This window comes from Pseudomonas sp. AC242, from assembly GCF_979258655.1.
In genome coordinates this window covers 5186347-5242805 of sequence record NZ_OZ409873.1, presented here as the reverse complement: position 1 = coordinate 5242805, position 56459 = coordinate 5186347, and the positions used below count along the sequence as shown (strand labels likewise).

The 56459-nt window shown below is 59.5% G+C and carries 51 protein-coding genes and 1 riboswitch (2 of these 52 only partly in view); of the genes, 24 read left to right on the top strand and 27 right to left on the bottom strand.

Going from position 1 to position 56459, the window contains the following annotated elements:
• From mdcE to madM, 5 genes are all read left to right on the top strand, one after another.
• A protein-coding gene (gene mdcE / locus ACZZ0A_RS23550; RefSeq protein WP_463543796.1) for a biotin-independent malonate decarboxylase subunit gamma crosses the window boundary here: on the top strand, nt 1-392 show its 3' end. Its footprint begins 394 nt before the window's first position; only the last 392 of its 786 coding nucleotides appear in the window; its start codon lies beyond the left edge, outside the window; its stop codon occupies nt 390-392.
• Nucleotides 386-1006 carry a malonate decarboxylase holo-ACP synthase gene (locus ACZZ0A_RS23545; RefSeq protein WP_463543795.1) on the top strand — a complete coding sequence of 207 codons (621 nt, stop codon included), beginning with the start codon at nt 386-388 and terminating at the stop codon, nt 1004-1006. The genes mdcE and ACZZ0A_RS23545 overlap by 7 nt, the downstream gene beginning before the upstream one ends.
• The gene (gene mdcH, locus ACZZ0A_RS23540) at nt 1003-1923 is read left to right on the top strand and encodes a malonate decarboxylase subunit epsilon (RefSeq protein WP_463543794.1); all 921 of its coding nucleotides are present in this window, start codon (nt 1003-1005) and stop codon (nt 1921-1923) included. Before ACZZ0A_RS23545 ends, mdcH begins: the two co-directional genes overlap by 4 nt.
• Nucleotides 1924-1989: 66 nt before the next feature.
• Entirely contained in the window at nt 1990-2406 is a 417-nt protein-coding gene (gene madL / locus ACZZ0A_RS23535; protein WP_038358777.1) for a malonate transporter subunit MadL, read from the top strand.
• A 1-nt stretch (nt 2407) separates the two neighbouring features.
• A complete protein-coding gene (madM, locus tag ACZZ0A_RS23530) occupies nt 2408-3172 on the top strand; it encodes a malonate transporter subunit MadM (protein WP_007913704.1) in 765 nt (254 codons plus the stop codon).
• Nucleotides 3173-3362: 190 nt separating this feature from the next.
• Here madM and ACZZ0A_RS23525 read toward each other — a convergent pair whose 3' ends face one another.
• Nucleotides 3363-4283, bottom strand: coding sequence for a LysR family transcriptional regulator (locus ACZZ0A_RS23525; protein ID WP_007913706.1), 921 nt, complete (start codon nt 4281-4283; stop codon nt 3363-3365).
• Nucleotides 4284-4470: 187 nt separating this feature from the next.
• On the opposite strand from ACZZ0A_RS23525, the gene trhA reads away from it, so the two are divergent.
• Complete coding sequence (gene trhA / locus ACZZ0A_RS23520; RefSeq protein WP_007913708.1) at nt 4471-5088, top strand: PAQR family membrane homeostasis protein TrhA; 618 nt, start codon at nt 4471-4473, stop codon at nt 5086-5088.
• Between the two features lie 136 nt (nt 5089-5224).
• Here the strand turns inward: trhA and ACZZ0A_RS23515 are convergent, their stop codons facing one another.
• Together ACZZ0A_RS23515 and ACZZ0A_RS23510 are read right to left on the bottom strand one after the other, a co-directional pair.
• On the bottom strand, nt 5225-5944 hold the full coding sequence (locus ACZZ0A_RS23515; protein WP_007913710.1) for a 16S rRNA (uracil(1498)-N(3))-methyltransferase: 720 nt from the start codon (nt 5942-5944) through the stop codon (nt 5225-5227).
• 136 nt (nt 5945-6080) lie between these two features.
• Nucleotides 6081-7487, bottom strand: coding sequence for an adenosylmethionine--8-amino-7-oxononanoate transaminase (locus ACZZ0A_RS23510; protein WP_007913711.1), 1407 nt, complete (start codon nt 7485-7487; stop codon nt 6081-6083).
• Between the two features lie 223 nt (nt 7488-7710).
• Here ACZZ0A_RS23510 and ACZZ0A_RS23505 point away from each other — a divergent pair, with 223 nt between their 5' ends.
• From ACZZ0A_RS23505 to ACZZ0A_RS23495, 3 genes are all read left to right on the top strand, one after another.
• A complete protein-coding gene (locus ACZZ0A_RS23505) occupies nt 7711-9480 on the top strand; it encodes a flavin monoamine oxidase family protein (protein ID WP_414893068.1) in 1770 nt (589 codons plus the stop codon).
• Between the two features lie 346 nt (nt 9481-9826).
• Nucleotides 9827-10378: a cytochrome b gene (locus ACZZ0A_RS23500; protein WP_007913713.1), complete on the top strand. Its 552-nt coding sequence runs from the start codon at nt 9827-9829 to the stop codon at nt 10376-10378.
• 31 nt (nt 10379-10409) lie between these two features.
• Nucleotides 10410-10985 carry a YceI family protein gene (locus tag ACZZ0A_RS23495; RefSeq protein ID WP_007913714.1) on the top strand — a complete coding sequence of 192 codons (576 nt, stop codon included), beginning with the start codon at nt 10410-10412 and terminating at the stop codon, nt 10983-10985.
• Nucleotides 10986-11233: 248 nt separating this feature from the next.
• Here ACZZ0A_RS23495 and ACZZ0A_RS23490 read toward each other — a convergent pair whose 3' ends face one another.
• The 4 genes from ACZZ0A_RS23490 to ahcY form a co-directional block, all read right to left on the bottom strand.
• Nucleotides 11234-13117 carry a DEAD/DEAH box helicase gene (locus ACZZ0A_RS23490; protein ID WP_007913716.1) on the bottom strand — a complete coding sequence of 628 codons (1884 nt, stop codon included), beginning with the start codon at nt 13115-13117 and terminating at the stop codon, nt 11234-11236.
• Between the two features lie 222 nt (nt 13118-13339).
• A complete protein-coding gene (locus ACZZ0A_RS23485) occupies nt 13340-14152 on the bottom strand; it encodes a substrate-binding periplasmic protein (protein WP_007913718.1) in 813 nt (270 codons plus the stop codon).
• 192 nt (nt 14153-14344) lie between these two features.
• Nucleotides 14345-15190, bottom strand: coding sequence for a methylenetetrahydrofolate reductase [NAD(P)H] (gene metF / locus ACZZ0A_RS23480; RefSeq protein ID WP_463543793.1), 846 nt, complete (start codon nt 15188-15190; stop codon nt 14345-14347).
• A 173-nt stretch (nt 15191-15363) separates the two neighbouring features.
• Nucleotides 15364-16773: an adenosylhomocysteinase gene (ahcY, locus tag ACZZ0A_RS23475; RefSeq protein ID WP_064388105.1), complete on the bottom strand. Its 1410-nt coding sequence runs from the start codon at nt 16771-16773 to the stop codon at nt 15364-15366.
• Nucleotides 16774-16796: 23 nt separating this feature from the next.
• Nucleotides 16797-16896, bottom strand: a riboswitch (S-adenosyl-L-homocysteine riboswitch).
• A gap of 198 nt (nt 16897-17094) precedes the next feature.
• On the opposite strand from ahcY, the gene ACZZ0A_RS23470 reads away from it, so the two are divergent.
• The gene (locus ACZZ0A_RS23470; RefSeq protein ID WP_007913723.1) at nt 17095-17502 is read left to right on the top strand and encodes an acyl-CoA thioesterase; all 408 of its coding nucleotides are present in this window, start codon (nt 17095-17097) and stop codon (nt 17500-17502) included.
• Between the two features lie 187 nt (nt 17503-17689).
• On the top strand, nt 17690-18577 hold the full coding sequence (locus ACZZ0A_RS23465; RefSeq protein ID WP_007913725.1) for a formate/nitrite transporter family protein: 888 nt from the start codon (nt 17690-17692) through the stop codon (nt 18575-18577).
• Here the strand turns inward: ACZZ0A_RS23465 and ACZZ0A_RS23460 are convergent, their stop codons facing one another.
• Complete coding sequence (locus ACZZ0A_RS23460; protein ID WP_007913728.1) at nt 18578-19843, bottom strand: cation:proton antiporter; 1266 nt, start codon at nt 19841-19843, stop codon at nt 18578-18580.
• A 288-nt stretch (nt 19844-20131) separates the two neighbouring features.
• Entirely contained in the window at nt 20132-21301 is a 1170-nt protein-coding gene (locus ACZZ0A_RS23455; protein WP_463543792.1) for an MFS transporter, read from the bottom strand.
• Nucleotides 21302-21615: 314 nt separating this feature from the next.
• Here ACZZ0A_RS23455 and ACZZ0A_RS23450 point away from each other — a divergent pair, with 314 nt between their 5' ends.
• Both ACZZ0A_RS23450 and ACZZ0A_RS23445 read left to right on the top strand, forming a co-directional pair.
• Nucleotides 21616-22449 (top strand): EamA family transporter, encoded by an 834-nt coding sequence (locus ACZZ0A_RS23450; RefSeq protein ID WP_463543791.1) that lies wholly within the window; start codon nt 21616-21618, stop codon nt 22447-22449.
• Nucleotides 22450-22488: 39 nt separating this feature from the next.
• The gene (locus tag ACZZ0A_RS23445; protein WP_008081053.1) at nt 22489-22872 is read left to right on the top strand and encodes an MAPEG family protein; all 384 of its coding nucleotides are present in this window, start codon (nt 22489-22491) and stop codon (nt 22870-22872) included.
• A gap of 126 nt (nt 22873-22998) precedes the next feature.
• Here ACZZ0A_RS23445 and mltA read toward each other — a convergent pair whose 3' ends face one another.
• A complete protein-coding gene (gene mltA / locus ACZZ0A_RS23440) occupies nt 22999-24177 on the bottom strand; it encodes a murein transglycosylase A (RefSeq protein ID WP_447787377.1) in 1179 nt (392 codons plus the stop codon).
• 128 nt (nt 24178-24305) lie between these two features.
• Here mltA and ACZZ0A_RS23435 point away from each other — a divergent pair, with 128 nt between their 5' ends.
• Nucleotides 24306-24755 (top strand): c-type cytochrome, encoded by a 450-nt coding sequence (locus ACZZ0A_RS23435; protein ID WP_463543790.1) that lies wholly within the window; start codon nt 24306-24308, stop codon nt 24753-24755.
• Nucleotides 24756-24901: 146 nt separating this feature from the next.
• On the opposite strand, the gene ACZZ0A_RS23430 is transcribed toward ACZZ0A_RS23435, so the two are convergent.
• The 4 genes from ACZZ0A_RS23430 to ACZZ0A_RS23415 all read right to left on the bottom strand — a co-directional run bounded on the left by ACZZ0A_RS23430 (nt 24902) and on the right by ACZZ0A_RS23415 (nt 29536).
• Nucleotides 24902-25297 carry a DUF1090 domain-containing protein gene (locus ACZZ0A_RS23430; protein ID WP_194935205.1) on the bottom strand — a complete coding sequence of 132 codons (396 nt, stop codon included), beginning with the start codon at nt 25295-25297 and terminating at the stop codon, nt 24902-24904.
• A 97-nt stretch (nt 25298-25394) separates the two neighbouring features.
• Nucleotides 25395-27071 carry an NAD-dependent DNA ligase LigB gene (gene ligB, locus ACZZ0A_RS23425; RefSeq protein WP_463543789.1) on the bottom strand — a complete coding sequence of 559 codons (1677 nt, stop codon included), beginning with the start codon at nt 27069-27071 and terminating at the stop codon, nt 25395-25397.
• 260 nt (nt 27072-27331) lie between these two features.
• Nucleotides 27332-28522, bottom strand: coding sequence for a methionine adenosyltransferase (gene metK, locus ACZZ0A_RS23420; RefSeq protein ID WP_007913745.1), 1191 nt, complete (start codon nt 28520-28522; stop codon nt 27332-27334).
• Nucleotides 28523-28540: 18 nt separating this feature from the next.
• On the bottom strand, nt 28541-29536 hold the full coding sequence (locus ACZZ0A_RS23415) for an ArsR/SmtB family transcription factor (protein WP_123376191.1): 996 nt from the start codon (nt 29534-29536) through the stop codon (nt 28541-28543).
• 271 nt (nt 29537-29807) lie between these two features.
• Between ACZZ0A_RS23415 and tkt the strand changes: the two genes are divergently transcribed.
• From tkt to fba, 6 genes are all read left to right on the top strand, one after another.
• A complete protein-coding gene (tkt, locus tag ACZZ0A_RS23410) occupies nt 29808-31805 on the top strand; it encodes a transketolase (RefSeq protein ID WP_463543788.1) in 1998 nt (665 codons plus the stop codon).
• 162 nt (nt 31806-31967) lie between these two features.
• On the top strand, nt 31968-33020 hold the full coding sequence (epd, locus tag ACZZ0A_RS23405; RefSeq protein ID WP_007913751.1) for an erythrose-4-phosphate dehydrogenase: 1053 nt from the start codon (nt 31968-31970) through the stop codon (nt 33018-33020).
• Nucleotides 33021-33032: 12 nt separating this feature from the next.
• A complete protein-coding gene (locus ACZZ0A_RS23400; protein WP_007913753.1) occupies nt 33033-34196 on the top strand; it encodes a phosphoglycerate kinase in 1164 nt (387 codons plus the stop codon).
• A 34-nt stretch (nt 34197-34230) separates the two neighbouring features.
• Nucleotides 34231-34452 carry a hypothetical protein gene (locus ACZZ0A_RS23395; RefSeq protein ID WP_007913756.1) on the top strand — a complete coding sequence of 74 codons (222 nt, stop codon included), beginning with the start codon at nt 34231-34233 and terminating at the stop codon, nt 34450-34452.
• 57 nt (nt 34453-34509) lie between these two features.
• Nucleotides 34510-34842, top strand: a complete 333-nt coding sequence (locus tag ACZZ0A_RS23390; protein WP_016987235.1) for an MliC family protein — start codon at nt 34510-34512, stop codon at nt 34840-34842.
• 252 nt (nt 34843-35094) lie between these two features.
• Nucleotides 35095-36159 carry a class II fructose-bisphosphate aldolase gene (gene fba, locus ACZZ0A_RS23385; RefSeq protein WP_007913760.1) on the top strand — a complete coding sequence of 355 codons (1065 nt, stop codon included), beginning with the start codon at nt 35095-35097 and terminating at the stop codon, nt 36157-36159.
• A gap of 93 nt (nt 36160-36252) precedes the next feature.
• Here fba and ACZZ0A_RS23380 read toward each other — a convergent pair whose 3' ends face one another.
• The 5 genes from ACZZ0A_RS23380 to ACZZ0A_RS23360 form a co-directional block, all read right to left on the bottom strand.
• Nucleotides 36253-36603, bottom strand: coding sequence for a hypothetical protein (locus ACZZ0A_RS23380; RefSeq protein ID WP_007913762.1), 351 nt, complete (start codon nt 36601-36603; stop codon nt 36253-36255).
• A gap of 310 nt (nt 36604-36913) precedes the next feature.
• A complete protein-coding gene (locus ACZZ0A_RS23375; protein WP_007913764.1) occupies nt 36914-38113 on the bottom strand; it encodes a type II toxin-antitoxin system HipA family toxin in 1200 nt (399 codons plus the stop codon).
• The gene (locus ACZZ0A_RS23370) at nt 38110-38361 is read right to left on the bottom strand and encodes a helix-turn-helix domain-containing protein (protein WP_007913766.1); all 252 of its coding nucleotides are present in this window, start codon (nt 38359-38361) and stop codon (nt 38110-38112) included. The genes ACZZ0A_RS23375 and ACZZ0A_RS23370 overlap by 4 nt, the downstream gene beginning before the upstream one ends.
• A 101-nt stretch (nt 38362-38462) precedes the next feature.
• Complete coding sequence (locus tag ACZZ0A_RS23365; protein ID WP_007913768.1) at nt 38463-38825, bottom strand: DUF6124 family protein; 363 nt, start codon at nt 38823-38825, stop codon at nt 38463-38465.
• Between the two features lie 457 nt (nt 38826-39282).
• Nucleotides 39283-39951 (bottom strand): polysaccharide lyase family 7 protein, encoded by a 669-nt coding sequence (locus ACZZ0A_RS23360; protein WP_007913770.1) that lies wholly within the window; start codon nt 39949-39951, stop codon nt 39283-39285.
• Nucleotides 39952-40272: 321 nt separating this feature from the next.
• On the opposite strand from ACZZ0A_RS23360, the gene ACZZ0A_RS23355 reads away from it, so the two are divergent.
• The 3 genes from ACZZ0A_RS23355 to ACZZ0A_RS23345 are packed head-to-tail and all read left to right on the top strand — an operon-like array spanning nt 40273 to nt 43256.
• Nucleotides 40273-42396 carry a putative bifunctional diguanylate cyclase/phosphodiesterase gene (locus tag ACZZ0A_RS23355; protein ID WP_463543787.1) on the top strand — a complete coding sequence of 708 codons (2124 nt, stop codon included), beginning with the start codon at nt 40273-40275 and terminating at the stop codon, nt 42394-42396.
• Between the two features lie 44 nt (nt 42397-42440).
• Nucleotides 42441-42935 (top strand): M48 metallopeptidase family protein, encoded by a 495-nt coding sequence (locus ACZZ0A_RS23350; protein ID WP_414915595.1) that lies wholly within the window; start codon nt 42441-42443, stop codon nt 42933-42935.
• 24 nt (nt 42936-42959) lie between these two features.
• Entirely contained in the window at nt 42960-43256 is a 297-nt protein-coding gene (locus tag ACZZ0A_RS23345) for a winged helix-turn-helix domain-containing protein (protein ID WP_007913779.1), read from the top strand.
• 199 nt (nt 43257-43455) lie between these two features.
• Here ACZZ0A_RS23345 and ACZZ0A_RS23340 read toward each other — a convergent pair whose 3' ends face one another.
• Nucleotides 43456-43908 carry a GNAT family N-acetyltransferase gene (locus tag ACZZ0A_RS23340; protein WP_099757392.1) on the bottom strand — a complete coding sequence of 151 codons (453 nt, stop codon included), beginning with the start codon at nt 43906-43908 and terminating at the stop codon, nt 43456-43458.
• Between the two features lie 255 nt (nt 43909-44163).
• Here ACZZ0A_RS23340 and ACZZ0A_RS23335 point away from each other — a divergent pair, with 255 nt between their 5' ends.
• Nucleotides 44164-44901 (top strand): substrate-binding periplasmic protein, encoded by a 738-nt coding sequence (locus ACZZ0A_RS23335; protein WP_007913782.1) that lies wholly within the window; start codon nt 44164-44166, stop codon nt 44899-44901.
• A gap of 112 nt (nt 44902-45013) precedes the next feature.
• On the opposite strand, the gene yccS is transcribed toward ACZZ0A_RS23335, so the two are convergent.
• The 7 genes from yccS to betA form a co-directional block, all read right to left on the bottom strand.
• Nucleotides 45014-47206, bottom strand: a complete 2193-nt coding sequence (gene yccS / locus ACZZ0A_RS23330) for a YccS family putative transporter (RefSeq protein WP_414915594.1) — start codon at nt 47204-47206, stop codon at nt 45014-45016.
• 254 nt (nt 47207-47460) lie between these two features.
• Nucleotides 47461-48639 carry a BaiN/RdsA family NAD(P)/FAD-dependent oxidoreductase gene (locus ACZZ0A_RS23325; protein WP_042704924.1) on the bottom strand — a complete coding sequence of 393 codons (1179 nt, stop codon included), beginning with the start codon at nt 48637-48639 and terminating at the stop codon, nt 47461-47463.
• A gap of 131 nt (nt 48640-48770) precedes the next feature.
• On the bottom strand, nt 48771-50108 hold the full coding sequence (gene dbpA / locus ACZZ0A_RS23320) for an ATP-dependent RNA helicase DbpA (protein WP_230669476.1): 1338 nt from the start codon (nt 50106-50108) through the stop codon (nt 48771-48773).
• 128 nt (nt 50109-50236) lie between these two features.
• On the bottom strand, nt 50237-51664 hold the full coding sequence (mdtD, locus tag ACZZ0A_RS23315; RefSeq protein WP_463543786.1) for a multidrug transporter subunit MdtD: 1428 nt from the start codon (nt 51662-51664) through the stop codon (nt 50237-50239).
• A gap of 140 nt (nt 51665-51804) precedes the next feature.
• The gene (locus ACZZ0A_RS23310) at nt 51805-53142 is read right to left on the bottom strand and encodes a TldD/PmbA family protein (RefSeq protein ID WP_463543785.1); all 1338 of its coding nucleotides are present in this window, start codon (nt 53140-53142) and stop codon (nt 51805-51807) included.
• Nucleotides 53142-54584: a TldD/PmbA family protein gene (locus ACZZ0A_RS23305; RefSeq protein WP_095112762.1), complete on the bottom strand. Its 1443-nt coding sequence runs from the start codon at nt 54582-54584 to the stop codon at nt 53142-53144. Before ACZZ0A_RS23305 ends, ACZZ0A_RS23310 begins: the two co-directional genes overlap by 1 nt.
• A 283-nt stretch (nt 54585-54867) precedes the next feature.
• On the bottom strand, nt 54868-56459 hold the 3' portion of the coding sequence (gene betA / locus ACZZ0A_RS23300; RefSeq protein WP_007913795.1) for a choline dehydrogenase. 112 nt of this gene lie beyond the right edge of the window; only the last 1592 of its 1704 coding nucleotides appear in the window; its start codon lies off the right edge, out of view; its stop codon occupies nt 54868-54870.

Below are 56459 nucleotides of genomic sequence, written 5' to 3'. Positions count from 1 at the left end.
TCGGTAAGGCGATGTCCGGGGCGTTTCTGGCGCATGGTTATCAGGCCAACCGTTTGATTGCGTTGCGCGATCCCGGCGTGATGGTGCATGCCATGGGCAAGGCTTCGGCGGCGCGAGTGACGTTGCGCAGTGTTGAAGAGCTGGAAGCGCTGGCCGCCAGTGTGCCGCCGATGGCTTATGACATCGACAGTTATGCGAGCCTCGGTTTGCTCTGGGAAACCCTGTCGGTGCAACAGATTGAGCAGCCGACGGCGGATGATCTTTCGAGCGTTAACGAGTGCCTGAAGCAAGCCATCGGCGATGTCGTCAGCACTGATCTGAGCAATCGTCTCGGCGCGAAAAATCGTGCGGCTTCCAGCAAAGTGCGCGAACTGTTGAGGGCGCAGTGGTGAACACGCCTCTGGCCCACGATCTGCTCTGGGGCATGACCCCGGCGCAGTTGCCGGCGGATGCGCCGTTGTGGGCAGTCGAGTCGCTGGCTGCTGGGCAACCGGTGGTGGTGCGTCGGGCGTTGAGCGATGAGGGTTCTATCGCGGTCGGCGTGCGCGGTGTGTTGCGCGAGCAGCGGTTGGCGGCGTTTATGGCGGTCGATTCGATTGCCTGTCGGGTCAGTCCCGAAGCGCTGTGTCACGTCGACTGCGAGCGAGATCTGCCGGTCATGCAGGCGCTCAAACAACTGCGGCCAATACTCGATGACTGCGGTTGGGTCTGGGGTGTCAGCGGCAGTGTCGGGTTTGAATTGGCCAGTGGTTTTATCGCGATGCACGCGGCCAGCGATCTCGATCTGATTCTGCGTACACCACAACTGATCACGCGTAATCAGGCTCGTAAATTCGTAGAGATTTTCGATCAAGCCAAGTGCCGGATCGACATGCAGTTGCAGACGCCGTTCGGTGCGGTCGCATTGCGCGAGTGGGCCAGCGGATCGGCACGCGTGCTGCTGAAAAACGAGTATCAGGCCTGTTTGGTGACTGACCCGTGGAACCCGCAGGAGCAGGCAGCGTGAGCAGTCTGCTGGTGTTCCCCGGCCAGGGCGCGCAGCAAGCGGGCATGCTTCAGCGTTCGCCCCGCGAGACCTTGGTCGAGGCCAGTGATGTGCTCGGCGAAGATGTCTCGCTGCTGGATTCCAGCGCAGCATTGCGCACGACAAGGGCGGTTCAGCTGTGCCTGCTGATCGCCGGCGTCGCTGCTTCGCGGCAGTTGTTGCAGGACGGACTGACGGCGGATTACGTCGCCGGCCTGTCCATCGGCGCTTACCCGGCAGCAGTGGTTGCGGGGGCGTTGAGCTTCAGCGATGCGTTGCATCTGGTCAGCCTGCGCGGCGAACTGATGCAACAGGCTTATCCACAGGGCTACGGCATGACCGCGATCATCGGCCTGCAATTATCCACAGTCGAAACGTTGCTGGCGCAGGTGCATAGCGAAGATTCGCCGGTGTATCTGGCCAACATCAACGCCGACAATCAGGTGGTGATTGCCGGCAGTGACAAGGCCATGCAAGCGGTGGCCGAACTGGCGCGCAGTCGTGGCGCCGGTCTGGCAAAACGTCTGGCGGTAAGCGTGCCGTCGCACTGCCCACTGCTGGACGAACCGGCGCAAACCCTTGCCGAAGCCTTCGCCAAGGTCGAGCTGAAAACCCCGAAAGTCACTTACTTGAGTGGCAGTCGCGCGCGTCCGGTGATCAAACCTGAAGCCCTGCGCGACGACCTCGCCTTCAACATGTGCCGCGTGGTGGATTGGCGCGGCACCGTGCAAAGCGCCTACGAGCGCGGTGTGCGTCTACAAATCGAACTGCCGCCCGGTGCGGTACTGACAGGGCTGGCGCGCCGGGTGTTCGAGCAAGGCACGGTCACTGCCTTCGACAGTGCGCGTCTCGACACCCTGCAAGCGCTGTTGCGTGAGGAGGGTAGCCGCCAACTCTAAACCACCGCGACTCAAGCTTCGAACAACAAAAACAACATTCGACGATGCACTTTGAGGACTACAACAATGATTATTTACGGTGTGGCGCTGCTCGCGATCTGTACGCTGGCAGGGGTGATCATGGGTGACATGCTCGGCGTGTTGTTGGGCGTCAAGTCCAATGTTGGCGGGGTCGGCATCGCCATGATCCTGTTGATTTGCGCGCGGTTGTGGATGCAGAAGCGCGGCGGCATGACCAAGGAATGCGAGATGGGCGTCGGCTTCTGGGGTGCGATGTACATTCCGGTGGTGGTCGCGATGGCGGCGCAACAGAACGTCGTCACCGCGCTGCACGGTGGCCCGGTGGCGGTGCTGGCGGCGATCGGCTCGGTGGTGGTCTGTGGTTGCACGATTGCCTTGATCAGCCGCACCCATAAGGGCGAGCCATTGCCTGACGAGCCGGCGGAAATCTCCCCGGTCGGCACGCCAGTAGGAGGCCGCTGATATGTGGGATCTCATCGAGAAAGGTCTGGAACACAATGGGCTGGTCACTGCATTCGCTTTTGTCGGCGTGATCATGTGGGTGTCGGTGGTTCTGTCCAAACGCCTGACGTTCGGACGCATTCACGGTTCGGCGATTGCCATTGTTATTGGTCTGGTACTGGCCTGGGTCGGCGGCACCATGACCGGCGGGCAGAAGGGGCTGGCGGATCTGACGTTGTTCTCGGGTATCGGCCTGATGGGCGGGGCGATGCTGCGTGATTTTGCGATTGTTGCCACAGCGTTTGAAGTGCAGGCGACCGAGGCGAAGAAGGCTGGGTTGATTGGTGTGATTGCGCTGCTGCTGGGCACGATTTTGCCATTCATTGTCGGCGCGTGCATGGCCTGGGCGTTCGGTTATCGCGATGCGGTGAGCATGACCACCATCGGCGCCGGGGCGGTGACTTACATCGTCGGGCCGGTGACTGGCGCGGCGATTGGCGCGACCTCGGATGTGATGGCGCTGTCGATTGCCACCGGGTTGATCAAGGCGATTCTGGTGATGGTCGGCACGCCGGTTGCGGCGCGCTGGATGGGCCTGGATAACCCGCGTTCGGCGATGGTGTTTGGCGGGTTGGCCGGGACTGTCAGCGGCGTTACAGCTGGGTTGGCGGCGACGGATCGGCGGTTGGTGCCTTATGGGGCGTTGACGGCGACGTTCCACACCGGGCTGGGGTGCTTGCTGGGGCCATCGCTGTTGTTCTTCATTGTTCGCGGGATTGTGGGCTGAAGATCAAAAGCCCCTCACCCTAGCCCTCTCCCGGAGGGAGAGGGGACTGACCGCGGTGGATGTTGGAGGTACGCCGACCTGAAAGTCCTGAGTCGAACTCAGGTCTTGAAACCCATGGAGATCTGCTCCCTTTCCCCCTCTACCCCTTGGGGGAGAGGGCTGGGGTGAGGGGGTAGCTCTTGATCTTGATCTAAATCCCAGCCTGGCGATTGGCATACATCCGACACTCCGCCAACAACGCCAGCAAATTCGGATCCCTCTCCTTGGCCTTCAAAAACACCACACCAATGTGCTGCTGCAACCGGTACTTCTCCTGCAACGGAATCAGCTTCACCCGGTTTTCATACACCGCCGCAATCCTTCCCGGCAGCAACGCATAACCCACCCCCGAGCTGACCATGCTCAACAGCGTGAAAATGTCATTCACCTGCATCGCCACCTTCGGTTCGAACCCCGCCTGCTTGAACACCCGCACACCATCCTGATGGGTCGCAAAACCCTGAGTCAGGGTGATGAAGGTTTCATCGCGCACTTCAGCCAGATCCACTTCACTGCGCTGGGCGAACTTTGAATCTGCCGGCGTGGCGAGGAAAATGTCATCGGAAAACAGGGGGATCTGCTCACAGTCCGGGTCGTTGATGCTGTCGTCCAGCGACACCAGAATCGCGTCAACTTCCATGTTTTTCAGCTTGTAGAGCAGGTCGATGTTCGAACCGAGGATCAGGTCGATGTTGAGCTCGCTGCGACGGATCTTCAGGCCCATGATCAATTGCGGTACGGTTTTCACCGTCAGCGAATAGAGCGAGCCGAGTTTGAAGCGTTCAGCGGAAAAACCGGCGGCTTCGCGGGTCAGGCGCACGCTTTCGACGACGTCGTTGATCAGCTTCTGTGCGCGTTCTTCGAGGACGTAAGCACTTTCCAGCGGTGTCAGGTTGCGGCCTTCGTGTTTGAACAGCGGACAGCGCAGGGCGCTTTCCAGCGAATGAATAGCGCGGTGCACGCTGACGTTGCTGGTTTGCAACTCGGCGGCAGCGCGGGCCAGATTGCCGGTGCGCATGAAAGCGAGGAACACCTCGAGTTTTTTCAGGGTCAATTCTTCGTCGATCAGCATGGCGCGGACTCTTTTTGGAATGCGTCGATTGTGCCTTGAAGATCAAAAGATCGCAGCCTTCGGCAGCTCCTGCATTGGAATGCGTTCGAAGGTAGGAGCTGCCGAAGGCTGCGATCTTTTGATTGCGCTTTTACGCTCAAGGCCCGAGCCTTGCGCGCTGCGGTAACGAATGTGAGGTGAGCAATACATGTATCACGGAGAACGATTGAACGCCTGGACCCATCTGGTCGGGGCGGTGGCAGCATTTGTGGGTGGCGTGTGGATGTTGGTGATCGCCTGCCTGGATGGCAGCCCGTGGAAGATTGTCAGTGTGGCGATTTACGCGTTTACCTTGCTGGTGCTTTACAGCGCCTCGACCGTGTACCACAGCGTGCGCGGGCGCAAGAAAGCGATCATGAAGAAGGTCGATCACTTTTCGATCTATCTGTTGATTGCCGGTAGCTACACGCCTTTCTGCCTGGTGACCCTGCGCGGGCCGTGGGGCTGGACGCTGTTCGGGATTGTCTGGGGGCTGGCGCTGATCGGCATTCTGCAAGAGATCAAACCGCGTTCGGAGGCGCGGATTCTATCGATCGTGATTTACGCGGTGATGGGCTGGATTGTGTTGGTGGCGGTCAAGCCGCTGATTGCGGCGCTGGGTACGACAGGTTTTGCCTGGCTGGCGTCGGGCGGGGTTTTGTACACAGTGGGGATTATCTTTTTTGCCCTCGATCACCGGTTGCGGCATGCGCATGGGATCTGGCATCTGTTCGTGATTGCCGGGAGCTTGCTGCACTTTGTGGCGATTCTGTTTTACGTGCTGTAGACCGGCTGACTGATCGTTCCCACGCTCTGCGTGGTAACGCCTCCTGTGACGCTCTGCGTCACGCCGTTTGGGACGCGGAGCGTCCCGGGCTGCATTCCCACGCAGAGCGTGGGAACGATCAGTCCGGCAAAAAGGTTTAGAAGTCACCCCAAAGCTGTTGGGCCACCGCCAGCGCAACCACTGGCGCCGTCTCTGTGCGCAACACCCGCGGGCCGAGGCGGGCGGCGTGGAAGCCGTTGCCTTTGGCTTGCTCGACTTCGGCGTCAGTCAGCCCACCTTCAGGCCCGATCAAGAACGCCAGCGTCGCCGGTTTGGCATGACTCACCAACGGCTCCGCCACCGGATGCAACACCAGTTTCAACTCGGCTTCGGTCTGTTTGATCCAGTCCGCCAGCAACACCGGCGGATGAATCACCGGCACCCGCGAGCGCCCGCATTGTTCACAGGCGCTGATCGCCACCTGACGCCAGTGCAGCAGGCGTTTGTCGGCGCGTTCGTCCTTGAGGCGGACTTCACAGCGATCACTGAAGATCGGCGTAATTTCATTCACGCCCAGTTCGGTGGCTTTCTGAATTGCCCAATCCATGCGCTCGCCACGGGACAGTCCCTGGCCGAGGTGGATGTGCAGCGGCGATTCGACCTGGCCGGCGAATTGTTCGTCGATCTGCACGGTTACACGTTTCTTGCCGACTTCCAGCAGGGCGCCGCGAAATTCATGGCCGGAACCGTCGAACAGCTGCACCGCATCGCCCTCGGCCATGCGCAGCACGCGGCTGATGTAGTGCGCCTGGGCTTCCGGCAGTTCGTGTTCGCCGGTGCTCAGGGGGGCGTCGATAAAGAAGCGGGACAGTCTCATTTCGGGTCTCTCAGATTAGATCGTTCCCACGCTCTGCGTGGGAATGCCTCAATGGACGCTCTGCGTCCGCTTTGGGACGCGGAGCGTCCCGGGCTGCATTCCCACGCGGAGCGTGGGAACGAGCGAGTAAACCGGATCAACCCGGATCGCGGAAGCCGGGGTGGAAGTCTTTCGGCACGGCCACGCTGACGCTGTCACGCGTGGCAATGTCGATGCCTTCGCTGGCGACTTCGGCGAGGAAGTCGATCTGCTCCGGGGTGATCACGTACGGCGGCAGGAAATACACCACGCTACCCAGCGGACGCAGCAACGCGCCACGCTCCAGCGCATGCTGGAACACTTTCAGACCGCGACGTTCCTGCCAAGGGTAGGCCTCTTTGGTGGCTTTATCCTTGACCATCTCGATGGCCAGGACCATGCCGGTCTGGCGCACTTCGGAGACGTTCGGGTGATCGACCAGATGCGCCGTCGCCGAGGCCATGCGCTGGGCCAGCGCCTTGTTGTTCTCGATGACGTTGTCCTGTTCGAAGATATCCAGCGTTGCCAGTGCCGCCGCGCATGCCAGCGGGTTGCCGGTGTAGCTGTGCGAATGGAGGAAGGCGCGCAAGGTTGGATAGTCATCGTAGAACGCGCTGTAGACCTCGTCGGTGGTCAGGCACGCGGCCAGCGGCAAATAGCCGCCGGTCAGCGCTTTCGACAGGCAGAGGAAGTCCGGGCGGATGCCGGCCTGTTCACAGGCAAACATGGTTCCGGTGCGACCGAAGCCAACGGCGATTTCGTCGAGGATCAAATGCACGCCGTAGCGATCGCAGGCCTCGCGCAGCAATTTCAGATACACCGGGTGATACATGCGCATGCCGCCAGCGCCCTGAATCAGCGGCTCGACGATCACTGCCGCGACGCTGTCATGGTTCTCGGCCAAGGTCTGTTCCATGGCCGCGAACATGTTGCGCGAATGTTCTTCCCAACTCATCCCCTCGGGGCGCCCGTAGCAATCCGGGCTCGGCACCTTGATGGTGTCCATCAGCAGCGCTTTGTAGGTCTCGGTGAACAGCGGCACGTCACCGACCGCCATCGCCGCCATGGTTTCGCCGTGGTAGCTGTTGGTCAGGGTGACGAAGCGCTTCTTGTTCGGTTGACCGCGATTGAGCCAGTAGTGAAAGCTCATTTTCAGCGCGACTTCGATGCAGGACGAACCGTTATCGGCGTAGAACACCCGGTTCAGGCCTTCCGGCGTCATCTTCACCAGTCGCTCGGACAGCTCGATCACCGGTTGATGGCTGAAGCCAGCCAGAATCACGTGCTCCAGTTGATCGACCTGATCCTTGATGCGCTGGTTGATGCGCGGGTTGGCGTGGCCGAACACGTTGACCCACCACGAGCTGACGGCGTCGAGGTAGCGCTTGCCTTCGAAGTCTTCGAGCCAGACGCCTTCGCCGCGCTTGATCGGGATCAGCGGCAGCTGTTCGTGGTCTTTCATCTGGGTGCAGGGATGCCACAACACCGCGAGGTCGCGTTGCATCCACTGGTTATTCAGGCCCATTTACAGTCTCCTCGAGGCGGCTCGCGTCAGGCGCGGGCAAACAATCGCGCAAGCCTATGCAATGCATCGCGCGGGGACAACCCATTGTGTCGATTGAGCTACTTTGTATGAGCCGATAGACGTCGCTGGCGGCGTTTTGATGGCTAACGTATTCTTCGCGGTTCTTTGGGTCGTCTGACCCGCAAAACTGCTTTTTCCTACGTGTATTTCCGGAGTTCGCTGAATGTCTGTCGGTTGGCTGCGCGCCTGTGCGCTGGTGATGTTGGGGCTGTTCAGCGTTACAGCGCTGGCCAAGGATAAAACTGCAATCGTGATCGGCGGCGGCCTCTCGGGTCTGACTGCCGCTTACGAACTGCAAAACAAAGGCTGGCAGGTCACCCTGCTGGAAGCCAAGCCGAGCCTGGGCGGACGCTCGGGCATGGCCACCAGCGAGTGGATCGGCAACGACAAGACCCAGCCGGTGCTGAACAAGTACGTGTCGACGTTCAAGCTGGGCACCACGGCGGCACCTGAGTTCGTGCGGACCCCGGGCTACCTGATCGACGGCGAGTATTTCTCTGCCGCCGATCTGGCGACCAAGCAACCGGCCACCGCCGATGCCTTGAAGCGCTATCAGAAAACCCTCGACGATCTGGCACGTTCGATCGACGATCCGCAGAACCCGGCGGCGACCAGTACGTTGCACGCACTGGACCAGATCACCGTATCGAGCTGGCTCGACAAGCAGAACCTGCCGGCCACTGCGCGTCAGCTGATCAACCAGGACATCCGCACCCACTACGACGAACCTTCGCGTCTGTCGCTGCTGTACTTCGCGCAGCAGAACCGCGTGTATCGCGGCATCTCCGACCGTGACCTGCGTGCTTCGCGTCTGGTCGGCGGCAGCCAGGTGCTGGCGCAGGCGTTCGTCAAACAGATCAAAACCATCAAGACCAACTCGCCGGTGTCGGCGATCAATCAGGACAAGGATGGCGTGACCGTCAAGGTCGGCAGTGTTGGTTATCAGGCTGATTACGTTGTACTGGCCGTGCCATTGCGTGCGCTGAACAAGATTGCTTTGACGCCGGCGCTGGATGCCCAGCACATGGCCGCGATCAAGGGTACCAACTACGGCTGGCGCGACCAGATCATGCTGAAGTTCAAGACGCCGGTGTGGGAAAGCAAGGCGCGCATGTCCGGCGAGATCTACAGCAACACCGGTCTCGGCATGCTCTGGATCGAACCTGCCCTGAAGGGCGGCGCCAACGTGGTGATCAACCTGTCCGGCGACAATGCCCGCGTGATGCAGGCGTTCGGCGACAAGCAGATGGTCGATCAGGTGCTGATCCGTCTGCACGCGTTTTATCCACAGGCCCGTGGCTCGTTCACCGGTTATGAAATCCGTCGCTACAGCACCGACCCGTCGATGGGCGGTGCGTACCTGGCTTACGGCCCGGGGCAGATCAGCAAGTTCTGGCGCCTGTGGGAACGTCCGTTGCAACGCGTGACGTTTGCCGGCGAACACACCGACACCTTGTACCCGGGCACGCTGGAAGGCGCACTGCGCACCGGTCAGCGTGCGGCCAGTCAGGTTGAAGATCTGGCGGCGGGCAAATCGTTCGAGCCAGCCAAAGTGGTCCCGGCCGCAGCAGCGGCAGGCGCGGCGGGTGCCGTGGCGGCGAAGAAGGGTAACTTCTTCACTAATTTGTTCGGCGGTTCGGATGACGAGAAGAAGCCTGAGCCAGTGAAGGCGCCAGAGCCGGCTCCTGCTCCGGTCGCACCAGCGCCTGCGCCAACCCCGGCACCTGCGCCCGCTCCGGTGGAAGCACCGAAGCCTGCAGCTCCGGTAAAGGCTGAGCCTGCGAAGAAAGCGGCAGCCAAGCCAGCGGCGAAGAAGCCGGCTGCGAAAACCGAGGCGAAAAAGCCTGCGGCCAAACCAGCGGCGAAAAAGGCTGAACCGGCGAAGAAGCCAGCAGCCAAGCCTGCGGCAACGACCGAGACCAAGGCGCAGTAAGCCTTGCGGTGAATGAAAAGCGCGGCGTTTATGCCGCGCTTTTTTTTGCCTGTGAGGGCCCCATCGCTGGCAAGCCAGCTCCCACAGGTTTCTGAGGTGAACGCAGAATTTGTGAACGCCACCGACCACTGTGGGAGCGGGCTTGCCCGCGATGAAGCCTGTCCAGACAGCGCATCATCAGGATCTGCCACCTAACATCCCGCCACACTTTCCCCGTTAATCTTTCCTTAACAAGCCACTTCCAGACTCTTGATCGTATTTCTCGATATTTCAAAGCAAAATTTTCCGCTTTAATTCGATAGATAACTCGCTAGTCTTGGTTCGCAGTTCTCACAGGATTTGGGCAATGCAGCTACGTAACTCTTCTTCGCGCTATGGTTGGGTCAGCATCTTCATGCACTGGGGCGTGGCGCTGGTGGTCTTCGGGCTGTTTGCGCTGGGCCTGTGGATGGTCGGGCTGGATTACTACAGCAGCTGGCGCAAAGAGGCGCCGGATCTGCACAAGAGTATCGGCCTGGTGTTGCTGGCCGTGATGGTGTTGCGGGTGCTGTGGCGTTTTATCAGCCCACCGCCGCCGACGCTGCAGAGCTACAGCCGCATGACCCGTATCGGCGCCAAGTTCGGCCACGGGTTTCTGTATCTGGCGCTGTTCGCTGTGATGCTTGCCGGTTACCTGATTTCCACCGCAGACGGTGTCGGGATCCCGGTGTTTGGCCTGTTTGAAGTTCCTGCACTGGTTTCCGGGCTACCGGATCAGGCAGATACCGCTGGGGTGATTCATCTCTGGCTGGCGTGGGCACTGGTAATTTTTTCCGGTCTCCATGCGTTGGCAGCATTGAAGCACCACTTTATCGATCGTGATGCGACCCTGACGCGAATGCTCGGTCGCAAAGCCTGAAATTCAACCTCGACTCAAAGGAAAAGAAAGCATGTTGAAAAAGACTCTGGCCGCTCTGGCAATCGGTTCTGCACTGCTCTCGGCCCAGGCCATGGCAGCGGACTACAAAATCGACAAGGAAGGTCAGCACGCCTTCGTTGACTGGAAAATCAGCCACCTGGGTTACAGCTTCATCCACGGTACTTTCAAAGATTTCGACGGTACGTTCTCGTGGGATTCGGCCAAGCCTGAAGCCAGCAAAATCTCCGTCGATGTGAAAACCGCCAGCCTTTGGTCGAACCACGCTGAACGTGACAAGCACATCGCCAGCAAAGACTTCCTCGACGTGGGCAAGTTTGCTGACGCCAAGTTCGTCTCCACCGCTGTTAAGTCGACCGGTGAAAAGACTGCTGACGTGACTGGCGACCTGACCCTGCACGGCGTGACCAAGCCTGTGACCTTCAAGGCCACGTTCAACGGCGAAGGCAAGGATCCATGGGGCGGCGAGCGTGCTGGCTTCAATGCCAAGACCACCCTCAACCTGAACGATTTCGGGATCAAGGGCCCAGGTCCTACCTCGCAAACTGCGGATCTGGACATCTCGCTGGAAGGCGTGAAAGTTAAGTAACTTTCTCCTCGCCACATAAAAACGCCCCCGGTTGAAAGGCCGGGGGCGTTTTTTATTGCCTGCCACAACCCTGATCTCCTGTAGGAGCTGCCGAAGGCTCGGGCCGCGATCGGACGATCTTTTGATGTTGGCTTTTCTAAGATCAAAAGATCGCAGCCTCGGCAGCTCCTACAGAAAGCGGGTTTGGGTCGTCCATAAAAAATGCCCCGGCTCTTTCGAGGCGGGGCAATTTTCATTGCAGCGTCAAATCAGCGATTGCGGGTCAGCAAGGCTGGTTTTTCGCCACGCGGGCGGCTTGGCAGTTGATCAAGCTGCTCAGGCGTCGGGAAGCGATCGGCTTTCGATTCCTTGTGCATGATCTTCGGGCCGGTGCTGCGCGGGTTCTGCACGGCTGGCTCGCTGCGCGGCTGATCGTCACGGGCTGGACGGCGGTTGCGCGAGGACGAAGCGGAATCGTCGCGACGACCCGACTGACCGTCACGCGGTGCACCATTGCGCGGGCCGCTGCGTTTGGCCGGTGGGGTGCCGGTGCTCGAACCGTTGCTGTTGCGCGGGCCGTTCTGGCGACCCTGCGACTGACCGCCGCGAGGTGCGCCCGAACCTGCGCCAGCACCTTGAGCCGGTGCGCCTGGACGACGACCACGGCCGCCAGCAGGAGCCGGTTTCGGCACGTAGTCAACGCGGTTACCGAAGTTATCGATATCGTCGTCGAGGAATTCGTCCGGTGCGCGATCAGCTGCCGCACGTGGCGGTTGGCTCGGACGCTGTTCGCGGCTCGGAGTACCTTCGCGCGGTTTCTGCTGACGGGCAGGGCGCTCGCCACGTTCACCGGCCGGTTTTTCCTTGCCCTTGTCTTTGCCTTTGTCCTTACGACCGCCACCACCGCCGCCACCATTCGGCCCGTCGCCGCGTGGGCCACGTGGATTGCGCGGGTTACGCACGTCCGGACGTTCACGCACTTCCGGCTTCTCGGCTTCAATGGTGCTCGAATCGAAGCCCATCAGGTCGCCGTCGGCGATTTTCTGCTTGGTCATGCGCTCGATGCTTTTCAGCAGTTTCTCTTCGTCCGGCGCGACCAGCGAAATCGCCTCGCCCGAACGACCGGCACGGCCAGTACGGCCGATACGGTGAACGTAATCTTCATCGACGTTCGGCAGTTCGAAGTTGACCACGTGTGGCAACTGATCGATGTCCAGACCGCGCGCGGCGATGTCGGTAGCCACCAGGATACGCACCTGGTTGGCCTTGAAGTCGGCCAGCGCTTTGGTCCGTGCGTTCTGGCTCTTGTTACCGTGGATCGCCACAGCCGGCAGGCCGTGCTTGTCCAGGTACTCGGCCAGACGGTTGGCGCCGTGCTTGGTGCGGGTGAACACCAGCACCTGTTCCCACGCGCCGGCGGTGATCAGGTGCGCCAGCAGCGCACGTTTGTGGCTGGCCGGCAGACGGAATACGCGTTGTTCGATGCGCTCGACCGTGGTGTTCGGCGGCGTCACTTCGATGCGTTCCGGGTTGTGCAGCAGCTTGCCGGCGAGGTCGGTGATGTCCTTGGAGAACGTCGCCGAGAACAGCAGGTTCTGACGCTTGGACGGCAGACGCGCGAGAACTTTTTTCACGTCGTGCACGAAACCCATGTCGAGCATGCGGTCGGCTTCGTCGAGGACGAGGATTTCCACGTGGGACAGGTCAACGCTGCCCTGGCCGCAGAGATCGAGCAAACGACCCGGGCACGCAACGAGCACGTCAACACCACGGGACATGGCCTGAACCTGTGGGTTCATGCCAACGCCGCCGAAGATGCAGGCGCTGACGAATTTCAGGTCACGGGCGTAGATCTTGAAGCTCTCGTGTACCTGGGCCGCGAGTTCGCGGGTCGGGGTCAGGACCAGTACGCGCGGTTGGCGCGGGCCATGACGCTGGGATTTGTCCGGGTGACCATTGGGGAACAACCGCTCCAGGATCGGAAGGGCGAAACCGCCGGTTTTACCGGTACCTGTCTGTGCCGCAACCATCAGGTCGCGACCTTGCAACACGGCGGGAATGGCCCGCTGTTGCACCGGAGTAGGCTCGGTATAGCCCGCATCTTCGATGGCGCGGACTAAAGCCTCGGAGAGACCGAGGGAAGCAAAGGACATGAGTAATCCTGTTTTAGTTAGGGCTTGGCCCAATGGGAGTCTTGCCTGGCGCGAATCACGTTTAAGAGGACGCAATCCCGTCCGGTCCTGCTGCGGTTCCGAAGGCACGTCTGGAGCGCTCGCGCGGGCTGCAAAGCTGCGCTGTAGCGGGTCGAGAGGCCTGTTACGGTTCCGGGCGTCCGGGCGTGAGCCTGGCGGGAACGCCGGAGTATAACAGAGCAATCACTGCGCGCTGCTTTCCTGCTGCTCAACGGTTTTGCCGCTGGCCGTGGCTGAATTCATTGATGGGCTGCTGGCGGGGGCGGCGCCGTAGCGTGCGCTCAGCTCGGCGTAGGCCGGTTCGCGCTTGAATCGCTTGAGCTCGGCGCCAAACCGCTGCACCAGCAAATCCATGCCGGCATTGCGTCGAACCGCGAGAAACTGGCTCTGACGGCTAATAACCGTCGGGTTTTCGGTGATTTGATCGCGAATATTCAGCTCATCGAGCAAATGCTGACCGACGCGACGATCAGTGATCAGCAAGTCAATGCGACCGCGCACCAGTTTGCCGAAGTTGGCTTCGTGGGTCGGGGCCGGTTCACGGGTAAACAATGTTGATTCGCTGAAGTCTGGGCTATAGAGATAACCCGGCGAGGTGCCGATGGTCAGGCCTTTGAGTTCTTCGAGTTTGCTGAACGGGTGCGGCCGGTCGTTGGCGTAAAACATCACGAATTCGACGTCCGACAGCGGCTCGCTCGGGTAGAGCAGGGTGGCGTCGCGCTCATCGCTATGGAAGATATCCAGCGCGCCATCGGCAAGGCCGGTTTCAAGCATCGACAGGCAACGCTTCCACGGCAGGAATTGCCATTCGACTTCTATGCCCAGCCGTTTGAAGACGATGGCCGTGGTTTCGTAATCCAGTCCGAGGTTCTTACCGTTCTCTTCATAGACGTAAGGCGCCCACGGCTCGGTGACAATACGCAACTTCTCGCCTCGAGCGGCGAAGCTCAGGCAAGCAAAAACCAGCACGGCGAATAACTGCGTGATCAAAGGCATGGCTTGAGATTACGACGAGAAACGCGAAAGAGCCAGAAAGTGCCTGCACAAGCTCTAATTCGGGGATTTAAAAGCAAAAGATCGCAGCCTTCGGCAGCTCCTACAGGTGTAATTAAATCCTGTGTAGGAGCTGCCGAAGGCTGCGATCTTTTGATCTTGCTTGTTGCTTTCAGCTTGAAGCTTGCCGCTGTTTCAACGCGGCAACTTCAGGTTATTCCAGATCGCCAGACTCGGCTCGGCCTGGTTCATGGAATAAAAGTGCAGCCCCGGCGCGCCGCCCTGCAACAGGCGTTCGCACATCTCGCTGACGACTTGCTCACCAAAGCGCTGAATGCTTTGTGTGTCATCGCCGTAGGCTTCCAGTTGCTTGCGGATCCAGCGCGGGATTTCCGCACCGCAGGCATCGGAGAAGCGCGCGAGTTTGCTGTAATTGGTGATCGGCATGATCCCCGGCACCACCGGAATGTCTACGCCCAGTGCCTGCAAACGGTCGACAAAGTAGAAGTAACTGTCGGCGTTGAAGAAGTACTGGGTGATCGCGCTATCGGCACCGGCGCGAGCCTTGCGCACGAAGTTGGCGAGATCGTCTTCGTAGTTGCGTGCTTGCGGATGCATCTCCGGGTACGCAGCGACTTCGATGTGGAAATGATCACCGGTTTCTTCACGAATGAATTCAACCAGTTCATTGGCGTGACGCAGCTCGCCGCTGGTCATGCCCATACCAGACGGCAGGTCACCACGCAGGGCGACGATGCGCTTGATGCCGGCAGCCTTGTACTCGTTCAGCAGGCCGCGCAGGTCATCCTTGCTGTCGCCGACGCACGACAGGTGCGGTGCGGCCGGGATTTGGACTTCGCTTTCCAGTTGCAGAACGGTGTTGAGGGTGCGATCACGGGTCGAACCACCAGCGCCATAGGTGCAGGAAAAGAAATCAGGGTTGTAAGTGGCCAACTGACGGGCAGTGGCGAGCAGTTTTTCATGCCCAGCATCGGTCTTGGTCGGGAAGAACTCGAAGCTGTAGCGACGGTCTTGGGACATGGTCATACCCTTGGAAACACGTAAGCCGGACGCTGCACCCTGTAGGAGCTGCCGCAGGCTGCGATCTTTGCAGATCATAAGATCGCAGCCTGCGGCAGCTCCTACACAGAGCGGTCAGCAGCGCCAGTCAGGCAACGCGGTGCGCCAGGCACACCGCGTCGACGCTCAGCCAATCAGTAGCGGTAAGCGTGTGGCTTGAACGGGCCTTCGACGGTCACGCCGATGTAGTCAGCCTGTTGCTTGGTCAGTTGAGTGACCACGCCACCGAAGCCGCGAACCATTTCCAGGGCCACTTCTTCGTCGAGTTTCTTCGGCAGTACTTCAACGGTCAGACGCTCGGCTTTCTGGGCTGGCGACAGGTCGGCGTACTTCTGGCCGAACAGGAAGATCTGTGCCAGAACCTGGTTGGCGAACGAACCGTCCATGATGCGGCTTGGGTGACCCGTGGCGTTGCCCAGGTTTACCAGACGGCCTTCGGCCAGCAGGATCAGGTAGTCGTCGTTCTGTGCGTCGAAAGCGCCCGGGCCGGTACGGTGAATCTTGTGCACCTGTGGCTTCACTTCTTCCCATGCCCAGTTCTTGCGCATGAAAGCGGTGTCGATCTCGTTGTCGAAGTGACCGATGTTGCAGACAACAGCGCGCTTCTTCAGAGCTTTGAGCATGTTCGCGTCGCAAACATTGACGTTACCGGTGGTGGTCACGATCAGGTCGATCTTGCCCAGCAGCGCTTTGTCGATGCTTGCTTCGGAACCGTCGTTGATACCGTCGATGAACGGCGAAACCAGTTCGAAACCGTCCATGCACGCTTGCATGGCGCAGATCGGGTCAACTTCGGAAACCTTAACGATCATGCCTTCCTGACGCAGGGACTGAGCGGAGCCCTTGCCCACGTCACCGTAACCGATGACAAGCGCTTGCTTGCCGGACAGCAGGTGGTCAGTACCGCGCTTGATCGCGTCGTTCAGGCTGTGACGGCAGCCGTACTTGTTGTCGTTCTTGGACTTGGTCACCGAGTCGTTGACGTTGATGGCCGGGATTTTCAGCTCGCCCTTGGCCAGCATGTCCAGCAGACGGTGTACGCCGGTGGTGGTTTCTTCGGTCACGCCGTGAACGCGATCCAGTACTTGTGGGTACTTGTCGTGCAGCAACTGAGTCAGGTCGCCGCCGTCGTCGAGGATCATGTTGGCGTCCCATGGCTGGCCATCCTTCAGGATGGTCTGCTCCAGGCACCACTCGTACTCTTCTTCAGTTTCGCCTTTCCAGGCGAAAACCGGGATACCGGCAGCAGCGATAGCGGCAGCAGCCTGATCCTGAGTGGAGAAAATGTTGCACGACGACCAACGTACTTCGGCACCCAGGGCAACCAGGGTTTCGATCAGCACGGCAGTCTGAATGGTCATGTGGATGCAGCCGAGAATCTTGGCGCCTTTCAACGGCTGTTCGCCGGAATACTTGCGACGCAGACCCATCAGAGCCGGCATTTCCGATTCGGCGATGATGGTTTCGCGACGGCCCCAGGCAGCCAGGGACATGTCGGCAACTTTGTAATCGTTAAAATCTGCAGGCGTGATAACAGCGCTCATGAAGAGCCTCCATTCGTAATGTATGCGAATGGGCGCCGTTGTGCGTTTAGTGTCCAGCCTAAGGCCGGTCAACGCCCCATCCGAGCCTGACAGGTTGAACCTGCTGCAGCGCCCCTCGGACAGGTGGCGGGAAAACGGTATCAATTGAAGATGACCGTTTTGAAACGGGGGCGATTATAGCCGTCTAGACTGATCTTCCAAAGGGTTTCTGTCGGCCAGATGAAGATCGTTAATGACGACCATAGTCGAAGCCGCATGGAGCCTGACCGCTCAGTCTGCCAAGATACCGTCCATCGTTCGGCAAGACACTCAGGAGTGAAGATGAATTTCCACACCCGCAAATGGGTAAAACCCGAAGACCTCAACCCCAACGGCACCCTGTTCGGCGGCAGCCTGCTGCGCTGGATCGACGAGGAAGCGGCGATTTACGCCATTGTGCAGTTGGGCAATCAGCGCGTGGTGACCAAGTACATTTCCGAAATCAACTTCGTCAGCGCCTCGCGCCAGGGCGACATCATCGAACTGGGCATTACCGCCACCGAATTCGGCCGCACCTCGATCACCCTGACGTGCGAAGTGCGCAACAAGATCACCCGCAAGAGCATTCTCACCGTTGAGAAGATGGTTTTCGTCAATCTGGGCGAAGACGGCTTGCCGGCACCGCACGGGCGCACTGAGATCAAGTACGTCAAAGACCAGTTCCAGGAAGATGAGTTAGTCAGCGAGTAATGCGAGCTCTGTAGGAGCTGCCGCAGGCTGCGATCTTTTGACTTTGTTTTTTGTAAAGCAAGATCAAAAGATCGTCCGATCGCGGCCCGAGCCTTCGGCAGCTCCTACACTATTAGCGTGGCGCTCACAGAACGTATTCCAAGCCGCAAGGGTCGTAGGTAAACACCACCCCCACGGTTCCCACGCCATGACCACTCCCACCGACGGCAAGACCCCCGATCTCTCGGCCAAAGAGCAACACGAAGTCGAGAAAAACCAGCCGCCCCGCGCGGCCGTTCTGCACGAAATCATCCGCAGCCAAGGCGATCAGGAACTGGAGCGCAGCATCGCCGCGCTGTGGTGGTCGGCGCTGGCGGCCGGGCTGACCATGGGCTTGTCATTGATGGGCATGGGCCTGCTCAACTCGCGCCTGCCCGACGGTGACGAATTCAAGGTGATCGCCAGCTTCGGCTACTGCGCAGGTTTTCTCGCGGTGATCCTCGCCCGTCAGCAACTGTTCACCGAAAACACCCTGACTGCCGTGCTGCCGGTCATGACCAAGCCGACCCTGCAAAACTTCGGCCGGCTGATCCGCCTGTGGACGGTGGTGCTGGTCGGCAACCTGTGCGGCACGATTCTGGTCGCGTACGTGATGCTCGAACTGCCGATCTTCGACACCAAGACTGACCACGCCTTTCTCGAAATCGGCCGCAAGGTCATGGAAAACCACGCCAGCCAGATGTTCGCCAAGGGCATCGTTTCCGGCTGGATGATCGCCACTATGGTCTGGATGATTCCGTCCATGGAGAGCGCGAAGATGTGGATCATTATCCTCATCACCTACCTGATGGCGCTCGGCGACTTCACTCACATCGTGGTGGGTTCGGCGGAGGTGTCATATCTGGTGTTCGCCGGCGAGCTGCCGTGGAGTGATTTCTGGATGGTCTTCGCTGGGCCTACGCTGGCGGGGAACATCATTGGCGGCAGCTTTATCTTCGCGCTGATCAGCCATGCGCAGATTCGCAGTGAGAGCGGTGCGCCGAAGGAGTCTGCGGATCAGGCCGAGAAACCTGATCCGCGAGAGATCAAAAAATGATCAGTGATGCGCTGGTTCAGTCACGGTTACCGGCTCGTTGCGAGTCGCATGCTTGACCAGTTTGCCGATGGTCAGCCCCTGCAATAGGATCGACGACAGCACCACGATGTAAGTGATGCTCAGCAGCAGATCACGCTCCGGGCCCAGCGGCAGGGCCAGCGCCAGTGCCACCGAAACACCGCCGCGCAAGCCGCCCCAGGTCAGAATGCGGATGGTGCCGGCTGGCACTGTCCGCCAGCGGCGCAGCAGCAGAATCGCCGGGGCCACGGTGAGCAGGCGCGACAGTAGAATCGCCACCGCGAGCAAACCAGCCGCAGCCATGTGCAGCCAGTTGAATGGCAGCAGCAACAACTCCATGCCGATCAGCGCGAACAGCAGCGCATTGAGCATGTCATCCAGCAACTCCCAGAAACCGTCGAGATAGCGGCGGGTCATGTCATTCATCGCCAGATTACGCCCGACGTTACCGATGATCAGACCGGCGACCACCATCGCGATCGGTGCCGAAACATGAATCTCGGTGGCCATCGCCGAACCGCCGATGACCAGCGCCAAGGTCAGCATCACTGTGATCTGATGCTGCTCGACGCTTTTGATCATTCGATAAACCAGATAACCGATCAGACCGCCGAACAGCACACCGCCGATGGCTTCATGAACGAACAACATCGCGGTGGCGCTGACGGTCGGGGTTTCGCCGAGTTGGGCGATGCCCAGCAGCACGGTGAACACCACGACGGCTGTGCCGTCGTTGAACAGCGACTCACCGACAATGGTGGTTTTCAGCGGCTTCGAGGCGTTGGCGGTACGCAGCACGCCGAGCACGGCAATCGGGTCGGTCGGCGAAATCAGCGCGCCGAACAGCAAGCAGTACAAGAAGCTCACGTGCCAGCCGAACAGGGCAAAAATGTAATAGGCGAGGCTGCCGATCACCGTCGTGGCAATCAACACACCGAAGGTCGCCAACAGGCCGATGGGCCAGCGGTAGCTGCGCAGATCGTTGAGGTTAACGTGCAGGGCGCCGGCGAACAGCAGGAACGAGAGCATCCAGTTCATCAGCAGATCGCCGAAGTCGATCTGGCCGATCAGTTGCTGCACGCGTTCTTCGAGACCGGGGTAGCCGAGCACGCTCAGGCCTTGCAGGATCAGCGAGAACAGCAGTGCGGTGACCATCACGCCGATGGTCGGCGGCAGGCCGATGAAGCGGAAGTTGACGAAGGTGAGGAGGGTGGTGAGGCAGATGAAAGCGGCGACAAGTTCAAGCATCCGGGGTCCTTTGGATGAGGGGTGAAAGATAGCGCACCGAATCTTTGGTGCAGGGGTTGGATGGGCTGAGTCAGGATCGGGACACAGTTGATGGTGTGATGAGATCAAGAGCCCCCTCACCCCAGCCCTCTCCCTTGGGGAGAGGGGAAAGGGAGCAGATCTTCAAGTCTTTCAGGGCCTGAGTTCGGCTCGAAATTTCAGGTCGATGTAACTCGAACACTCAACACGGTCAGTCCCCTCTCCCTCAGGGAGATGGCTAGGGTGAGGGCGCTTTCTGGCACATCACGATTAACCGGACACATTGACCGCAGCCGCGCCGCGACGTTGCAGATAGATGAAAAACAGCGCCGTCAGCACGGTCAATACGCCAACCAGCGCACCGGTCCACGGCAAGTCCGCCAGATCCGCGCCACTGGCCACCACCAGCCCGCCGATCCACGCACCCGCGGCATTACCGAGGTTGAAAGCGCTCTGGTTCAACGTCGAGCCGAGGTTCGGTGCCTCATGGGCCTGATCGATGATCAGCAATTGCAGAATCGGGCACAGCGCAAAAGCAAAAATCCCCCACAGCACCAGGGTGATTGCCGCCGGCACAACCGAGCGGCTGGTCTGGCTGAACGCCGCCAGAATCACCACCACCGCCAGGGCCACACCGACCAGCGACGGCAGCAAACGGCTATCAGCCAGACGCCCGCCGAGCATGCTGCCGCCGGTCAGGCCTACACCGAATAACAGCAGCATCACCGTGACGCCGTGCGGGCTGACGCCGGTGATGTCTTGCAGGATCGGCGCGATATAGGTGAACACGCTGAACAGACTGGTCGAGGCCAAAACACTCATGCCCAGCGCCAGCAACACGTTGATCTTGCCCAGCACCTTGAACTCGCTGGCAAGGTTGGCCTTGTCCATCGGGATGTGTTTCGGCAACCACAGCCACTGCGCCAGGGCGGCGACGACACCAATCACCGACACCGCCCAGAAGGTCGAGCGCCAACCGGCGTATTGCCCGAGCGCCGTGCCCAGCGGTACGCCGAGGACGTTGGCCAATGTCAGGCCGGTGAACATCATCGCAATCGCTTGCGCGCGCTTGTTCGGCGCGACCAGCCCGGCGGCAACCACCGAGCCAATGCCGAAGAACGCGCCGTGACACAGCGCGGTGACCACACGAGCAGCCATCAGCGTCGCGTAGTTCGGTGCGAGGGCGCAGAGGATATTGCCGAGGATGAACATCAGCGTCATGCCCAGCAGCGTTGCTTTACGCGGCATATTCGCGGTGCCGATCGCCAGGATCGGCGCGCCGAACACCACGCCCAACGCGTAACCGGTGATCAACAGGCCCGCGTGAGGAATGCTTACGGCAAGGTCGCGGGCAACATCGGGCAGCAGGCCCATGATGACGAATTCAGTGGTGCCGATGCCGAATGCGGCAACAGCGAGGGCAAGCAAGGCGAGTGGCATGCGCAAGGTCTCTGTCGGTAGTCTTGACGCTTTGATCAGGCATACGCAAGCCGACGACCGATCTCGATGGAGGGCGGTGCAGGCAGGAATTATTGGTATTTTTCTGTGCGCAACTGAGTGCGGCGTGGTCGCTTGCAGTATAAACAGCTGCTGACACATCGCGAATCAATAATCTGACTATTCGAATTATCGATTTTCACTGTAGGAGCTGCCGAAGGCTGCGATCTTTTGATCTTGTTGTTGAAAATCAGAATCAAAAGATCGCAGCCTGCGGCAGCTCCTACACGGGGACTCATAAAAATAAGAGGTGAAAGGTGCTGGCGACAGCTTTGGTATTGATGGCGGCGCTGTTGCATGCGACGTGGAATACGTTAATCAAGTTCAGCGCCGAGCGGCTGCTGGTGGTGGCGTGCATGGACACCGTGGCGCTGCTGGTCGTTGCCATCGCGTTTCCATTCGTGAGCTTGCCGCCCATGGAAATCTGGCCATGGATTCTCTCTTCGGCAGCTTTTGAGCTGCTGTATCGCTACCTGCTGATTCAGGCGTATCGGGTCGGCGATCTGGGCCTGGTGTATCCACTGATGCGCGGATTGTCGCCGTTGGTGGTGCTGGCGCTGACCTTGATCTTCGCCGGTGAAGTGCTCACCACGCAGCAGATTTTCGGGATCATGCTGATCCCGTTGGGCATGGTTTGTCTGTTGTGGCAGGGCGGTGGCGGCAAGCATTTGCCATGGTCGATGCTGCCGGTGGTGGCGTTGATCGGCCTGTGTATTGGTTGCTACACCTACATCGACGGCCAGGCATTGCGGCGCTGGTCGCATCCGCTCGATTACCTGGTCTGGGTCACGTTGTTCAGCGCGTGGCCGTTTCCGCTGTTGGCGTGGGTCGCCAAGCGTCCGGCGTTCATGTTGTTCTGGCGTGAGCAATGGAAGCTGGGGTTGGCGGTGGGCTTCTGCGTATTGGCCAGCTACGCTCTGGTGCTGTGGGCGATGCAGTTGGGCTCGATTGCGGAGGCCGCGGCACTGCGTGAGATCAGTGTGATTCTGGTGGTGCTGTTCGGCATGCGCTACTTGAAAGAACCTTTCGGCCGTCCACGGCTCTTAGCCTGTGGGCTGGTGCTGATCGGCATGCTGGTGATGAAGTTCTGACCGCTCGCGAATTCTATAACTCGAAAAAAGGACGGCGTTATGACGGTGGCTCTGTGGTGTGTGTTGATCGCAATTTTTCTGCCGTATATCTGCACTGGCGTGGCGAAAGCCGTGGGTGGCTACCGGTTGAGTGACAACCACGATCCGCGCGACTTTCTCGAAAGTCTCAACGGTGTGGCCAGGCGTGCGCATGCGGCGCAGATGAACAGCTTTGAAGTGACGCCGGCGTTTGCGGCGGCAGTGATCGTCGCGCACCTGGTGGGGACGGCGGAGCTGGTGACGGTCAATGTGCTGGCGGTGCTGTTTATCACCAGTCGCCTGCTGTACATCATTTGCTACCTGGCGGACTGGGCGATCTTGCGTTCGCTGGTGTGGTTTGTGGGGATGGGGCTGATCGCTTCGTTCTTCTTCGTGTCGGTCTGATTATTTTACTGGTGTTGCTGATGGCCTCATCGCGAGCAGGCTCACTCCTACATTTTGGAATGCGTTCCCCTGTAGGAGTGAGCCTGCTCGCGATAGCTATCTGATTACCTCAGCAGATTCCAAGGCTTACTTCTTCTCTGTATCCGCCACCTGCGGCACTTGCGGCAATGCCGCACCTTTAGGCCAGAGCATCCAGATCTGCCCCTGCTGTTTCATGTCCCCGGCCAGTTGCCCGGCCGCATCACCGGTGCCCCAGAACAGATCCGCGCGAACCTCGCCGGCAATCGCGCCGCCGGTGTCCTGTGCCGCGACCGGGCGGACCAGTGCCGAGCCATCCGGACGTGTGGTCGACAGCCACAACAGGCTGCCCAGCGGAATTACCTTGCGATCCACTGCCGCACTGTAGCCGGCAGTTAGCGGCACGTTCAGCGAACCTCGCGGGCCTTCATTACTGTCCGGGTTGCGCGTGAAGAACACGTAGCTCGGGTTGCTGCCGAGCAGTTCCGGGATGCGCGACGGATTGGCCTTGGCCCAGTTGCTGATCGCGTTCATGGTCACGTCTTCTTTCTTCAGCTCACCTTGCTCGACCAGCCAGCGGCCGATCGGGCGATACGGATGGCCGTTCTGATCGGCGTAGGCGATGCGCAGCTGTTTGCCGTCCTCGGTCTGAATCCGCCCGGAACCCTGGATCTGCAGAAATTGCAGGTTCATCGGGTCGGTCAGGTAGGCAACCACGGGCGCTTTCACACCTTTGGATTCGATGGTTGCTGCGTCGTCGTAAGGCTTGAGCACTCGGCCTTCGAGGCGACCGCGCAGGCGCTTGCCTTTGAGTTCGGGATAAATGCTTTCCAGCGAGACGATGATCATGTCTTCCGGCACGCCATACACCGGCACGTTCGCCACATCGGTGGGCGTCAGGCTGCCGGGGTAGACTGGCTCGTAGTAGCCGGTGATCAAACCGTTGGCGTTGTCGTTTTCAGCGCGCAGGCCGTAGACATCGAGATTCTGTTTGAGGAACGCACGAATCTCTGCGGCGCTCTGCGGCACATTGGCCGCCGCTGCGCAGGTGCTGCCCCAGATGGCGTCAGCCTTGAGCCGGGTGCACGCGCTGCGCCACGAACCGAAACCGGCAACCAGATCGCTGTCGGACACTGCTGGCAGGGCTTCCCAGGTAGCGCTGGAGTAAGTGGCCAGTGCGTGGGTTTTTGGCTTGGCACTGTCGCCACCGGTGCAGCCGGCGAGAATCGCCAGCAGCGGCAGGGTTGCGAACAACGGGTGACGCCAGGCCTTGAAACGGCTGTTCATGGAGTGATTCCTGTGTCGGTTGCCCGCGTGCTCCATGCGCTCGAACAACCCGTATTTTTAATAGGGCTATTGGTGTTTGGCGGTGACGCGAGGATACTGGCCGCCGAATTCCGTGACCTGAAGCCACCATGACTCTTAAAAGCATTGCTGTTGTATTGCTGGCCTGTCTGTCCTTGTCCGCCTGTGGCGGTGTCGATCCGAATTCTCCGCTGGGTCAACGCAAGGCAATCTTCAAACAAATGCTCAAGACCGGTGAAGACCTGGGCGGCATGTTGCGTGGGCGCATTCCGTTCGACGGGCCGAAGTTCGCCGAAGGCGCAGTAAAACTCGATGCGTTGTCCCATGAACCGTGGAAGCATTTTCCGCAGGTGCGTGAAGAAGATCACACCAGCGCCAAGGATGATGTCTGGAAACAGCAGGTGCGTTTTCAGGAAATGGCCCGCAACCTTGAAGCGGCCACCGGTGAATTGGTGATTGCCAGTCAGGTTCAGCCGTACAAGGCCAGCAATCTCGGGCCGGCGGTGCAGAAAGTTGAAGATGCTTGCAGCGCTTGCCATAAACAGTTTCGCGATCATTGATTTCTATTGTTTGAGCTGACGCCTTCGCGAGCAGGCTCGCTCCCACAGTTGACCGAGTTGTACAGGTGAATACGGATCAATAGGGGAGCGAGCTTGTTCCGGGCGACGAGCTGACGAATAGGCCATCAAACTCACTGCATCAATGCTTACTTATCGATTTCGTCCAGCGCGTCCTGCAGTTCTTTGCGCGACTCGGCCAGTTTGTCTTTGCGCTTGTTGATCTTCTCCGGGTCGCCTTTTTTCATCGCCTTGTCGAGATCCGCCTGACGCTTGCTCACTTCGTGCTTGGCTTCGAGCACCTTGTTTTCGCGTTCTTTCTTCAGGCCGGCGTCGGTGCAGTGCTCGGTCACTTCACGCAAGGCCGTTTCCAGGCCTGCCTGCTGATCGGCATTGCCGCGCGATTTCGCCTGTTCGATCTGATTCATGATGCCCTGCTTCTTGGCAGCGCAACCGGTCAGACCCGGGGCGTCTTCGTCGGCCATGACAGGGGTGGCCATTACGCCGCAAAGGGTCAGCATGGCGAGCGGTGCGAGAAATTTCATAAAAGCTCCATGTGCAAAGGCAATCGGGTCAGGGCGGCACTGCGCTGTTGGAGCGCCGCGGCAGCCTTTGGGTTCCCGGCGCGCCGGGATTGCGTGGTCAGAAACCGTCGATTCCGGCGGCATGTAAGGTTTCGCTCAAAGCCTGTACCTGCGGGTCGCGGAAGAATGCGCTCAATTGCGCTGCGCGTCCCGGGCCGATACCGGCTTCGGCCTGCCATTGTTCGGTGTTGCGTTGCGCCAGCGACTGCCAGGAATCAGTAAGTATTGCCTGGCCGGTTGGCGGCAGGCCCAAGGCTTTGAGCCACTGGGCAAAGGGCCGTTGGCGGGCGCTGTGAAAACTGTGCATCAAGCGTTCGCTGCTGCGCTCGCCGAAGCCGGCAATGTTAGCAAGCTCCGGCCCATCAAGGGTTAACCAATCAAGCAGGTTGTTCACGCGGCGTGTTTCGAGAAGTTTCTCCCAGGTACCGCGACCGACATGCTGCATCGCCAGCCCTTGTTTGCCACTGAGCCAGGTCAAACGGGCGAGAAACTGGCTTTCACATCCGGGGGTCGGTTGCCAGCAACTCAAGGCGTGGAAGTCATCGGCGTTGGGGATATCGATATCCGTGCGTTCGGTGGTGCGCAATACAACACTGTCGAGCCGAGGAGTGGTCAGGCCGGCGAGGCTGATCGCAATCTGATCGCCGGGACGAATGTCCAACGCTTGCCAGCGCTTTAACGAACTGGCGCTGACGCGTTTGATCTCGCGGTCGTCGAGCCTAACGGGAATCAGCTCGATCACCGGTGTGATGCGCCCGGTGCGCCCGATCTTGAAGTTGATCTTGCGCACTTCAGCCAAGGCTTGCGCAAACGGATATTTCCAGGCGACCGCCCAGTAGGGTGAGCGCGCCTGCCAGCGTTCGGCGGGCGGGCGCCGACTCTGGCGCAAAACCACGCCGTCGGTGGCAAACGGCAGAGGTGAGCGATACCAGTGATCGCGCCATTTCTGCGCCTCTGCCAAGTCGGCAACGGGATGGCTGTACGGCTCAATCGTGGTGAAACCCAGGGTTGCCAATCCGGATATGCGCTCGGGCAAGTTCAAAGGTCCTTGTGGCCAGTCCCAAACGAACAGCCCGATGCCGGTGGCTTGTTCTGCGCTAAGGGATTTGCGGCTCATCAATCCGGCCACGGTGGCGCGGGCGTTAACGCTGCCGGCTCGGGCTTGCACATGCTGGTTCAGCCGCCAGTAAAGTTCACCCTGCACCAGCAGATCCAGTGGTTGTGACAGGCGTTGAGGGATAGCGCCGATGTTCTGCGCTGATGGCGTCCAGTCCTGTCCATGAACTCCGTCACCGCGACTGATGGCCTGATGCAAAACGCCCGCGCGGTAAATCAGCGTCACCGCGACGCCGTCGACTTTGGGTTGTATCCAGACGTCCTTGCGATCACGTAGCCAGGCCCCCGCGGCCTCATCTTTGTGGATTTTATCCAGGCCGGTATGGGCGATGGGGTGCGCGTTTGAGCCTGAAACTGTGCGCAAAGGATCGGGTGGCAAGGGCGCTTTGAAACACGCTCGCCACTCGTTCAGTTGCACAAGGGATTGGTCGTAGAGTTCGTCGGCAATCAGTGAGCGGCCTTCGCGGTAGTAGGCGTCGTCCCATTGGTCGATCTGGTTTTGCAGGGCGGAGATTTCGCGTTGGGCGTGTGCAGCGGGCCAGTTTTGGCAGGTGGCTTGCGCGCTGAATGTGGCGGGCATCAGCAGGAAAATAAATAACAGGCGCAGCGTGGCAAGCATCGTGAGCGTCCTTGCTCAAGGGGAATGTTTAAAGGTTAGGCGAAAATATTTACTCCGCCGGATGGGTGTTTTACGGCTTGTTTCTGTGCAGTGAAAACAGCCCCTCGCCCTAACCCTCTCCCGGTGGGAGAGGGGACTGACCGAGTGGTTTGCTGGATATGCATCGACCTGAACGTTCTGAGTTGAACTCCCGGTTTCAGGCATGAAAAAGCCCCGCGCGGCGCGAACCGTGCGGGGCTTTTTGTACCGCCGGGGAAGTCTTACAGACCAGCAGCGGAACGCAGGGCGTCGGCGCGGTCGGTTTTTTCCCAGGTGAACGTGGTGAAGGTGTCTTCGCCAACGGTCTTGGTCTCTGGCGTGCGACCGAAGTGGCCGTACGCTGCAGTTTCCTGGTACATCGGGTGCAGCAGATCGAGCATGGTGGTGATTGCGTATGGACGCAGGTCGAACACTTCACGCACCAGTTTGACGATCTTGTCATCGCTGATCTTGCCGGTGCCGAAGGTGTTCAGCGAGATCGAAGTAGGCTGAGCCACACCAATCGCGTAGGAAACCTGAATCTCGCAACGCTCGGCCAGGCCAGCAGCGACGATGTTCTTGGCAACATAACGGCCAGCGTAGGCAGCCGAACGGTCAACCTTCGATGGATCTTTACCGGAGAACGCGCCGCCGCCGTGACGGGCCATGCCGCCGTAGCTGTCGACGATGATCTTGCGACCGGTCAGACCGCAGTCACCTACCGGGCCGCCAATGATGAACTGGCCGGTCGGGTTGATGTGGAACTGAGTGTCTTTGCTCAGCAGTTCGGCAGGCAGTACGTGCTTGACGATCAGCTCCATCACGCCTTCGCGCAGGTCTTTGTACGACACTTCAGGGTTGTGCTGGGTCGACAGAACAACCGCGTCGATACCAACAACCTTGCCGCCTTCGTAACGGCAAGTCACTTGCGACTTGGCGTCCGGACGCAGCCAAGGCAGCAGACCCGATTTGCGGGCTTCGGCCTGGCGCTGCACCAGCTGGTGCGAGAAGGTGATCGGAGCTGGCATCAAAACGTCGGTTTCGTTGCTGGCGTAGCCGAACATCAGGCCCTGGTCGCCGGCGCCCTGATCTTCAGGCTTGGCACGGTCAACACCCTGGTTGATGTCTGGGGACTGCTTGCCGATGATGTTCATCACGCCGCAAGTCGCGCCGTCGAAGCCAACTTCGGAGCTGGTGTAGCCGATGTCGCAAATCACGTCACGAACGATCTGCTCCAGGTCGACCCAGGCGCTGGTGGTCACTTCACCGGCAACGATGGCCACGCCGGTCTTGACCAGAGTTTCCACAGCAACGCGTGCGTGTTTGTCCTGGGCAATAATGGCGTCCAGCACCGCATCGGAAATCTGGTCGGCGATTTTGTCCGGATGCCCTTCGGACACGGACTCGGAGGTGAAGAGGGAGTATTCGCTCATCTCGATGTTTTCCTGAATTTACCGATGGTGAGTGTCGCCAGCCGGTCGCTGAAAGTGGCGGACCTGGATCTGGAAACCATTACGTAAGCCTACATAGAGGCTTTCCCCGGGAACGAGTCCCGCAGCGGTGGCCCAACGGGCCAAATCGTCCTGTTCAAACCCCAACCACAGATCACCGCAGGCCTCCCTGGCCCAACTCTGGTTGTGGCTACATAACTCTGTCACGAGCAGGCTACCGCCCGGTTGCAGCAGGTCGGCCATGTGCTTGAGCGCATCGGCCGGCGCGGCGAAATGGTGCAACACCATGTTCAACACTACGCAATCGGCCGTAAGGCTGGTGCCGTTCAATGCATCGGCCAATTGCAGGCTGACGTTAGCCAGCTGTTCACGTTCACATACCTGACGCGCCAGTTCGAGCATCGCCGGGCTGTTGTCCAGCGCGGTTACGGTGCCGAAGCGACGGGCCAGTTCCGGCAGAAAAGCACCATCGCCGGGGCCGACTTCAATGGCCGTGGCGGCACCATTGAAGTTCAGTTTGTCGAGCAGGGCCAGCACGCTTTCGCGGTATTGCGGCAGGCCTGCGATCAAGTCTTGCTGGGCGCGAAATTTCTCTGCAACCCGGGCGAAAAAGTCCTGACTGGCGGCGGCGCGCTGGCCGTGAACCTGCTCGATGCGCGCTTGCACGTCGTCAGGCAGATTCAGATTGTCGACTTCTTCTAACAATGCTGCGTGCAACTTGCCGCCGAGCAGTTCGGTGTGGGGCAGGGCGCGGCGATAGAAAATCGCGTTGCCTTCGCGGCGTGTCGCCACCAGGTCGGCTTGTGCCAGTACCTTGAGGTGATGACTCATGCCGGACTGGCCAATGCCGAAAATCTGCGCCAGCTCCAGAACACCGAACGAATCGTTGGCCAGCGCGCGCAAGACATTCAGCCGCAACGGATCGCCGCCGGCCTTGCACAGGGCCGCCAGCTCGTCGCAATCGTCATGGCGAATGGAAGGCACGCGTAAGTTCATAGGGCTGGCAGTCTAGAGAGGGGGGCAATTCATCGCAAGGGCAATATCAAAAAGTTTTGATATTGCTCGATCAATGGCGCTTTTTATTGCACTTCTCACCCACCGGTTAACTCTACAAACGAGTAGCGGAAAGGTTTCACCAACAGAAAGCGCCGCTATCCATTGGAAAAACGCCCCCCGATGACTATCTGTCATTGCCCCGAGGCGCCCCGGTGAGGGAAAATGCCCTCCTTTTTTCCGTTTCGACTTACCAGAACCCAGGAGATCAGCGATGCCTAGCCGTCGTGAGCGTGCCAACGCCATTCGTGCCCTCAGCATGGATGCCGTGCAAAAAGCCAACAGCGGCCATCCCGGTGCCCCTATGGGTATGGCAGATATCGCCGAAGTGCTTTGGCGCGACTACCTCAAGCACAACCCGAGCAATCCATCGTTCGCCGACCGTGACCGCTTCGTGCTGTCCAACGGCCACGGCTCGATGTTGATCTACTCGCTGCTGCACCTGACCGGTTATGACCTGTCGATCGAAGACCTCAAGCAATTCCGTCAACTGCACAGCCGCACCCCGGGCCACCCGGAGTTCGGTTACACCCCGGGCGTTGAAACTACCACCGGCCCGCTGGGTCAGGGTCTGGCCAACGCTGTGGGCTTCGCTCTGGCTGAAAAAGTGCTGGGCGCGCAGTTCAACCGTCCTGGCCACAACATTGTCGACCACCACACCTACGTGTTCCTGGGTGATGGCTGCATGATGGAAGGCATTTCCCACGAAGTCGCTTCGCTGGCCGGTACGCTGGGTCTGGGCAAGCTGATCGCTTTCTATGATGACAACGGCATCTCCATCGACGGCGAAGTCGAAGGCTGGTTCACCGATGACACGCCGAAGCGTTTCGAAGCCTACAACTGGCAAGTGATCCGCAACGTTGACGGTCATGACCCGGAAGAGATCAAGACCGCCATCGAGACCGCGCGCAAGAGTCCGCTGCCGACGCTGATTTGCTGCAAGACCACCATCGGTTTCGGTTCGCCGAACAAGCAGGGCAAAGAAGACTGCCACGGCGCCCCATTGGGTGACGCGGAAATCGCCCTGACCCGTCAGGCGCTGAACTGGAACCACGGTCCGTTCGAAATCCCGGCCGACATCTATGTCGAGTGGGATGCCAAGGAAAAAGGACGCGCGGCCGAAGCCGAGTGGGATCAGCGTTTCGCTGCCTACTCCGCTGCATTCCCGACCGAAGCCAACGAACTGGTACGTCGCCTGAGCGGTGAACTGCCGGCCGACTTCTCCGAAAAAGCTTCGGCTTACATCGCTGAAGTCGCGGCCAAAGGCGAAACCATCGCCAGCCGTAAAGCCAGCCAGAACACCCTGAACGCGTTCGGTCCGCTGCTGCCGGAACTGCTCGGCGGCTCCGCTGACCTGGCCGGTTCCAACCTGACCCTGTGGAAAGGTTGCAAAGGCGTCAGCGCTGAAGATGCCAGCGGCAACTACATGTACTACGGCGTGCGCGAATTCGGCATGACCGCGATCATGAACGGCGTGACCCTGCACGGCGGTCTGGTGCCTTACGGCGCGACCTTCTTGATGTTCATGGAATACGCGCGCAACGCTGTACGCATGTCGGCGCTGATGAAGAAACAGGTCATCCACGTCTACACCCACGACTCCATCGGTCTGGGCGAAGACGGCCCGACGCACCAGCCGATCGAGCAACTGACCAGCCTGCGTACCACGCCGAACCTCGACACCTGGCGTCCAGCCGATGCCGTGGAATCGGCCGTGGCCTGGAAAAACGCGCTGGAGCGTAAGGACGGCCCATCGGCGCTGATCTTCTCGCGTCAGAACCTGCAACACCAGGAACGCGATGCCGGCCAGATTGCCGACATCAGCCGTGGCGGTTACGTGCTGAAGGACTGCGCAGGCGAGCCTGAGCTGATCCTGATCGCCACCGGTTCGGAAGTCGGTCTGGCGGTTCAGGCTTTCGACAAGCTGACCGAGCAGGGCCGCAAGGTGCGCGTGGTTTCCATGCCGTGCACCAGCGTGTTCGATGCTCAGGACGCCGGCTACAAGCAAGCCGTGCTGCCGTTGCAGGTTGGCGCGCGTATCGCCATCGAAGCGGCTCACGCCGACTTCTGGTTCAAGTACGTGGGTCTGGAAGGTCGCGTGATCGGCATGACCACTTACGGCGAATCGGCTCCGGCTTCGGCACTGTTCGAAGAGTTCGGCTTCACCCTGGAAAACATCCTGGGTCAGGCTGAAGAACTGCTGGAAGACTAAGCAGTACGAATGCGGTGGCCCCGGCCACCGCGTTCCCCTGTAGGAGCTGCCGGAGGCTGCGATCTTTTGATCTTGATCTTAAAAAAAAACAGGATCAAAAGATCGCAGCCTTCGGCAGCTCCTACATGAGGTTGTGTTGTAGCGAATATTATCGAGAACCCCATGCCTCAACCGCGTCCTTACAAAGTTGCACTCAACGGCTACGGCCGGATTGGTCGTTGCGTCTTGCGTGCGTTGTTTGAGCGAGGCGAGAAAGCCGGGTTTGAAATTGTCGCGATCAACGATCTGGCGGACATGGCCAGCATCGAATACCTGACACGCTTCGACTCCACCCACGGCCGCTTCCCGGGCGAGGTGCGAGTAGAAGGCGATTGTCTGCATATTAATGGCGACTGCGTGAAGGTCCTGCGCAGTGCCACCCCCGAAGGCATCGATTGGGCGTCACTCGGCGTCGATCTGGTGCTCGAATGCTCCGGTGCCTACAACACCCGTGAAGACGGCCAGCGCTTTCTCGACGCCGGCGCGCCACGCGTGTTGTTCTCGCAGCCGATGGCCAGCGAGGCGGATGTCGACGCCACCATCGTTTATGGCGTCAATCAGGATTGCCTGACCGGCGACGAGCTGCTGGTGTCCAACGCCTCCTGCACCACCAACTGCGGCGTGCCGTTGTTGCGCCTGCTCGACAAGGCCATCGGCCTCGATTACGTGTCGATCACCACGATTCACTCGGCGATGAACGATCAGCCGGTGATCGACGCCTATCACCATGAAGACCTGCGCCGCACGCGTTCGGCGTTTCAGTCGGTGATCCCGGTGTCCACTGGTCTGGCGCGCGGTATCGAGCGCCTGCTGCCGGAACTTGCCGGGCGAATTCAGGCCAAAGCCGTACGCGTGCCGACGGTCAACGTGTCCTGCCTCGACATCACGATGCAGACTGCCACCGCGACTGACGCCAATGAGGTCAACCGGATCCTGCGCGAGGCCGCCACCCATGGCCCGCTCAAAGGCTTGCTCGCCTACACCGAGCTGCCGCACGCCAGTTGTGATTTCAACCATGACCCACATTCGGCCATCGTCGATGCCAGTCAGACCCGTGTTTCCGGCCCCAAACTGGTGAACATCCTGGCCTGGTTCGACAACGAATGGGGTTTTGCCAACCGAATGCTGGACGTTGCAGAACACTATCTGCAAACAGCAACTTCAAAAAAACCGTAGGAAGTGCGACCCATGACCGTGTTGAAGATGTCCGACCTCGATCTGCAAGGTAAGCGCGTATTGATCCGCGAAGACCTCAACGTCCCAGTCAAGGACGGTGTTGTCACCAGCGACGCGCGTATCCTGGCTTCGCTGCCGACCATCAAGCTGGCCCTGGAAAAAGGCGCGGCCGTGATGGTCTGCTCGCACCTTGGCCGTCCGACCGAAGGCGAGTTCTCCGCCGAGAACAGCCTCAAGCCTGTTGCTGACTACCTGAGCAAGGCCTTGGGCCGTGAAGTGCCGCTGGTCGCCGATTACCTCGGCGGCGTTGACGTCAAGGCCGGCGACATCGTGCTGTTCGAAAACGTGCGCTTCAACAAAGGCGAGAAAAAGAACGCTGACGAACTGGCCCAGCAATACGCCGCCCTGTGCGACGTGTTCGTGATGGACGCGTTCGGCACCGCTCACCGCGCCGAAGGTTCGACCCACGGCGTGGCCAAGTTCGCCAAAGTCGCCGCTGCTGGCCCACTGTTGGCCGCTGAACTGGATGCACTGGGCAAAGCCCTCGGCGCACCGGCTCAGCCAATGGCGGCCATCGTTGCCGGCTCTAAGGTGTCGACCAAACTCGACGTGCTGAACAGCCTGAGCCAGATCTGCGATCAACTGATCGTCGGCGGCGGCATCGCCAACACTTTCCTCGCGGCAGCCGGTCATCCGGTTGGCAAGTCGCTGTACGAACCGGACCTGCTCGACACCGCACGCGCCATCGCTGCCAAAGTCAGCGTGCCATTGCCGGTTGACGTGGTGGTTGCCAAGGAATTCGCCGAAACCGCAGAAGCGACCGTCAAGCTGATCGCTGACGTTGCGGCTGACGATATGATTCTGGACATCGGCCCGCAAACCGCAGCCAACTTCGCCGAACTGCTGAAATCGTCGAAAACCATTCTGTGGAACGGCCCGGTCGGTGTGTTCGAATTCGACCAGTTCGGCAACGGCACCAAAGTGCTGGCTCAGGCCATCGCGGAAAGCTCGGCGTTCTCCATCGCTGGCGGTGGCGACACCCTGGCCGCGATCGATAAATATGGCGTGGCTGAGCAAATCTCCTACATTTCCACCGGTGGTGGCGCGTTCCTCGAATTCGTCGAGGGCAAAGTGCTGCCAGCCGTTGAAGTCCTGGAAAGCCGGGCCAAGGCCTGAGGCCGCCCGTTTGGCCAGGCAAAGGAGTGTTTTCATGGTCAAGTCGTTAGCGCTGTTGTTGCTGACCGGTACGCTGGCGGCCTGCGGGAGTAACCCGAAGGCCGAGGCCACGCCGGCGCCGAGCGAGTCGCAGAAGGGCTGTTATCAGGCCGACTGGCAGGCCGAAACCAACCCGGTGCTGAACAAGCGCTCGGGGCCGGACGGCCTGGACAAATACGAGACGCAAACCCCGGCCAAGGAACATGGTTGTCCTTGACGGGTCTGACTCTTTAACTCAGGGCTGGCGGCGTGCGCCGTCAGTCGAGGAACACGGATGAAAGGCTTGATCGCCATTGCGGCGTTGGCATTGTTGGGCGGTTGCGCGCAGTTGAATCTGTTTCAGTCGTCTGCTCCGGCGGACAACTGGACCACCTGGACCTGCGACAGCCAGGCCAAAGTGCTGTGGCGCTACGCCGACGCCGGCCAGAAGGAAGTCGACGTTCGGCTGGGTGGCGGTGATCAGGTCTATCGCCTCAAAGAAGAGCCGGGCGCCTCGGGCACGCTGTACAGCGACGGCATGCTGGCGTTTCACGTCAAGGGAGAGGAAGGCCTGGTGTACTGGGTCGCCACCAATGACCTGATCGGCCGCGGCTGCAAAGCGCAGTAATTGCATCACCGCAGACCCAATGTAGGAGTGAGCCTGCTCGCGATAGCGACCTGACAGTCGCTGCAATATTGACTGAAAGATGGCTATCGCGAGCAGGCTCACTCCTACAAGGGTTCTGCGCAGTTCTGAAGAATTGGCTTTATCGAATCACCAGACCGGGCCTCAACCCCCGATCTGCAATCACTTGAATAGCCGCCGCCGCTCCGGCAGGCTGGCACGATTAACGACCCTCAACCGGGAGAGACACACACAATGGCACTTATCAGCATGCGCCAGATGTTGGACCACGCAGCCGAATTCGGCTACGGCGTTCCAGCTTTCAACGTCAACAACCTTGAGCAGATGCGCGCCATCATGGAAGCCGCTGACAAGACTGACTCCCCGGTGATCGTTCAGGCTTCGGCCGGCGCCCGTAAATACGCCGGCGCGCCTTTCCTGCGTCACCTGATCCTGGCCGCGATTGAAGAATTCCCGCACATCCCGGTGTGCATGCACCAGGATCACGGCACCAGCCCTGATGTCTGCCAGCGCTCGATCCAACTGGGCTTCAGCTCGGTGATGATGGACGGCTCGCTGGGCGAAGACGGCAAGACCCCGACCGACTACGACTACAACGTCCGCGTTACCCAACAAACCGTGGCCATGGCGCACGCCTGCGGCGTTTCGGTAGAAGGCGAGCTGGGCTGCCTGGGTTCGCTGGAAACCGGCATGGCCGGTGAAGAAGACGGCATCGGCGCCGAAGGCGTTCTGGATCACAGCCAAATGCTGACCGACCCGGAAGAAGCCGCTGACTTCGTCAAACGCACCCAGGTCGATGCCCTGGCCATCGCCATCGGCACCAGCCACGGCGCCTACAAGTTCACCAAGCCACCGACCGGTGACGTGTTGGCGATCGACCGCATCAAGGAAATCCACAAGCGCATCCCGAACACTCACCTGGTAATGCACGGTTCATCGTCGGTGCCACAAGAGTGGCTGGCGATCATCAACCAGTACGGCGGCGACATCAAAGAAACCTACGGCGTACCGGTTGAAGAAATCGTCGAAGGCATCAAGTACGGCGTGCGCAAGGTCAACATCGACACCGACCTGCGCTTGGCATCCACCGGTGCGATGCGTCGCCTGATGGCCACCAACCCGAGCGAATTCGACCCACGTAAATTCTTCGGCGCGACTGTTACTGCAATGCGTGACGTGTGCATCGCTCGTTATGAAGCGTTTGGTACTGCCGGTAATGCTTCGAAGATCAAACCGATCTCGCTGGAAGCGATGTACCAGCGTTATCTGAAGGGTGAGTTGAACGCTAAGGTTAACTAAGCCTGAGCGTTAGACTGCTTTAAAAGAAACCCGCCGTGAGGCGGGTTTTTTGTGGGGTGACTTTTTCGCCTGACGAAGTTATCTAAAAGTTTGTCAACCTTTTGTGAATCTGATTCCATAGGTTTGGCCTAAATTCGGCCCGCCGTATTTAACGGTCACTGTGCCTAGCAAGTTATTGTCGGTTCCATCAGTTGATTTCATCTCAATACTGAGAGTGCTTGGGCCATGCTTGGTCTCATCTCTTTTTTTGGCATCTGATTTCGCTGTAAGAATATAAGTCCAAGTGGATTTTGTGCAGTCGCCATTGACAGCGAAGTCAAGTCCGAAATAGTCCATGTAGCCGTTACTTATTTTGCCAGTTTGCTGGGCTGGATCGTCAAATTTGAGTGTGGCGGCATGCTCTTCGCCGGCGGAGTTAAATACAAAGCCGTTGTAAGTTTTCATGATATACGCCTTATGTGTATTCAAGTATTAAAGTTAAATAGGTTGTCTCGTATTGCGTCGATGAGATTAGGCGAAAGGTAGTTGCAGGTAACCTGTAATAAATGACAGGTTTTAATATTTTTTCGCTATAAGGGTTCTGGTTTTTTAATAAAACAAGGAGGTGCAAAAACAGGTATGAAAGCGATGTATCAGTGTTGTCTGAAGGGGGGCTTCAAGGCTAAGGTTAAAAGCTTGAGCAGTTAAACTTCTGATTCAAAAAAACTGCCGTGAGGCGGTTTTTTCTGCGCGGTGATTTCTCGTGGTAACGACGCTATCCAAAAGTCAAAGAAAATGGCGCTGCCGCGTGCTCAATGGCGTTGATCACATGAGGCGCCTGTCCGCGATATTGAGGATAGCGTTTGAGCACGGCTTCAACCGAGGCGAGCAGATGCTGAATGCGCTCCTTGGGTTGGTCGATTTCACAGGTGTGGGCAAATTCCAGGAGCCCTTGTCGTGAGGCGAACATTGACTTGTTACCCGCCAGATCCAATGCCAGAACATCTTCTGGAATATAGGCCGTGGTGTTGACGATGTCGTAAGCCGGCGCCAGATGCGCATCGCGTCGCGTCGGTTCGGAATAGAGCAATCCGAAGTTTTTCAAATGAGCGTCGCCATTCCCAACGATGCAACTCAGGGCAACGCTATCGAAAAGTTGATCAAGCGACGTACGCAAGTGTTTCGCCGGGCAAAACACTCGGATAGCCTTCGCGATTGCCGCATAACTTTTGCTGTACTTCTGATTAGCCGACAGCCCCATCAGCACCGCCATGTCTTCAAACCCAATCGGCTTGAGTTGGTCGTCGCGGTCAAATCGACGCATGACAAACAGCTTGGCGTTGTCGGAAAGGTAAAACGGTGGGACGGGAATACCCGCCTCTTTCGCCATGGACATGCAAAGGAATTCGTTGATCGCCAGGCCCGGAAATTCGTCTCTGCCACTCTTGATGATCAGATCCGAGGTTTTGGATGTCACTCTCGGCAATGCTATTTCTTGCCGCTCCGGCACCAGCAACTTGGGTTGAACACCTGAAATGCCTGCCCGCAGGATGTAGCGATCAAGCATGTCGGCGAAGATATCTTCCGTACCGTCCCACGTGAGAATCTCTTCGAGTTTTTCTCCCGGAAATTCTTGCGCCTGCAACAATGCATCAACGGTTTCAGAGCGTACATGAACCCTGCCAATGGGCGATGTACTGCCGGAAAGCGCCAGTAGCAGCATTGGGTCGACGTTCACAGTCTTTGCCAAGCGGTTGCGCAACTGCTCCAGTACGTAGCCTTCTGGTAGGTTCATTTGAAAAACAGGGTGCAACTCACGCCGACGAAAGTCGTCATGTCGTACAGGCATCGAGAGGCTGATCGCCATTTGTGGCGATGCATCTTCGTGATAACGGAAAGTGAAATCATCGGCATCGCTGAACAGTCTGCCGCTATTACCTTCAGGGGTGCTGACTTGAAGAGAGGCCATTTTCATTCGAATAAATCTCCAAGCTCTTCAAGGGTGGGCATCGTTGCTGGAACCACCGAGAGTTCACAGTCCAAAGCAGCCAAAACGCGTGCGTAAGCGATCATGCCGACAGAAAGGGTGCCTTTCTCCACCGCGATGACTTTGTATCGCGTCAGTCCCGCCAGATCGGCAAGCTGAGCCTGCGTCAGGCCACGATTTATACGTTTTTCACGTAATTGAATGCCGAGACGGGTAATTAAAAGAGAGTAATCCATGTTGCGCTACCGTAACATTTTGATGTCAATGTAGCGTATGCAGAACATTTAATCCATTTGACCTAAGAAACCCGCCATAAGGCGGGTTTTTTTGTGGTCGGTTATTCCTTTAGCTCGACATGATCCAGTGCCTGATTCACTGCCAGTTCGCCGAGCATGACCACTTGCGCGATGCCTAGCGCGGTCTTGCGGTGTGAGGTGTCGAGCATGGCGGCGAAGTTGTTGAGCATTTCGCTGGCAGAACCCAAGGTTTCGCTGGCGTTGGCCAGCAGGGATTCGGTGTTGTACTTCGGGTTGGCGAGGTACATGGGTTCGGGTTTATGCGTGCTAGCCATGATGAAAGCGGACGGTTTGAGGTAATGGTCAAGGGCGCGTTCGGCGGCGTCGTTGAGTTTTTTTGAGTCGAGGGATTCGTACGGGGATGCGGGATCTGTTTCTGGCGGGTGTGGCGTTGATTTTGTCATTTGCTCGAAACCTGATTGGAGTGCCCCCGCTCTGGCTACTAAATCAAAGTGGAGGCAACTGTACGCAGGTTAGTAGACCGGGGTTTCGAGCAAGCCGGCGCACCCGAAGGTGCCCTGCGCACAGCTACCATCAAGCGCAGGTATGGGAATACCTGACTGACAGATGCTTGTGCACAACGCTTGAAACCACGGGCTACTAAACCCGATCACTGGAAATCAGTGACGCGAATCAAGTTACCGATGGCCCGCCAGGCGCACAAGCCGGCGGATTCTGGCGTAGTGGTAGGCAACGGCGCAAGCTGTTGTAGGCATCCGGAAGTAACCGCCGACAGATCTAAACAGCACTGTTTAAAGGTAGGAGCTGCCGAAGGCTGCGATCTTTTGATTTTGTCTTTTCAGAATCAAAAACAGGATCAAAAGATCGCAGCCTTCGGCAGCTCCTACCGTGGGGATTGGGTTATTTGTCGTGATCGATGTCGAGTTTGGAGAAGGTCACTTGCCCACCCTCACTCGTATACCCGGTGTTGTCCTGCACATAAACCCCAGCCTTGAAGTACAACGGCTTGTTGCGCCAGGTCGCGCTGATCTGTGAATCCCACTGATAACCCGCCGCACTGACACCCAACGCACCGCCAGGACTCAGGTGAATAAGGTAGTTGAATTCGCGATCCAGTTTGACCCCGGTGGCGAGGGTGATGACGCGGCTTTCGTCGTCATCCGGATGCATGCGCACCTTGATCACCAGGTTGCCGGTTTCGGTTTTTGTCTTGTACTGATACTCAAGTTTGACCATCGGCTTCTGGCTTTCATAAGCATGAATCTGGCCGATGACGATCTTGCCCGAGCTGGGCACTTTGTTGACGGTGAGGGTCGCGCGCAGCAGGTTGTCGGCATCCGGGTAATACCAGTTGCGCAGGGTGCCGTTGCTGTAGGTTTCACGCAGTTCGGTGCGCGGGTAGATGGCGTTTTCGGTTTTTGACCCGGTAACCGGTGACCAGAAGAACAAGGTGCCGGTGTCGGAATGGAAGTATTGATCTTTGAAGCCGTTCACCAGTTTGGAGGTTTCGACGGTGTATGGCGGGCTGCCAACGGGAACGCTGAGGTTCCAGGTTGCGAGATCGATCATGTCTGTTCTTCCACTCAAAATTCGCTGCACGTACGTGCCAGAAGCTCTAGCCCGCACGTTTTGGGGCGGCCTTTATAAGCGTAGAGGGAAAATTTGTTAACGCCCGTTTGGCAGATGATTGACGTCAACATCCTGTCGAAATGCCATCTATGCCGGTTCCCGGGGGCTTCAGCGGTGACCGTTAGTCGGCAAATTCACGCTTTGGTTAAATGATGGCCTGATGACAGCTTCTGCTTTCTTGGATCCAGTACTAGAGTGAAGGCTCAGTATGTGTGCGGTTTTTACCGGAAGCCGACCAAAAGTCCCGACAAGAGAAGCAGCATGGAATGCGCGCAACCCCCGCCAGGTGAAGGCAACTCTGTCCTTTTGATCGTTGATGATTACCCTGAAAATCTGATCAGCATGCGCGCGTTGCTGCAGCGCCAGGATTGGCACGTCCTCACCGCAGCCTCCGGTTTCGAAGCGCTCAATATTCTGCTCTCGCACGACGTCGATCTGGTGCTGCTGGACGTGCAAATGCCGGGCATGGACGGCTTTGAAGTCGCGCGCCTGATGCGTGGCAGCCAGCGCACGCGCCTGACGCCGATCATCTTTCTGACCGCCAACGAACAGTCCCAGGACGCCGTGATCAAGGGCTATGCCAGTGGCGCGGTGGATTACCTGTTCAAGCCGTTCGACCCGCAGATACTCAAGCCCAAAGTGCAGGCGTTGCTGGAGCACCAGCGCAATCGCCGCGCCTTGCAGCGCCTGAGTCATGACCTGGAAGTGGCGCGCGCCTTCAATGCCTCGGTGCTGGATAACGCGGCTGAAGGCATTCTGGTGGTGGGCGAAGACGGTTTGATCCGCTTTGCCAATCCGGCGATTTCGCGGTTGTTGAATGCGCCGGTGAAGGAGCTGGAAGGTAAAGAGTTTCTCGATTTTCTACAGAAGCCGCACATTCCGCTGTGGGCCGATTCCGAGTTTTATGCCAGCTACAAGCGTGGCGAAACATTAAGACTGCACGATGCCTTGCTGCGCACCGCGCCCGGCCAGCAAGTGCCGGTGGCGCTGTCCTGTGCGGCGTTGCCTGCCGAGCAACACGCGATGGTGGTCACCGTGCTGGACATGTCGGTGGTGCGGCACTTGCACCAGCAACTCGAATTCCAAGCGGTGACCGATCCACTGACCGGGTTGCTCAACCGCCGCGGCTTTTACCAGACTGTTGAAAATCTGCTGTTGCGTGGTGAGCGCAGTGATAGCAGTTGGGTCTTGCTGTATCTGGATCTTGATGGCTTCAAACGGGTCAACGATTCACTCGGTCATGATGCCGGCGACCGGGTGTTGCGCTGGGTCTCCGAGCAATTGAAGGCCTGCCTGCGACCGTTCGACATTCTCGCGCGCATGGGCGGTGATGAATTCACCGCGCTGCTGGATCTGGAGTTTCCCGAGCAAGCGGCGAAGATTGCCGAAAAACTCATCGAGCGAGTGTCGATCTGTCAGCAGATCGAAGGGTTGGACATCGCTTTGGGCGCGAGTATCGGCATCGCCACTTATCCGGATTGCGGCTCGAACCTCGACGGATTGCTGCGTGCATCCGACATCGCCATGTACGAAGCCAAGCGCGCCGGGCGTCAGCAATATCGCTTTTATGATCATGAAATGAACGGTAGGGCGCGCTCGCGGTTGATGCTCGAAGAGAGCGTGCGTGCCGCCATCGAGAATCGCGATTTCAATCTGGTCTATCAACCGCAAGTGGCTATCGACACGGGCCAGATTCGTGGCTTTGAAGCGTTGTTGCGCTGGCAGCACCCGAGTGTCGGCGATGTGCCGCCGGGGTTGTTCTTGCCGCTGCTGGAAGAGGCGCGGCTGATCAGTCGCCTCGGCAGCTGGATTTATCATCGCGGCGCCGGTCAGCGTAAAGCCTGGGAAACCCTGTTTGCCGAGGATCTGGTGCTCGGCGTGAGTTTGAGCAACACCCAGTTCAGTCTGCCGAATCTGGTCACCGAGTTGCGTCAGGTGATGGAGCGACACGCCTTGCAGCCTCGGCAACTGGAGGTCGAAGTCACCGAAGAAGCGCTGATGCAAAACCCCGACGAAACCCGCAAACAGCTGCGTTTGCTGCGCAATCTTGGGGTGCGGGTGGCGCTGGATGACTTCGGTTCCGGGCCGTGTTCGCTGGCGCATCTGCGCGATCTGGAACTCGATACGCTGAAAATTGATCGCCATCTCATCGCGCGATTGCCGGACTCCAAACGCGACGCCTCGCTGGTCAGCACGGTCATCAGTCTGTGCAAGCAATACGGTTTGCTGGTGATCGCCGAGGGCGTTGAAACCATCGATCAATACCAATGGCTGCAAGCCCACGGCTGCGAGTATGTGCAGGGCTTCCTCGTGGCCCGGCCATTGATCGCCGAGGACGCGGTCAGCTTCGCCGAGCCGTTTGACTGGAGCGCGCTGCCCGTTTGAATTCGCTACACTGGCGGACCTTTTTCGAACCGTGTCGCTTGTCCATGACTGTGTTGAAGTACCTCCAGGCCTATCCCGCGCAATTACAGGATCAGGTGCGCCAATTGATCGCCGAAGGGCGTCTGGGTGATTACCTGAATCAACGCTATCCGGGACGGCACGACGTGCAGAGCGACAAGGCTTTGTACAGCTATGCGCTGGACTTGAAGCAGGAATACCTGCGCAACGCGCCGGCCATCGACAAGGTGCTGTTCGACAATCGCCTCGACCTGACGCACCGCGCCCTCGGTCTGCACACCACGGTGTCGCGGGTGCAGGGCGGCAAGCTCAAGGCCAAGAAAGAGATTCGTATCGCCTCGTTGTTCAAGGACGCCGCGCCGGACTTTCTGAAAATGATCGTGGTGCATGAACTGGCGCACTTCAAAGAGTCGGATCACAACAAGGCGTTCTATAAATTGTGTGAGCACATGCTGCCGGGGTACCACCAGGTCGAGTTTGATCTGCGCGTGTACCTGACGTGGCGGGATCTGCAGGCTTAACAGTACGCAACCAGGAAGGTGTGGATGGACGTCAGCAAGACCAAAAGCAGTTTCTACCGCCGCTTGTATGTGGCGTACCTGATCGACAGCGGTCTGGCGCCGAGTGTGCCGACGCTGACCGAAGTGACCGGCATGCCCCGGCGCACGGCGCAGGACACGATTGCGGCGTTGGCGGATCTGGATATCGTTTGTGAGTTCGAGCAGGAAGAGGGCGCGCGCAATCACGCCGGGCGCTATCGGATTCGTGAGTGGGGGGCGATTGATCGTGGGTGGATCGAGCGCAATTTGCGGCAGATCAAGGCTGTTCTGGAGTATCCCTGAAGAGCCCCTCATCGGAACGCCGCCCGCCCAGCCCTCTCCCGGAGGGAGAGGGAGCCGATTGGGGGATATTTGAGAGTTACGCCGACGTGAGCGAGCGCCGTTGAATCCATAATCGACTCGGTTTTTCAGGTCGGCGGATAGCGCAGCACAACTCGGTCAGTCCCCTCTCCCTCCGGGAGAGGGCTAGGGTGAGGGTTGTTCAGGAGCGACGCATGCCAATGTGTGGAATGTCATCCTCCAGATACTCTTCACCCGCCACAACAAACCCGTACTTGCCGTAATACCCCTGCAAATGCGCCTGTGCCGACAGATAGATCGGCACCTGCGGCCAATGCTTTTCAGCCTGTTTCAGCGCCTGCTCCATCATTTCGTGCCCCAGCCCTTTGCCGCGCCCCTGCGGTGCAGTAATCACCCGGCCGATCACCACGTCGCCGCCCTGGGATTCCGGATCCAGCAGGCGCAGGTAGGCCATCAACTGATCATCTTCCCAACCCATCAGGTGATAGGTATCGCCTTCCAGATCCTGACCGTCGAGGTCCGGATAAGCGCATTTCTGTTCAACCACGAACACGTCCGAGCGCAGCTTCAACAGCGCGTACAGCTGTTCCTTGCCCAGATCACTGTGATGTTTGCAGACCCATTCGATTGTCATTTGCCGATTCCTTGAACGTGTCGCCCGATACTAAGCGCCTGCGGCAAAGATGTCTTTATGGCGTAAGAGTCTGTGACAAAGGTCAAAATGCCATCATTCCTTTCTCGCAGTCTCGGCGACTTTGTGTAATCTGCTGAAGAGCCCTGTGCACTGGCTGCAATGAGCTAATGTTAGGGCCTGGGTTTTGCCGGTAAGGGGCCTTGGGGTTTTGGCTGAAAACATGCTGGGCAACCTGCCCGCTAAGGATTTTCAAGCATGCCGCGTTTGCATCGAGCCTTTGCTTTGGTCGGATTGCTCTTGCTGGCTCAGACTGCTGCAGCGGAGAAGCTGCGGCTGGTGTTTGATATCTGGCCACCCTTTACCGACGACACGCTGGTCAACGGCGGACTGGCCACCGACATCGTCACGACTGCCCTGGCCCGGGCCGGTTATGCCAGCGGCTACGAACAGGTGCCTTGGGCGCGGGCGCTGCTCGGTGTCGGCGAAGGCCGCTACGACGTGTTGGTCAACGCCTGGTACAACGATGAGCGGACCAAGCTGGGCGAGTTTTCCGGGGAATACCTGCTCAACCGCATCCGCTTTCTCAAGCGCAAAGACACGCCACTCGATTATTCCAATCTGCAGCAATTGCACACGTACCCGATTGCGGTGGTGCGCGGCTATGCCTATTCGGCGCCGTTCGATGCCGACACGGCGTTGCAGAAAGTCCCTGTGCATAACTTCGCCATGGCCGTGCGCATGCTCGCGGCGGACCGGGTCAAGTTGACGCTGGAGGATGAGTATGTGGCGAAGTATTACCTGGCGCGCGAATCAGCCAAGGTGCGCAATTCAGTGGAGTTTTTGCCCAAGCCGTTGAGTGAGAACAGCCTGCACATTCTGGTGAGCCTGAAGAATCCGCAGCATGAGCAGATTGTTGCAGGGTTTGATAAGGCGATTGCTGCGATGAAGGCGGATGGCAGTTATGACAAGTTGTTGAGGCAGCATGGGATGTGAGGGTCGATCCAGAATCCTCTGTGTGGCAGATGTCGCTATCGCGAGCAGGCTCACTTCTACAATTTGGAATGCGTTCCCCTGTAGGAGTGAGCCTGCTCGCGATGACGCCCTGTCAACCGCCGCTGATTTCTGAGGTGTCCTTGATCAGGTGCGCCGCCAACGTCCGCAACGGTCCGAGTTGCCGGCAGATCAACGCCAACTGCGTCTGCACCAGCCGCTGCCCCTCATCGATCTCATCGGCCATCTGCTCCAGCTCATTGGCCAGCGCTTCTTCCTCGTCACTCTGAATCGCCACCGGCTGCTTGTTCGCCAGCCCTTGGGCGATTTCATCAATGCTCGTCGCCAGTTTCACCCCGGCGCCATCGATCAAATGCTCGCGCACATCCGCCGGCAACTGCGTCTCGCGATGCGCGCCCAACCCTGACAGATAACTCAACAACGTGTGCGACAGCACCAGAAAGCGGAAGCCGACATCTGCTTCCTTACGGAAATGCCCCGGTTCCATGAGCATGTTTGCCAGTGTCGTCGACAGCGCCGCATCAGCGTTGTGCGCATTGCGCCGGGCCAGCCGATACGCGAGATCGTCGCTCTTGCCCGCGGCGTATTGCTGCATGATCTGGCGCAGGTAGATGCTGTTGCAGGTCAGGGTGTTGGCCAGCACTTTATTCAGGCGTCGACCCTGCCAGTCCGGCAGGAACAGGAATACCGTCAGGCCGGCAATCAGGCTGCCCAGCAGCGTATCGAACAGGCGTGGCAGGAACAGTCCGTAACCGTCACCGACCTGGTTGAAGCAGAACAGCACCATGATGGTGATCGCCGCCGTCGCCAGGGTGTAGCGGGTGGTGCGGTTGGTAAAGAACACCACGCCGGCGGCGATGGCAAAGCACGACTGCACCAACGGACTCGGGAACAGATCGAACAGCGCCCACGCCACGGTCAGGCCGATAGCGGTGCCAAGGATCCGCTGACCGAGTTTGCGCCGCGTCGCGCCATAGTTCGGCTGGCAGACGAACAGCGTGGTGAGGATGATCCAGTAGCCTTGCGACGGGTGAATCAGGTGCACCATGCCGTAGCCGATACTCAGGGCCAAGGGCAGGCGCAGGGCATGGCGGAACAGCAGAGAGGTCGGCGTCAGTTGCGTGCGCAGGCGCACCCAGACGTCTTTGAGGTTGCGCGGCGAACGGTCGAGCAGGCTGCTGTCGGTCGCATCGGCCAAGGCATCCGGGTTGCTCGCGTCGCTGAGCAAACGATCGAGGGTGCCGAGGTTGGCCGCCAGTGCGCGCAGCGAACGCAGCAATCCGCGCCAGGCCGGATTGCTCTGGATGCGCAGGTGTTCGAGGGAGGCGTCGAGGTCGCTGAGGGCTTCGGCGAAACTCGCGTCATAAATAAATGGCTGGCGCATCTGGATCGATTCGGCCAGAGCGCGGCAGGCCTTGCCTTGCTGGCGCAACAGGCGTTGGCAGCGGAACAGCACGTCGCTGTGGAAAAACGCTTCGGCCAGCGCGTTGTACGGGTAGTGCGAGGAGCTGGCGCGTTCGTGGATGTCTTGCGCGAGGAAATACAGCTTCAGGTAGCGGCTGACTTTCGAGCCGGGGCGGCCGTTGCCGACGCGGTGCAGGATGATTTCCTTGGCACTGTTCAGCGCCGCCACCACGCGACCGTTCTGCTGGGCCAGTTCCAGACGCCGCGCTTCCACATCCATTTGCCGGATCGGCTCGAACAGCGAGGATTTCAGCTTCAGGTAAAAGCCCAGCTCACGGAATAATCGCGCCAGACTTTGTTGCACCGGCTGGTTGGAGAACAGCGCCTGCCACAGCACCGAGAGCAAGCCGTACCACGCCGCCCCGGCCACCAGCAGCATCGGCTCGTGCCAAAAATCGGTGACCGCGCCACCGCGCTGATCAACGCCGATCATTGTGTATACGGACAGAATCAACGTCGCCGAAGCAATCGCGCCATAACGCTCGCCGAGTGCCCCGAGCATGGTCAGGCCGAAACTGGCCAGCGCCAATGCAATGGCAAACACGATGGGGTAGGGGAAGAGCAATTCCACCGACAGTGCGGCGATGCTGAAGCACACCAGTGTCACGGCGAGGGCGTTGAGGCGGCCCTGCCAACTGTCGTCGGTCTCGGCCAGGGCGCTGGCGATAATCCCCAGGAACAACGGGATCAGCAGGCCCATTTCATCCTGATACCAACACAGCGCCATGCTGCCGGTCAGGGCGATGAACACCCGCACGCTATAGCTGAATTTATCCAGCGCCCACAGGCGCCGCAAAGACTGACGAAACGAGGTCGAGGACATGAAGTGCGAAGGCCTTCCGAGGCGATGCCGCTAAATTGAGCCAGTAATGACGCCGACGCAATGGCGCCGATCACATCTGACAGCAAAAAGTGTTCCTTTGAGATCTTGTGTAGAACTAAATCTTGAATTGGGCACGGAACCCTGTGGGAGCTGGCTTGCCAGCGATGGCTGCATGACAGTCAACAATGATGTTGGATCTGCCGGCCTCATCGCTGGCAAGCCAGCTCCCACAGGTTTTTGTATTTAGCTTTGAATTAAGCGTACTGCGCGGCGGCGTAGCCCGAGGCCCAGGCCCACTGGAAGTTGAAGCCGCCCAGATGCCCGGTGACGTCGAGGACTTCGCCGATGAAGTACAGACCGGGGCTTTTCAGCGATTCCATAGTCTTGGACGACACTTCGCGGGTATCGACGCCACCGAGTGTTACCTCGGCGGTGCGATAACCCTCAGTCCCCGCCGGCACGACTTTCCAGCTGCCGAGCTTCTCGGCGATCTCCGCCAGTTCCGCGTGGGTGTACTGCTTCATCGGCTTGGACACGAACCAGTTGTCCGCCAGCAGGTTGGCCATCTTCTTGGTGAAGATTTCACCCAGCAAAGTTTTCAACTCACTGTTCGGGCGCTCGGCCACTTGCTGTTGCAGCCAACTCGCCGCGTCGTGATCCGGTAGCAGGTTGATCTCTACCGTGTCGCCAGATTCCCAGAACGAGGAGATCTGCAAAATCGCCGGACCGCTGAGGCCGCGGTGAGTGAACAGGATGTTCTCGCGAAAGCTCTGATCGTTGCAGCTGACCAGACAATCCACCGAAGTCCCGGACAACTCGGTGCACAGTTCTTTGAGCTGGTCGGTGATGGTGAACGGCACCAGGCCGGCGCGAGTCGGCAGCAATTCATGGCCGAACTGCTTGGCGACTTGATAACCAAAACCGGTAGCGCCCAGCGTCGGGATCGACAGACCGCCGGTAGCGATCACCAGCGACTCGCACTGGATCTGACCGAGGGTGGTGTCGAGCAGGTAACCGCTTTCGACCTTTTCGATGGTCTGGATCGAGGTATCCAGGTGCAACTCGACGCCGGCCTGATCGCACTCCGTCAGGAGCATTTCGAGGATGTCGCTGGATTTGTTATCGCAGAACAACTGGCCGAGTTTTTTCTCGTGGTACGGCACGGCGTGCTTGCCGACCATGCCGATGAAATCCCACTGGGTGTAGCGCGCCAGTGCGGATTTGCAGAAATGCGGGTTCTGCGAGAGGAAATTGCTCGGCTCGGTGTACATGTTGGTGAAATTGCAGCGGCCACCGCCCGACATCAGGATTTTCTTGCCGGCCTTGTTCGCATGGTCGAGCAGCAACACCTGACGCCCACGCCCGGCGGCGGTCAGTGCACACATCAACCCAGCGGCGCCAGCGCCAATGATCACGACTTCGGTAGAGCGCAAAACGGTGTCCTCACACAATGATCGTTCCCACGCTCTGCGTGGGAATGCCGCCATGGACGCTCTGCGTCCGTTGTTATGTGACGCGGAGCGTCACGGGATGCATTCCCACGCAGAGCGTGGGAACGATCAGGTCAGAGGATGCGGACGCGCAGCGAGCGGCCCTTGATCTTGCCGTCGTTCAGACGCTGCAAGGCCTGCATGGCCACGGTGCGGTCCACGGCTACATAAGCCTGGAAGTCGAAGATCGCGATCTTGCCAACCTGCGCACCCGGAATACCGGCATCACCCGTCAGAGCACCCAGAATGTCGCCCGGGCGAACCTTGTCTTTACGGCCCGCGCCGATGCACAGCGTGGTCATCGGCGGTTGCAGCGGGGCAAGGCCTTGGGACTTGAGGTTATCGACCTGATCCCAGTTCAGCGGCGACTTCTGCAGCTGCTCAATGGCTTGCGCGCGGTGCGCTTCGCCCGGTGCAACCAGACTGATCGCGATGCCTTTCTCGCCAGCGCGACCGGTGCGGCCAACGCGGTGAATGTGGATTTCCGAATCGCGGGCCAGTTCGACGTTGATCACCATGTCCAGCGCATCGATGTCCAGACCACGGGCGGCGACGTCGGTGGCGACCAGTACCGAGGTACTGCGGTTGGCGAACATCGCCAGCACCTGATCGCGATCACGCTGTTCCAGATCGCCGTGCAGGCCGACGGCGGAAATGCCTTTGGCGGTCAGGTGATCAACGGTTTCCTGAACTTGCTGCTTGGTGAAGCAGAACGCCACGCAGGACGCCGGACGGAAGTGGTGCAGGACTTTGGTCACTGCGCTCATGCGATCTTCCGGGGAAATCTCGTAGAAACGCTGCTCGATCTGCGTGTCATCGTGGAACGCTTCGGCTTTCACCGTTTGCGGATCACGCATGAACTTCGACGCCAGTTGCTTGATGCCCACCGGGTAAGTCGCGGAGAACAGCAGGGTCTGACGACGCTCCGGGGTCTTGACGATGATGTCTTCGATGGCATCGTAGAAACCCATGTCGAGCATGCGGTCGGCTTCGTCGAGAATCAGCGTGTTCAGGCCGTCGAGGACCAGCGAACCCTTGCGCAGGTGCTGCTGGATGCGCCCCGGGGTGCCGACGATGATGTGCGCCCCGTGCTCCAGCGAAGCAATCTGCGGGCCGAACGACACGCCGCCGCACAGGGTCAGGACCTTGATGTTGTCTTCGGCACGGGCCAGACGACGGATTTCCTTGGCGACCTGGTCGGCCAGCTCACGCGTCGGGCAGATCACCAGTGCCTGGCAACCGAAGTAGCGCGGGTTGATCGGGTTGAGCAGGCCGATGCCGAACGCTGCGGTCTTGCCACTGCCGGTCTTGGCCTGGGCGATCAGGTCCATCCCCTTGAGGATCACCGGCAAGCTCTGCGCCTGGATCGGCGTCATCTGGGCATAACCGAGGGATTCGAGGTTAGCCAGCATGGCGGCGGACAGCGGCAGAGTATTAAAAGCGGTGGCGATGGTGGTCACGGGACTGGCCTGCAAAACAAAATGTCGCGCAGTGTAGCAGCCCCGTGCCACTTTCTTCGAAAGTTCTGGACGAACAGTGGTTAATGTTCGATGTGTTCTTCCGGGCGTTTGGCGCGGCGGCCGTCTTCCTTCGACAGTTGCGAGAAGATCGTCGCGGCAAGCATTGCCATGATCCCGACGGTGACGAAGGTCAGCTGGAAGGCACCGAGCACGGTTTCCACGCCATCGTTACCGATCTCCGCGGTAAACCCACCGAGCAATGCACCAGCGCAAGCAACGCCGAGACTCAGCGATAACTGCGCGACCACCGAGAGCAAACTGTTGCCACTGCTGGCGCTGGCATCGTCGAGGTCGATCAGCGTCACCGTATTCATCGCGGTGAATTGCAGCGAGTTGATCGCGCCGAGAATCGCCAGCAGGCACAACAGCAGCCAGTACGGCGTCTGCTCGCTGACCAGGCCAATACTCGCCAGCATGATCCCCAGCGCCAAGGTGTTGCCGGTGAGGACGATGCGATAGCCGAGCCGCTCGATCAGCGGCCGCGCCACCCACTTGGCAATCATCGCCGCAGCGGCCAGCGGCAGCATGCTCATCCCCGCTTGCGACGGCGAATAGCCCAGCGCTACTTGCAGCAGTAACGGCACCAGAAACGGCAGAGCACCGCTGCCGAGACGGGCGAACAGGTTGCCGAGAATGCCGACGGCAAAGGTGCGGGTCTTGAACAGCGACGGTGCGAACAGCGGGTTTTCGATGTGCCCGGCGCGCAACCAGTACGCCGCCAGACAGGCCATGCCACCGAACAACAGCAACATCACCCGCAGGTGCGGCAAGTGCAGCTCGCCAAGGCCTTCCATGGCGATGGTGATCAGGATCATCGCCGCGCCGAACAACAGAAAACCCAGACTATCGAAGCGCGTACGCTCAGTGCCGCGCAGGTCGGGAATGAACTTCCACACCGCGTAGCAGCCGATCACGCCGACCGGCAGGTTGATCAGGAAGATCCAGTGCCACGTCAGGTATTCGACCATCCAGCCGCCCATGGTCGGGCCGATCAGCGGGCCGAGCAGACCGGGGATGGTGATGAAACCCATGATCCGCACCAGTTCGGATCTTGGGTAAGCGCGGAGGACGACCAGTCGCCCGACCGGCAGCATCAGCGCACCGCCCAAGCCCTGAATCACCCGGGCGCCAATCAGCATGCTCAGGCTGCTCGACAGCGCGCAGAGCAGTGAGCCGAAACTGAACAGCAGAATCGCGCCGAAGAAGATTTTCTTGGTGCCGAAGCGGTCGGCGATCCAGCCCGAAGCCGGAATCAGCAAGGCCACGGTGAGCATGTAGGCGATGATCACGCCCTGCATGCGCAACGGATCTTCGGCCAGATCGCGAGCCATGGCCGGCAGGGCGGTGTTGAGGATGGTCCCGTCGAGGGACTGCATGAAGAAAGCGATGGCGACGACCCACGGCAACCAGCGGGCGGTGATGGCGTCGAGAGGCGGGCGGTTGGGCATGGAACCTCTTGTCGTTGGGGTTAATGATCGTTCCCACGCTCCGCGTGGGAATGCCTCAACGGACGCTCCGCGTCCGCTTTTGGCTGGGACGCAGAGCGTCCCCGGCTGCATTCCCACGCAGAGCGTGGGAACGATCACCGTCAGAGGGTCAGGGTTAAACGGCTGACCAGCGCCCCCGGCAGCAATGCCGACGAGGTATTGCGCTGGCTGTAGGTACTCGCCGACAGCAGCAACTCACGCTCGGCGGTCAACGCCTCCAGCTGCGAACCCAGCAGGCTGTAAGCGCTGTCGTCAAAACGCATGGTGCTCACCGGCGCCTGGATCTCGCCGTTCTCGACCCAGAAGGTCGCGAAGCGGGTCATGCCGGTCATGCGCGCCGCCGGTTGATCCGAGTAGTTCAGGTACCACAGGTTGCTGATGTACAACCCGGTGCCCAACTGCTTGAGGATCTCTGCTTGCGCCAGATCACCCGCCGCCATGTTCAACGCACTTGGCATTTCACCGCCGCCGGCGCCGTTAGCGGCCAGGCCATATTCGGCGGCGCTGCGCGACCCAACCAGTTGATCGCCCGCTTTGCCTTCGACGATCAGCCGCAGATCGCTGCGCGGATAACCTTCGCCGGAAAACGCCGGGCTCAGCGATTCACTGACTTTTTCATCCAGCGACAGCAGCGGACTGAACGCCTGATCGCCGACATACAACTTCTGCAACGGGCTGCTCTTGCTCGCGATTGACTGCGCCGAGAAACCGCCCCAGCTCAGCATGCCCATGATTTCTTCCAGCGCCGCCGGTGCCAGATACGCACGGTACTGCCCCGGCGACAAGGTGCGCAGCGGGCGGCCGAGAAACTCCAGTTGCTCACGTGCCTGCTGGAAACGCTTGGCGAAACCTTCGCTGCTCCAGTCATGCCCGGCGTAGCTGGCTTTCACCGCTTCACCGTTCTCGTGGAACAGGCTGAAATCGAAGTTGAAGCTGTTGGCCTGATGCCAGCCAAACGCTCCCGAAGAACTGGCGAAGCCACGGCTGATCGGGCCGGCCGCATAGAAGCCAACCAAGTCCAGACCCTCAGCGGCAGCACAGATTTCATCGACCACCTGTTCAGTGTCCGGCAGCGGATGTTCCTGCACGTTCTGGCTCTGCCAGCCGTGGTGGTTGAGCAACAGATACGGATCCTGCGGCAGCAACGGCAGGGTTTCGCGCAGTTGTTGCAGACCTTCGGCAAGCCGTTGCAGATCGCCTTCCTGATCACCGGACAGGGTGACCTGAAGGTCGGCGTGGCGACCATCGTTGATCAGTTTCAGGACGATATTGGCCTGCTGCACTTGTCCGGCCTGACGTACCTTGGCGTGATTGAAACGCACGAACGCCGAGGATTCGGCGGCAAAGCTGAGGGTGAATTGTTCCGGCTCGCGCACGCTGTCGCGCAGCCACTCGACCATGACCTTGAAGGCGTCGGACTGACTCTTCGAAATGCTCATCAGGCGTCTCCCCCAAACACATCAACGTTGCTGAATACGCAGGCCGGCGAAGCGTGGCCGACGCGGATCACCTGGTTCGGTTCGCCCTTGCCGCAGTTCGGCGTGCCCAGCACCTTGACGGTGTTGGCGTCGCCGACGGCGCGCAGGCTTTTCCAGAAGTGCGCGGAAATCGCCCGGTAGTTCGGGTTTTTTACTACGCCTTTGAGTTCGCCGTTTTCGATCAACTGGCCCCATTCACAGCCGAACTGGAATTTGTTGCGCGCATCGTCGATCGACCAAGAACGGTTGGTGCTCATCAGAATGCCGTTCTCGATGCCTTCGATCAGTTTGTTCAGTGGCTGATCGCCCGGCTCGATATTAAGGTTGGCCATGCGATCGATCGGCGCACGGTTCCAGCCGCAGGCGCGGCTGTTGGCAACGCCATCGAGACCGGCGCGGAACTGCGACAGCGCCCCGCCCAGCGGACGCAGCAACAGGCCATCGCGGATCAGGAATTGTTTGCTGGCCTTGCTGCCGTCGTCATCGTGGCCATAGCTGGCCAGTTCTTCGGGAATGCCTGGATCGAAGGTCACGTTGAGCAGTTTCGAACCATATTGCAGGCTGCCGAAGTCGCTGGCTTTGACGAAACTGGTGCCGGCGTAATTGCGTTCGTCGCCGAGGATGCGGTCGAGTTCCAGCGGGTGGCCGATGGATTCGTGGATCTGCAGCATCATCTGGTCCGGCATCAACAGCAGGTCGCGCGGGCCTTGCGGGGTGTTCGGCGCAAGCAGCAATTGCAGGGCCTGATCGGCAACTTGCGGACCGGCGCCGATCAAACCGCAACGGCTGATCACGTCAGCGCCGCCCTGTTGGCCGAAGTTCTCGCGGCCGAGGCTGCGGGTCTGGCTGTCGTTGCCGTCGTAAGCGGTGACGTCGAGGCCTGGATAAACGAAGCGCTGGGCCTGGCGCAATTCAGCCCCGGCGCTGCTCAGGTAGATCTGTTCGACGTGGGTGATGCCAATGCTCACCTGCCAATTCACCAGGCGCTCATCCTTTGGCACCGAGGCGGATTCCGCACCGAGCAGCTCGAAGCATTCGCTCAGGGACGGGAAGGGTTGTTCGAGATTGGGCGAAAAGTAATCAGCGCGATCGCTGGACACTGGCTGATCGCGCAGGTCGAGCAAGGCGTGCGGCTTGAGCCGACGGGCTTGCAGCTCGGCGCGTTCGAGGGCGGCTTGCAGACCTTGTTGCGACAGATCGTTGGTCGCCGCGTAGGCCTCAACACCATTGACCCGAACGGTGAGCATCGCGCCTTCGTCGCGGCTCAGGCTCGGCGGTTCGGCGACGTTTTTACGTACCGACAGGTACTGCCCGGACTCGCGTACGTATCGCAGGGAAAAGAACTCAGCGCCCGTGCGCAAGGCAGCGAAGCGCTGCTTGAGCTGGGGGTGGAAATCGAACATTCGGGAACCTCCTTGTCAGGGGGAAGCGGGGTGAGGCTACTCGGCGGGGAGGGGTGAAACGGTTGCGCGAGGTCTAGAGTAGGCCTGCGTGGGGGTAGGATCAAGTGAAGAGGGGGTGTAGGGGGATTTACTGTGCAGCGAGGGAATTTGTGCTGAATCTGAGGGCCCCATCGCTGGCAAGCCAGGCTCCCACAGGTTTTTTGGTGAACACAATATGTGTGAACGACGCAAAACCCTGTGGGAGCTGGCTTGCCAGCGATTAGCCGTGACGCGGTATTACGTCTTACTGAGCAGCCGGGGTGATATCACGCATCGGCTTGCCCTTCACCGGCGCATCGCCAGCCACGTAGTAAGCAGCATTGCTGCGCGGCAGTGGTTTGCGACCACGGATCTTGTCGGCGATTTTCTCGGCGATCATGATCGTCGGCGCGTTGAGGTTGCCGGTGGTGATGATCGGCATGATCGAGGCATCGACCACACGCAGGCTCTGCATGCCGTGCACGCGACCTTCGCCATCAACCACAGCCATCTCGTCGGTGCCCATCTTGCACGAGCAGGACGGGTGGAACGCGGTTTCGGCGTGCTCGCGGATGAACTTGTCCAGTTGCTCATCGGTTTGCACTTCGATGCCCGGGCTGATTTCGCGGCCACGGAAAGCGTCGAGTGCCGGCTGCTGCATGATTTCACGGGTCAGGCGGATGCCGTCGCGGAATTCCTGCCAGTCCTGCTCGGTAGCCATGTAGTTGAACAGGATGCTCGGGTGCTGGCGCGGGTCTTTCGACTTGGCCTGGATGCGACCACGGCTTGGCGAACGCATGGAACCCATGTGCGCCTGGAAACCGTGCTCTTTCACACCGTTGCTGCCGTTGTAGTTAATCGCCACCGGCAGGAAGTGGTACTGGATGTTCGGCCATTCGAATTCCGGACGCGAACGGATGAAACCGCCGGCTTCGAACTGGTTGCTGGCGCCGATGCCGGTGCCGTTGAACAGCCACTCGGCACCGATCGCCGGCTGGTTGTACCAGAGCAGCGACGGGTACAGCGAAACCGGCTGAGTGCACGCGTATTGCAGGTACAGCTCAAGGTGATCCTGCAGGTTTTCACCGACGCCCGGCAGGTCGTGAACGACCGGAATGTCGAGCGACTTCAGCAGTTCGGCAGGACCGACACCGGAGCGCTGCAGAATCTGCGGCGAAGCGATGGCGCCGGAGCACAGCAGCACTTCTTTGCGCGCTTTGACTTCGACACGCTCTTCGGCGTCGCCAACCAGGTAACGCACGCCAACGGCACGCTTGCCTTCGAACAGAATCTTGTCGGTCAGGGCGTGAGTGACGATGGTCAGGGTCGAACGCTTCTTGGCGACGTCGAGGTAGCCACGCGCGGTGGATGCACGACGGCCGTTCGGCGTCACGGTGCGGTCCATCGGGCCGAAGCCTTCCTGCTGGTAACCGTTCAAGTCTTCGGTGCGCGGGTAACCGGCTTGTACGCCAGCTTCAACCATGGCGTGGAACAGCGGGTTGTTGCCAGCCTTCGGCGTGGTCACGCTGACCGGGCCTTCGCCACCGTGGTAGTCGTTCGGGCCGATGTCGCGGGTTTCGGCTTTGCGGAAGTACGGCAGGCAGTCGAGGTACGACCAGTCTTCCAGACCTGGCAGTTTTGCCCAGCCGTCGTAGTCCATCGCGTTGCCGCGGATGTAGCACATGCCGTTGATCAGCGAGGAACCGCCGAGGCCTTTGCCGCGACCGCATTCCATCCGGCGACCGTCCATGTGTGGCTCTGGATCGGTTTCGTACGCCCAGTTGTAACGACGACCTTGCAGCGGGAACGCCAGTGCAGCCGGCATTTGCGTGCGGAAGTCGAAACGGTAGTCTGGGC

Excerpts from the sequence above, each read along its gene's own strand:
- madL (WP_038358777.1), top strand. The coding sequence starts at position 1,990 with ATGATTATTTACGGTGTGGCGCTGCTCGCGATCTGTACGCTGGCAGGG.
- madM (WP_007913704.1), top strand. The coding sequence starts at position 2,408 with ATGTGGGATCTCATCGAGAAAGGTCTGGAACACAATGGGCTGGTCACT.
- ACZZ0A_RS23525 (WP_007913706.1), bottom strand. The coding sequence starts at position 4,283 with ATGCTGATCGACGAAGAATTGACCCTGAAAAAACTCGAGGTGTTCCTC.
- trhA (WP_007913708.1), top strand. The coding sequence starts at position 4,471 with ATGTATCACGGAGAACGATTGAACGCCTGGACCCATCTGGTCGGGGCG.
- ACZZ0A_RS23515 (WP_007913710.1), bottom strand. The coding sequence starts at position 5,944 with ATGAGACTGTCCCGCTTCTTTATCGACGCCCCCCTGAGCACCGGCGAA.
- ACZZ0A_RS23510 (WP_007913711.1), bottom strand. The coding sequence starts at position 7,487 with ATGGGCCTGAATAACCAGTGGATGCAACGCGACCTCGCGGTGTTGTGG.
- ACZZ0A_RS23505 (WP_414893068.1), top strand. The coding sequence starts at position 7,711 with ATGTCTGTCGGTTGGCTGCGCGCCTGTGCGCTGGTGATGTTGGGGCTG.
- ACZZ0A_RS23500 (WP_007913713.1), top strand. The coding sequence starts at position 9,827 with ATGCAGCTACGTAACTCTTCTTCGCGCTATGGTTGGGTCAGCATCTTC.
- ACZZ0A_RS23495 (WP_007913714.1), top strand. The coding sequence starts at position 10,410 with ATGTTGAAAAAGACTCTGGCCGCTCTGGCAATCGGTTCTGCACTGCTC.
- ACZZ0A_RS23490 (WP_007913716.1), bottom strand. The coding sequence starts at position 13,117 with ATGTCCTTTGCTTCCCTCGGTCTCTCCGAGGCTTTAGTCCGCGCCATC.
- ACZZ0A_RS23485 (WP_007913718.1), bottom strand. The coding sequence starts at position 14,152 with ATGCCTTTGATCACGCAGTTATTCGCCGTGCTGGTTTTTGCTTGCCTG.
- metF (WP_463543793.1), bottom strand. The coding sequence starts at position 15,190 with ATGTCCCAAGACCGTCGCTACAGCTTCGAGTTCTTCCCGACCAAGACC.
- ahcY (WP_064388105.1), bottom strand. The coding sequence starts at position 16,773 with ATGAGCGCTGTTATCACGCCTGCAGATTTTAACGATTACAAAGTTGCC.
- ACZZ0A_RS23470 (WP_007913723.1), top strand. The coding sequence starts at position 17,095 with ATGAATTTCCACACCCGCAAATGGGTAAAACCCGAAGACCTCAACCCC.
- ACZZ0A_RS23465 (WP_007913725.1), top strand. The coding sequence starts at position 17,690 with ATGACCACTCCCACCGACGGCAAGACCCCCGATCTCTCGGCCAAAGAG.
- ACZZ0A_RS23460 (WP_007913728.1), bottom strand. The coding sequence starts at position 19,843 with ATGCTTGAACTTGTCGCCGCTTTCATCTGCCTCACCACCCTCCTCACC.
- ACZZ0A_RS23455 (WP_463543792.1), bottom strand. The coding sequence starts at position 21,301 with ATGCCACTCGCCTTGCTTGCCCTCGCTGTTGCCGCATTCGGCATCGGC.
- ACZZ0A_RS23445 (WP_008081053.1), top strand. The coding sequence starts at position 22,489 with ATGACGGTGGCTCTGTGGTGTGTGTTGATCGCAATTTTTCTGCCGTAT.
- mltA (WP_447787377.1), bottom strand. The coding sequence starts at position 24,177 with ATGAACAGCCGTTTCAAGGCCTGGCGTCACCCGTTGTTCGCAACCCTG.
- ACZZ0A_RS23435 (WP_463543790.1), top strand. The coding sequence starts at position 24,306 with ATGACTCTTAAAAGCATTGCTGTTGTATTGCTGGCCTGTCTGTCCTTG.
- ACZZ0A_RS23430 (WP_194935205.1), bottom strand. The coding sequence starts at position 25,297 with ATGAAATTTCTCGCACCGCTCGCCATGCTGACCCTTTGCGGCGTAATG.
- ligB (WP_463543789.1), bottom strand. The coding sequence starts at position 27,071 with ATGCTTGCCACGCTGCGCCTGTTATTTATTTTCCTGCTGATGCCCGCC.
- metK (WP_007913745.1), bottom strand. The coding sequence starts at position 28,522 with ATGAGCGAATACTCCCTCTTCACCTCCGAGTCCGTGTCCGAAGGGCAT.
- ACZZ0A_RS23415 (WP_123376191.1), bottom strand. The coding sequence starts at position 29,536 with ATGAACTTACGCGTGCCTTCCATTCGCCATGACGATTGCGACGAGCTG.
- tkt (WP_463543788.1), top strand. The coding sequence starts at position 29,808 with ATGCCTAGCCGTCGTGAGCGTGCCAACGCCATTCGTGCCCTCAGCATG.
- epd (WP_007913751.1), top strand. The coding sequence starts at position 31,968 with ATGCCTCAACCGCGTCCTTACAAAGTTGCACTCAACGGCTACGGCCGG.
- ACZZ0A_RS23400 (WP_007913753.1), top strand. The coding sequence starts at position 33,033 with ATGACCGTGTTGAAGATGTCCGACCTCGATCTGCAAGGTAAGCGCGTA.
- ACZZ0A_RS23395 (WP_007913756.1), top strand. The coding sequence starts at position 34,231 with ATGGTCAAGTCGTTAGCGCTGTTGTTGCTGACCGGTACGCTGGCGGCC.
- ACZZ0A_RS23390 (WP_016987235.1), top strand. The coding sequence starts at position 34,510 with ATGAAAGGCTTGATCGCCATTGCGGCGTTGGCATTGTTGGGCGGTTGC.
- fba (WP_007913760.1), top strand. The coding sequence starts at position 35,095 with ATGGCACTTATCAGCATGCGCCAGATGTTGGACCACGCAGCCGAATTC.
- ACZZ0A_RS23380 (WP_007913762.1), bottom strand. The coding sequence starts at position 36,603 with ATGAAAACTTACAACGGCTTTGTATTTAACTCCGCCGGCGAAGAGCAT.
- ACZZ0A_RS23375 (WP_007913764.1), bottom strand. The coding sequence starts at position 38,113 with ATGAAAATGGCCTCTCTTCAAGTCAGCACCCCTGAAGGTAATAGCGGC.
- ACZZ0A_RS23370 (WP_007913766.1), bottom strand. The coding sequence starts at position 38,361 with ATGGATTACTCTCTTTTAATTACCCGTCTCGGCATTCAATTACGTGAA.
- ACZZ0A_RS23365 (WP_007913768.1), bottom strand. The coding sequence starts at position 38,825 with ATGACAAAATCAACGCCACACCCGCCAGAAACAGATCCCGCATCCCCG.
- ACZZ0A_RS23360 (WP_007913770.1), bottom strand. The coding sequence starts at position 39,951 with ATGATCGATCTCGCAACCTGGAACCTCAGCGTTCCCGTTGGCAGCCCG.
- ACZZ0A_RS23355 (WP_463543787.1), top strand. The coding sequence starts at position 40,273 with ATGGAATGCGCGCAACCCCCGCCAGGTGAAGGCAACTCTGTCCTTTTG.
- ACZZ0A_RS23350 (WP_414915595.1), top strand. The coding sequence starts at position 42,441 with ATGACTGTGTTGAAGTACCTCCAGGCCTATCCCGCGCAATTACAGGAT.
- ACZZ0A_RS23345 (WP_007913779.1), top strand. The coding sequence starts at position 42,960 with ATGGACGTCAGCAAGACCAAAAGCAGTTTCTACCGCCGCTTGTATGTG.
- ACZZ0A_RS23340 (WP_099757392.1), bottom strand. The coding sequence starts at position 43,908 with ATGACAATCGAATGGGTCTGCAAACATCACAGTGATCTGGGCAAGGAA.
- ACZZ0A_RS23335 (WP_007913782.1), top strand. The coding sequence starts at position 44,164 with ATGCCGCGTTTGCATCGAGCCTTTGCTTTGGTCGGATTGCTCTTGCTG.
- yccS (WP_414915594.1), bottom strand. The coding sequence starts at position 47,206 with ATGTCCTCGACCTCGTTTCGTCAGTCTTTGCGGCGCCTGTGGGCGCTG.
- dbpA (WP_230669476.1), bottom strand. The coding sequence starts at position 50,108 with ATGCTGGCTAACCTCGAATCCCTCGGTTATGCCCAGATGACGCCGATC.
- mdtD (WP_463543786.1), bottom strand. The coding sequence starts at position 51,664 with ATGCCCAACCGCCCGCCTCTCGACGCCATCACCGCCCGCTGGTTGCCG.
- ACZZ0A_RS23310 (WP_463543785.1), bottom strand. The coding sequence starts at position 53,142 with ATGAGCATTTCGAAGAGTCAGTCCGACGCCTTCAAGGTCATGGTCGAG.
- ACZZ0A_RS23305 (WP_095112762.1), bottom strand. The coding sequence starts at position 54,584 with ATGTTCGATTTCCACCCCCAGCTCAAGCAGCGCTTCGCTGCCTTGCGC.